Below are 44,245 nucleotides of genomic sequence, written 5' to 3'. Positions count from 1 at the left end.
GCTATCCTGATTTCAGGAGGAAACTTAAACAGCAACCTTCTCAAGAATCTCCCGCTTCTATAAGCGGGAGAGGTTCAGCTACCGTCTCATCGATACGGCCCACATGTACGATAACGAAGCCATCGTCGGCCAGGCTGTGGCCGAAAGCGGCCTTCGCCGGGAGGATGTCTTCATTACGACGAAACTGTGCCAGACCCGGGCCGGTTATGAGCTGGCCTGGCAGGGCATCGAAGAATCGCTGGCCCGGTTGCAGACCGACTATATCGACTTGCTGCTCATCCATGAGCCTTACGACGAGGCTTTGGATATGTATCGGGCCTTGACCGAAGCTTACCGCCAGGGCGTGATCCGGGCCATTGGCATTTCTAATTTCAATGCCCGGGAATATCTTGATTTTATCGGAAGCTGTGATGTTATCCCCATGGTCAACCAAGTCGAGTGACACATCTATTACAGACGAAAAGAGCTCCAGCAGGCACTTGTGACACAGGGGACACAAATACAGGCATGGATCCCTTTTACAGAAGGGAAAAAGCCCATTTCATGATGATGCCTCCTCTGTGTTTTCTTTTATTATATCATGAAACGGGAAGAAACGATATTGACAAAGAACGAATTGCCTGTTATAATTAGCCTACAATCGAATCGCGAAGGGGAGTAACCTCTCGTCAGTTGTCATCAACATCGTGCCGTCATTGACCGGCTGGTGGCAGCGTTGCTATCGCAATGGGTGAGACTTTCGCATGATACCAGTTTTGCTGATACCATGCGGAAGTCTCTTTTGTTTTTCAGAGAAAGAGGTATATTATGGAAATCTTATCGATGCAATTTTTCATGGCTTTAGGCTCTATCATTTTACTGGATATCCTCCTCGGCGGCGATAATGCCGTCGTCATCGCCATGGCGGCCAATAAACTGCCGGCCAATCTGCGCCGCAAAGCCATCCTCATCGGGACCGGCGGCGCTGTCGTCATCCGTCTGGTCATGACCCTCATCGCCGTCTGGCTGTTGACGATTCCCTTTTTACAGGCCTTAGGCGGCCTCATCCTGCTGCCCATTGCTGTGAAATTGCTCATTCCGGAAGAACACGATGAGAACGTGACGGCTTCGGACAGCCTCATGGGAGCCATCAAGACCATCATCATCGCCGACGCAGCCATGGGCGTCGACAACGTCCTGGCCATCGCCGGGGCTTCGCACGGCAGCTTCCTCCTCGTCGCCTGCGGCTTCCTCATCAGCATCCCCATCATCGTCGGCGGCAGTACGGTCATCGGCAAGCTCATGGACCGCTTCCCGGTCATCCTCTATGCCGGCGCCGGGTTGCTGGGCTGGACAGCCGGTTCCATGATCGGCCACGATAAAATCTTGGGGACCCTGATGCAGCAAATGGCCGGTGCCTGGGCACCCATGACCCTTCAGGCCGTACTAGCTGCCGGTGTCATCGCCATCGGCCTGTGGATGAGCCGGAAACGAGCTGTACAGTAATAAAAAGGCACTGTCGCATGAAGACAGTGCTTTTTTAGCAGTCAGCGGTTAGCAGTTAGCGAATGGTTTTAAATTTAAAAGGTTTCTCTGTAAACTACAAACTCTGTGCTTCAAACTATAAAGTAAAAGTGACTACGCATGATGACATATGCTACAATGTAAATTGGCTGGCAGGGCTTTGCCTGCTGGCTAATTTATGTTGAAGGGGATAAGCATATGAGACAACGATTATTTCGTATCATTTTAAGCCTGGCCTTTTCCATGATGACTGTGGTGACAGGGATGGCCAGTGAACCGGGACAGGGAACGGAGACAGACAAAAAGGTGCTGACTGTAGGATTGTTCCGCTATGTTCCTGATATTAAGGCCTTTGAAACGGCTTTGACTGCGCAATGGAAGAATATCGAACCCGATGTGACATTGCGTTTCGTCGATTGGGATTGCTATTTTGAAGAACCGAAAAGTGATGTTTTTGTCTTCGATGGCCTTTATGCGCCGCAATATATAGAAAAAGGGTTGCTTTATCCCTTAGGAGAAACCATTCCAGCCCGCTCTGCCTATCCAGACTGGACGTTAGAACAGGGGTACTCTCGGGGAACGTATTACGGCATCCCGCAGATGGTCTGCATGGATACGCTGTTTTACCACAAAGAGGATCATGCCGTATCCCGTGTCCAGACGATGCAACAGCTTTATGAAGCCATCGGTCCACGGAAGACCCAGGCATTGCTTCCCGGACGAGACGAAGGTGTCATCGCTGATTTCAGCTTAAATAATGAAATGAAGTACTATAATATTCTTCAGGACCATACAGGAAAGGTCGTTCCCGTGCAGGCCATGGGAGACGTTCAAGCAGATGCCATGCAGTATTTGAAGGAATTGTACGCGATGACGGGCACTGCGACGGGCCGTTATGACGATGGCAATGAATTTACGCGGGCTGAATGGTTTGCCCAGGGCCATGGCCGGGCGTTGTATGCCTATCCGGAAGCGATGAGTGCCATTGTCCGCTTCGGGCAGGGTAATTATACAGAAGTGAAGGCCATTTCCAGCTGTGAACATCCCGATGTAGCGACGGCCTATGTTGATTACGTCAGCATCTCTTCCCAGATTCCAGTGAATAAGGTGGAATCGGCTAAAAAATTAGTGGCCTTATTGACTTCTAAGCCTTTCATGATGGCCGCCCTGAAACCGGCTTCGAAAGAAGGCGTACCGCAGTATCTCTTAGCGGCTCGTCGGGACGTCATGCAGGAATTGGCTGCGTCGGACCCGAATTATCAGAAGTTGTACCGGCATTTATATCGTGCTAAATCGTGGCATGTCATGACGGGAACAAAAGATTTTGCTGCATGGGAAGCTAAAGTCGGGCCCGTTATCGAAAAAGAGTTGAAAAATCAGTAAAGTTTGGTAATCAAGGTATGGCTCATACCGATGCAGAAATCCTGCATATCATGGAGAATCCGTCTCAGATTTGAAAGAACTGCACGAAGGTATAGCCTAAATGGAGGCCGTACAGCATGAGGACGGTGCCGCAGAGGACGTTGATGGTGCGCAGGATGCGGGGTGTCATGGCGTGGCGGAAGGCGGCGACGCAGCCCGTGAGCGAGAGGAACCACAGGCCCGATGCCAGGAGGACACCGGTCAGGAAGGTCGTGGCTTCGGCGGCAGGCAGGGTGATGCGGAAGGCGCCGAGGAGCATCGTGCCGTCTAAAATGGCCTGAGGTTTCATCCAGGTGACGATACAGGCTTTGGAAACGGTCTGGCCCAGAGAGGCCGGCTGACCTTTAAGGGTCAGCGCATCCGGTACCTGGCGAATCATGCCATAGGCCATGTAGAGGATGAGCAGCGTACCTGCGCCCAGAATGACCGCTTTGAGCCAGGGAAGATGATCCAGCAGGCTGCCGATGCCGTAAAAACAGCTCAGCGACAGACTGATGTCGAAGAACAAGACGATGAGCGCTGTCACGACGGTGCGGCGCAGGGAATGGGATAACGCTGAATGGATGACGAAGAGATTCTGCATGCCAATGGGAGCGACGTAAGCCAGTCCCATGGTCAGGCCTTGGAAAAAGAACATAAAAAAGCCTCCTTCTTTTCCAACCAAAGAAAGTTGGTTCGTATGGTATAATCACAGTATAACAGAGCTATGCCGGATTCCAGCCAGCCAAAGCGATGTGAATTATACCAACCAAAAAGGAGACGATGTGATGAAGCGGCATATTCCCGTGCAAATCGAATGGCATCCCGACCCGGCGCAGGCCGTGCCCGTATACCGGCAAATCCTCGAATGGATGTATGGAAAAATGGAAAGCGGTGAATGGCCGGCCGGGACGCGCCTGCCGTCTCAGCGCGAGATGGCCCGGCATTTCCAGGTGAACTGGAGTACTCTGAACCAGGCTCTGAAGCCGCTATTGGAAGCGGGCGTACTCCAGGGCCGGGGCAGCCAGGGGACGGTCGTAGCCAGTACGGCCTGGTCCCTGCGCCTGCCGGTTCAGCCGGATTGGAACCGTTACATGACGGCTGGCTATTTCCGGGCCAATCAGGAAGTCGTCCAGGCCATCAATACCCTGGAGTTCGATGACCGCCTGGTCCGTCTCGGTACGGGCGAACTGGACCCCAGGCTGTTCCCGCAGGATGCCTTCCGCCAGACTTTGCGGGATGTGGCCGATGCCATTACCTCCCTGGGCTATGTCGAGCCGTTGGGGATGCCCGCCCTGCGTCAGGCTCTGGCTGGGTATGCCAGAAAGCGGAATTCAATCGTGGCGCCGTCGTCCATCCTGATTACGTCTGGCGCCCTACAGGGGCTCCAGCTCATATCGGCAGGGCTTCTCCGCGGCGGGGCGACGGTTTACGTCGAAGACCCGACGTATGTCAAATCGCTCCAGGTCTTCCAGTCTGCCCATCTTCGCCTCTGCGGCCTGCCCATGGACGACCAGGGCCTGTCGCTGGAAGCCCTGGAAAAGCACTTGCGCCAGTCTTCAGATAGGGGCAACAGCGTCCTCTATACCATCCCGACGAACCACAATCCGACAGGCCGGACCCTAAGCCGCCGACGCCGCATCCAGCTCCTGGAATTATGCAGCCGCTATGACCTGCCCATCATTGAAGACGGGGCATATGAAGAACTGACCTTTGACGGAACGCCGCCGCCATCTCTGAAAAGCCTGGACCCTGGCGGCCGGGTCCTCTATTTGGGGAGTGTTTCCAAATCTTTGGCGCCCGGGCTGCGCATCGGCTGGATGATAGCGCCGGAACCGGTCGTACAGCGTTTGGGCGACGTCAAGATGCAGATCGACTATGGCGCCAGCTCCCTGTCCCAGCAAGTCTTGGCCCGGTTCTTGACCAGCGGCCGTTATGAACAGTATCTGGATGGGCTGCGCTGTGAATTGCAGCGGCGCTGCCAGGCAGCCTGTCAGTCCTTGTCCGAAGTCTTTGCGGACATGGCAGACTGGCAGGTGCCGCAGGGCGGTTTTTATATTTGGCTTACCTTCCGCAGCAGACTTCCCATGGAACTGCTCTTCCGCAAAGCCGTATCGGCTGGCGTCCTCATCAATCCCGGCGATATCTATTCCAGCCGCCACACCCAGTCTCTGCGCCTGTCCTATGCCCATACGACGCCGGAAGAATTCCGCCAGGCTGTCAGTCAGCTGGCTGTGGTTGTCCGTTCGCTGGAAGGATGAAAGATACCGTGAAGCCTTCAGCCTTGCAGTTTCAGCAAAAAATTCGTATACTGGATTAGTGGCTAGTGGCTAGTGGCTAGTGGCTAACTAATCGATAAAAAAGGGGGATTATATATATGAAATTATTGGAACATGCCGTCATCGCCGGGATGCCCGTGCGCAATCGCATCCTCCGCAGTGCGACGTGGGAAGCCTTGGCCGATGCCAAGGGTTATATGTCGGAAAAACAGTACCGCATCTACGACCAGCTGGCCAAGAACGAAGTGGGCCTGATCTGTACGGGCTATGCCCGCGTCGATGGGGAAGACCGGCCCAACGCCGGCATGATGGGCATTTATGACGATGCCTTTATCCCGCAGTATCAGGAGTTAACCCGGCGCGTCCATGCCTATGGGGCGAAGATCATGATGCAGATCGCCTATGGCGGGACCAAGACGACCTTTGAGCGGGAAGGGCGGACTATCTTTTCGCCGTCAGCCGTGCCGGAACGAAAGACCGGGACTGTCGGTGTCGCCATGAGTCCGGCCGATATCCAGCACCTCATCGGCGAATATGCCCAGGCGGCCAAGCGCGTCCGCGACAGCGGATTCGATGCTGTCGAAATCCACGGCGGCCATTCGTACCTGCTCAATCAGTTCCTCAGTCCCTATTACAACCGGCGCTGCGATGCCTATGGCGGTTCGCCGGCCAATCGCTACCGTATCGTCGGCGATATCATCGCGGCTATCCGTCAGGCAGCGGGCCCGCATTTCCCCATCTGGATCAAGATTACCTGTTCCGATTTCTTTGAAGGCGGCCTGACCTTTGAAGATTCGCTGGATATCTGCCGGCGCCTGCAGCAGTCTGGTATCGACGCCATCGAAGTGAGCGGCAATATCCACGGCAAGGCCCAGCAGGAAATCGGCCTGGAATGGGATGGCCACGTCATCCGCGACGGCGGATATTTCCTCGATTATGCCAAAGACATAGCCGACGCCGTACGCGTCCCTGTCTATGTAACGGGCGGCTTCAAGGACCCGCGGCAGATGGAAACGGCCTTGAAGACATCGAAACTGGCCGGTATCGGCCTGAGCCGGCCCTTATTATCGGAACCGGGTTTGGTCCGCCGCTGGAACCAGGGCGATTTGCGGCCGGCCCGCTGTGTCCACTGCTCGAAATGCCGGACGCCGGAAGGCAACTACTGTACGGTCTTTGCCGCCATCGATGCCAAGAAAGGGGCGAAATAAATGAAATTCTTCATTGCTTCAGATATCCACGGCTCGGCTTATTACTGCCGCCGTATGCTCGACGCCTGGAAGCGGGAAGGGGCTGACCGCCTGGTCCTGCTCGGCGATATCCTCTATCACGGACCGCGCAACGACCTGCCCAAGGACTATGCGCCGAAGGAAGTCTTTGCCATGCTCAACGCAGTCAAAGAGGCCATCCTCTGTGTCCGCGGGAACTGTGATGCCGACGTGGACCAGATGGTCCTGGAATTTCCCATCATGGCCACCTATGCCATCCTGACCCAGGGCAGCCGCCTCGTCTATGCGACTCATGGCGACCGCTACAATCTGGCATCCCTGCCGCCCATGCAGCCTGGCGACATCCTGCTCCACGGCCATACGCACGTCCCGGTCTGGCAGCCCTTCGGCCAGGATAACTATTACTTGAATCCCGGCTCGACGTCGCTTCCTAAGGAAAACAGCCCGCACAGCTATCTCCTCTGGGACGGGGACACCTTCACCTGGAAGGACATGGACGGCCAGGTCTTTCACCAGCTCGTCTTATAGAGAGTGGGAAGGACAGGCTTTTGTCTGCTTCATAACGGCGGAATAAGGCAGCCGTCTGCGTCTCTGAGGATACGGGAAAAGCGACGGTGCCAAAGCGGCGGACCGGCATGAGTCCCATGAGGGAGTTCGTCAGGAAACACTCGTCGAAAGTCCGGATATCTTCCGGATACAAGGGCTTTTCGATGACATCATAACATTGACAGAGATAAGACCGGATGATGCCTGGCAATAATCCGGCTTCGACGGGCGGCGTATAGAGCCGCCCGTTTTTGATGAAAAAGAGATTGCTGACAGCGCCTTCTGTCAATTGGCCCTGCATATTGCAGAAAATCGGTTCGTCAATACCTTCGGCCCGGGCCTGCCGTTTGGCTAAGATCGAGTCGCCATAATTAAAGGTCTTATGCCGTACCAGTGGGGACGTTTCATTGTGGCGAATGGACGACAGGGCGATGACATAACCTGGACGGTCGGCCATAGATGCATAAGGATTGGCACGGGATGTAAAATTTATATTTTTATCGGAAGCGAGTATTTTTAACACCCAATCCTCCCCATCCATACCATACACATACTCCCATAAATAATTTTCCCAATCAAAAGGAAGGTCAATCCCTAAATATTCCAACGTATGTCGTAAACGCCTTTCATGAGCCTCCAGCCAGACTGGCCGACCCTGATAGACGGGAATGGTTTCAAAAGCTCCCAATCCGAATTGGGAGCCATCATCTAAGATAAGATTCATAATCAAAAACATCTCCTTTCAATGCGCTGAGCAAGGCTTTGGCTTTTTGCCAGATTTCTTCGTATTCGAAATGTACGTCCGATTCGGCCGTAATACCACCGCCTACGCCTATGGTATATCGGTCATCGTAGTGGACGGCCGTCCGTATGACAATGTTTAAGTCACAGTTCCCATCTAAAGACAGGTAGCCAATCGTTCCGGTATAAAGCTGGCGCCAGCTGAATTCTAATTCGTCGATGATTTCCATAGCCCGCCGCTTCGGTGCACCCGTAATGGAGCCGCCTGGAAAGAGGGCCATCAAGGCATCAATGGCTGTCTGCCCAGGCCGCAGGGTCCCTGTTACATCGGCGACTAAATGGAAAACCGTGGCATATGGCTCGATGGCAAACAGCGTCGGAACCGAAACGCTGCCAGGCTGGCTGATTTTGTGCAGGTCATTGCGCTCCAAATCGACGATCATCAGTAATTCACTCTGGTCTTTTTGCGATTGAGCCAGTTCCTGTCGCAGCTTTTCATCTTCAGCAGGCGTCTTGCCGCGGCGCCGTGTGCCCTTGATGGGACGCGTTTCAATCTGGTCATGGCGCAGGCACAGCAGCCGTTCCATGGAAGCACTGATGATTTGATAAGAGCCATATTGTAAATAAGCCCCGAAAGGGGACGGATTGTCCCGGCGCAGACGGGAAAAGAAGGTGTACGGCGGGCAGTGGCTCTGGACGGTTAAGGTGCTGGTGAAATTCGTCACATAGACATCGCCGGCAAAGAGATAATCTCGGAGTTTTTGTAAAGCCTTTCCATAGGTTTCCGGCGTGCTGTCGGCTTGGACGGTTAAGGCATATTGGCTATTTTCGTCAGTATGCGGGAGCGTTTTTTCCTGAAGGCGAGTCCGGATTTTCTCTTCCATCTGTGCTAGCAGGGCTTCGGCCGGCATCGTCTGGCCATTGGCAGCAAACCATACGGCGTGGCTTTGCCGGTGTTCGATGATGAAGAAATCGTAAAAGACCCACTTCATATCAGGCAGGGGAAAGGCAGGGGCGTGGCGGGATTTCATCCCATGGAGTGCCAGGCCGTAGTCATAGCTGACATAGCCGATGGCCCCAGCTGTCAAGGGCAGGGCGGTCTGATTGGCCTGGTAATGCTTTTTCAAATAGGCTTTGAGATACGTTTCAGCCCAGGCGAAATAATCAGTCCCTGCGGGTTCAAAGCGGCAATCTCATTCCGCCCAATCTGGTCGCAGCGGCAGACCTGTACGTCGCATCCCGTTTCCGCCACTAAATCGGCCAAATTATACGTAAAAGAATCGTAATTATCGATAAGCAAATACATAAGCCCTCCTTTATCATACAAAAAAGGATAACGACGGCAGCCCGAAAACTGCACAGTCGTTATCCTTATCGGTCCGTAAACTGTGGACTGAATCAGTATAGCACATTTTTTTAAAAAAGAAACTACGCGCCGCTATCGTGCAGGTTGCGCCTGTATTCTTCGATAAACAGGCGACGCTGCAGAAAGTCGTCCATCAAATCGAGGAGGCCGGCCGGAATGGGGCACAGCTCATCGTCTTTCCCGAATCGCTGGTTCCATGCTATCCCTATGGCCTGACCTTCGGCTTTACCGTCGGCAGCCGTTCCGAAGCCGAACGGGCCGACTGGAAGCGCTATTATGACCAGGCCGTCGTCGTCCGTCAGGATTTGCAGGACGTAGCCGCTGCGGCCAAAGCCGCCGGGGCTTATGTCAGCCTGGGTATTACCGAACGGGATGAAACGACGTATTCCCTGTATTGCAGCAATGTCATCTTGGCACCGGACGGCACGCTGGCGGCTCATCATCGGAAAATCAAACCGACTGGGGCAGAACGCTATATCTGGGCTGATTCTCATGACCCGTCGACGTATTTCCCCATGGTCCAGACGTCGTGGGGGCCCATGGGCTCGCTCATCTGCTGGGAAAATTATATGCCCCTGGCCCGGACGGCGCTCTACCAGAAAGGCGTCAGCCTCTATTTGGCACCGAATACCAATGACAACCCGGAATGGCAGGATACGGTCAAGCACATCGCCATCGAAGGGCGCTGCTACGTCTTCAACGTCGACCAGTATTTCACTAAGGACATGTACCCGGCCGACCTGGTCGAAAGCGGGGCCGTCGCCAAACTGAACGACACGGCCTGCCGCGGCGGCAGCTGCATCATCGGATCCGTGCGGTCACTACGTCACCGAGCCCGTCTGGGACCGGGAAGCCATCATCTACGCCGACCTGGACATGGACCAAGTCGTCCTGCGCCACATGGAATTCGACGCCGCCGGCCACTACACCCGCCCAGACATCCTGGAACTCATCGTACATGAGTAGGGATGGCGTCGCGTGAAGGTTTCTACCATCCGCTAACCACTAGCTACTAACCACTTAAAAAAGCTTGCCGCACATGCGACAAGCTTTTTTTTCACCGCCTCAACATGCGGTGTTTGAATTTGATTCGTTTCAGGCCTGTGGCTTTCCAGAAGCTGCGGGCCATTTTTTCGGAAATGATGTAGAACGCCAGGATGAGGAGCAGGCCGCAGAGGGTGGCAAAGGTCATGCCGCCGACGACGGCGACGCCCATGCCGCAGCGGGCTCCGGCGCCGGCACCGCTGGCAAAGGCCAGAGGCAGGCAGCCGATGATGGCCGTAAAGGCCGTCATGAGGATTGGCCGCAGGCGAAGCTTGGAGGCGATGACGACAGCTTCCATCGGGTCGATACCCTTGTCGACACGCTCTTTGGCGAATTCGACGATGAGGATGGCGTTCTTGGCCGCCAGGCCGATGATCATGATGACGCCAATCTGCATGTAGACGCTGTTCAAGAAGCCGCTGGCATTGGCGTTGAACAAGGTCGCCAGCTGGCGGATGATGTATTCCGAGCCGACAGCCCCGAAAATCCCCGTCGGTACGGTGAACAGGACGGCGAACGGCATGGACCAGCTTTCATAGAGGGCAGCCAGGCAGAGGAAGGCGAAGACCAGGGCCATGAGCAGGATTTTCGTCGTCGAACTGGACGACGTGCTTTCTTCGCGGCTCTGGCCGGACCATTCGATGGTCATCCCCGTCGGAATGACGCTCTTGGCCGCTTCTTCGGCCGCTGCCATGGCTTCACCGGAACTGTAGCCGCTGGCGGCGCTGCCCTGGATGGTGACGCTGCGGACGCCGTTGAAACGGGTGATCGACGACGGGCCGGTGGTCATGGAGCTGGTCAGCAGCGTATCGAGGGGAACCATTTTCCCAGACGACGACTTGACGGAAATGAATTTCAGACTGTCTGCCTGAGAGCGATACGACGTGTCGGCCTGGACGATGACCTTGTACGACCGGCCGAACTGGGTGAAGTCATTGACCGACGAACCGCCGAAATTGGTCTGGAGCGCCGTGAAGACGTCGGACAATTCGATGCCCAGATTCTTGATTTTTTCACGGTCTACCGTATAGGCCACGCTCGGTGTATTGGTGGCATAGCTCGTGCGGACACCGGATAATTCCGGCCGCTGCGAGCAGGCGGCGACGACCTGGTTGGCCGCATTGCCCAGTTCCGTATCGGACAGGCCCGTATTATCCATGAGCTGCATGGTCCAGCCGCCTTCCTGGCCCATGCCGGGGAGGGATGCCAGATTGAAAGCCGCTACGCGGGCTTCGGGATGGTTGGGAACGACAGTCTTATTGAACTTGGCGATAATCGATTCTCCCTTCGGGCATGGTGATACTGGCCATAAACACGCCCTGGTCTTCGTCGGGGACGAACGTCGACGGCAGAACTTTGTAGCAGATGCCCATAAGGCCCGTGACCAGGATGAGGAAGACAGCGGCATATTTCAGATGACGGATCATCCAGCCGACTTTCCCCGTGTAGCGGTCCTTGAAATGATCGAAAACCCGGTTGAACCCGCGGAAGAAGGCACCCAGCGGCCCGGCCTGGATGGCCTTATCATCGGGCTTCAGGAGAACACCGCATAAGGCCGGCGTCAAGGTCAGGGCGACGAAAGCCGAGATGACGACGGAAATGGTGATGGTCACAGCGAACTGCTTGTAGAGGACGCCCGTGACGCCGCCGATGAAGGCGACAGGGATGAAAATCGAGGCCAAGACAGCAGTCGTGGCGATAATCGGCCCTTGGACTTCTTTCATGGCCGCTTCCGTCGCGTCCTTGGCCGACAGTTTATCCTTGGACATATGCTCTTCGACGTTTTCGATGACGACGATGGCGTCGTCGACGACCAGGCCGATGGCCAGGACCATGGCGAAAAGGGTCAGGGTGTTGATGGTGAAATCGAGGACCTTAAAGGACGCAAAGGTCCCGACGATAGAAACCGGCACGGCCAGGACCGGGATGAGCGTCGTCCGCCATTTCTGCAGGAAGACGAAGACGACGAGGATGACCAGGAGCAGCGATTCGACAAAGGTATCTTTGACTTCGTTGATGGATGCGTTGATGAAATTCGTGTTATCCATGACAATGGTATAATCCAGGTCCGGCGGGAAGGTTTCCTTGGCCTGTTCCAGGACCTTCTTGACTTCCGTAATCGTGTCCAGGGCGTTGGCGTCGCTGGAAAGCTGGATGCCGAAGCCAATCCCTGTCTTGCCGTTGAGTCTTGCCGTTGATTTTGGAGTTGCTGCTTTCGTTCTGCGTCCCCGTCTGGATATTGGCCACATCTTTGAGGTAGACGAACTGGCCATTCGAGGTAGACTTCAAGATGATATTGCCGAATTGTTCCGGCGTCGACAGCTGGCCTTCGACTTTGGCGCTGTACTGTTTTTCCTGTGTCGCCGGTGCCGGCAGGCTGCCAATGGTCCCGGCCGGAGCCGACATATTCTGTTCCTTGATGGCCGCAATGACGTCCGATACGGTCAGGCCGCGTTCGGCCAGTTTTTCCGGATTGAGCCAGACGCGCATGGCATAGCTGGAACCGAAGGTATTGACACTGCCGACGCCGTCGATGCGCTGGATTTTGTCAAGCAGGTAAATATCGGCATAATTCTTGAGGAACGCCTGGTTATACGTCCCGTTCGGCGAATAGATGTTAGCCATGAGGACCATGTCGCCAGAGGCTCTGCGGACGGTCAGGCCCTGGGTCTGTACGTCGCTGGGCAGGCTGTTCTTGGCCAGATTGGCGTCGTTCTGGACGTTGATGGCATCTGTATTGCCGTCACTGTCCAGGCTGAAGACGACGGACAGGCTGTACGAACCGTCGTTGCTCGACGTCGAGGACATATAGGACATATCATCGACGCCTTTGAGCTGGTCTTCGATGACCTGGGCGACGGTCTGATTGACGATGGTCGCATTGGCACCGGTGTAGGTCGTACTCAGATTGACCGTCGGCGGCGAAATCTGCGGATACTGGGCAATAGGCAGGGACAGGAGGGACAGGCCCCCCAGGATGACGATGATGATGGAAATGACGATGGCGAAAATAGGCCGTCGGATGAAGAAACTAGACATGACGCGCCTCCTTATTTAGCCGTAAGCGATACGGAAGAAGTCGAAGCCGACGAATCGGATGCCGTCAGGGACAGGCCCAATTCATCAGCCGTGGTCATGGTGACGTCCAGGTCCTGACCTTCCTTCAGATTACTCAGGCCTTCGACGACGACGATATCGTCCTTATCGAGGCCGCTCTTGACGATATAGTAGCTGCCGACCTGGTCGCCTAAGGTGACGACGCGGGCGACGGACTTATTATCGCTCCCGACGACGATGACGAAGGACTGGTCCAGGACCTGCTGGACCGCACGCTGAGGCACGAGGATGGCATCCTTCAAGGGGTGGCCTTCCATGGTAACACGGGCGAACATCCCCGGCAGGAGGACGCCATCGGCATTATTGAAGAGAGCCTTGACCGTAATCGTACCGGTACTGTCCGACACTTCCCGGTCGAACTGGTACGATGTCGACGTTTCATCGTATTTCTTACCGTTGCTCAAAGTCAGGGATGCCGTCGGCGGCGTAGGGTCTTCCGGCTCATTGTCATTGGCCATGCGGAAGTTCAAGAATTCATTTTCACTGATCGAGAACTAGACGTAAATAGGATTGATCGAACCTACCGATACCAGGGCCGTGTTGCCTGGCGTGACATAAGTCCCGCTGGGTACGTCGTCCACAGAGAGCTTGCCGGAAATAGGCGCCCTGATGATGGTGTCGTCTAAGTTTTCCTGGGCCTTCTGCAAGAGGGTATTGGCATCGTCGTAACTCGACTGATTGCTGTCCACCGTGGCCTGCTGGTTGGTCAGGGTCTGTTCGGCTACGGCGCCGGAAGCTGCCAGCTGCTGATAACGGTTCAAGTCGACGAGGGAGTTGTTGGCGTCGTCCGGGCCTTGTCGACATTCGATTTGGCTGAGAGGACTTCCGATTCATATTGGCGGTCATCGATTTTATACAAGGGCTGGCCCTTTTCAACAGGATCGCCAGCCGTGAAGTATTTCTCTACGATTTCTCCGGAAACGCGGGGCTTGATGGTGACGGCGTTGGTCGATTTGATCTGACCCGAATAGTCGTGGCTCACAGCCGTATCCTGCTGGAGGACTTTCATGGCCTTGACCGACACAGCGGCACTCTTAGTCGGTGTCGTGCTGCCGCAGCCTGCCGTCAGCAGGGACAGGGCCAGCAGTCCGGCCATCACCGTAGTGAGAAGTGTTCCTTTTCCATAACGTAGCATATGCATGATTCCTTTCTCTACAACATGTTTTAAACTATATTATAAGTGTATCATGGAAAAAAAAGGCAACATGCCTAAATGTTAAAAATTAGGTGTCGCCTTCTTTTCGATAAGCTGCGAAATATGTACTTTTTATGGTAATTATATGTAGTTAGAAGCTGTCATGCAATTTTATTGCCATTGGCTACAAGTTTGAAGCGCAGGCCCAGAACTTCGGCTGCCCGCTTGCACATGAGCATACGCTGGGAAAAGATTTCAAAATAATCAATCATGGAGCAAATCGATTCATCGAGCTCGATGTTCAAGGTAATGACTTTCTTGTGCGTGTCGACGTGGAGCTTCGACGACAGGGCAGCATAATTGACGCGGTCGTGTTTGTCGAAGGTTTCCGGTACGGTGTTGCGGACGCGGTCCCGGCGGACATCGCTCTTGTCGGCCAGGATAAGGGCGGCAGACAGGGGGTCAAAGGCGATGCCGCTCCGTTCATCGTGCTGGCCAATGGCCGAGATGATGGCAGCAATATCTTCTGGTGGTGCGCCCCAGTCGCGCAGGAAATGGAACGCCATGAGGGCCCCCGTATGGGCATGGTCTACGCGGTTGATGCTGTTCCCCAAATCGTGCATATAACCGGCAATGCGCACAAGTTCCACCATGTGGGCGTCATAGCCGAGCTTCTTCAGGATTTTGCCGGCCGTGACGGCCACTTTAGCCGTATGCTTTTGCGAATGGTCCGTATACCCCAGAGCATCGAGGACCCGGTTTCCCTGTTCTAAATAAACATTCAGCTCTTTGGCATGGGCAATATTTTCATAAGTCAGTTTCTTCATGATATCATTCCTTTTCTGTGCTAGTCTTTTCAGTATAACAAAGGAATGTATAAACAGCGTAAATATTCCATAAAAATTGTGCTTTGCTTCTACCGAATCCAACAATTTGCTAATTCTCTATTTTTATTGTACCATATCGGCCCAATAAAGCAAATAGAAACTATGTTCGCTAAAGGGATAATCGTTTCGTCGAACATAGTTTCTTTATTTGCAAAAAAATCCGCCTAATTTTCATAAATGGCCTTATGAGACGTTTTTTATCATCTTGTGAGTAATCACATGGGAAACTTGTTTTATTTTCCTTAAATTGGCAAATTCAACAGGAACGTTTGTTGCATCTTGTCTTTTCTCATAGTACAATAGTAAACAAAGGAGGTGCCGCATATGTATTTACGAAAACGAGGCAAGAAATGGTATTATACGATTGAAGTCCCGACGGAAGATGGTCAGGGAAGGCAGCGTGTGGAACGCGTCGGCGGTACTTCGTATGCCCAGGCGGCGAAAGCCTATCGCCAGGCCATGAAAGCCCTGGATGAAGACGGGGAGCTGCCGGAAAAGCCGGAAGTCAAGGTCATGGCTTTTTTGCGGGACTGGCTGGAAAAGGATGTGCGCATCAATTTAGGCCCTAATACGTATGATTCTTATTCCGGCATCATTAAATGGCATATTGGTGCCCGTTTTGGCAATTATGCCCTGGAAGCGCTGACGACGGCAGAAATCCAGGACTGGATCAACAGCCTGAAAGAGGATGGTTATTCCCGGTCAACGGTTAAATCTATTTTCACGGTCTTCAACGACGCCATGCGCTGGGCCGTCTCCAACCGCCAGTATATCGAAATCAATCCCATGGCCAACGTCAAGATGCCGAAATTCGATATTCCCCGGAAAAAGCCGGTCATCTTTTCACATCAGCAGATACAGATTATTTTCCATGCCTTCCCGGTAGGGCATAAATATTATGCGCCGTGCATGATTGCCTATTGTACTGGCCTGCGTGTCGGCGAATGCCTGGCCCTGCAATGGTCCCATATCGACATGGAAAACCGCACGCTTTCCGTGGTCAGTACCTTGTATGACAAAAAGGGTGTGCCCGTCTGCAAGGCCACGCCGAAGACGAAGTCGTCGGTCCGGACCATTCCTTTTAATGAAACCTTATACAAGGCCCTGCTCCGCCATAAGGCCCAGCAGGCCAAGAACCATCGTCTTTACGGCGACGACTACGTCGAAAGCGATTTCGTCTGTACCCGTGAAGACGGCCGTCCCATGAACAGCAATGACATGCGGTACTTCAATATGTGGTGCAAAAAGGAATTCGGCGGCGGCAGTTTCCATTCCTTCCGCCACACCCATGCGACGATGATGCTGGAAAACAATATCGAGCTCGACTACGTTTCCAAGCGGCTGGGCCATTCTACCATTGCCACGACGGCGAACATTTACGATACGATTACGGATAAACGCAATCGGGAAGCCATGAAGAAGCTCGATTCGATTTTGTGAAATCATGGCGGCAAACGCGGCGGCAAGATGCCGTAAATATAGCATAAAACCTTAACTTTCCGATAAGCAATACTTATCGGAATAATATAACAAAAATCAAAAATATAGAGAAGGAAGAACCCCTTATATCATGTCTCCTCAAATCACTACCTATAGCGGAAAGTTTTTCGATATCACCCATCCCGACCCGGCAAGCATCTGCATCGAAGATATTGCCCACGCCTTGTCCCTCATCTGTCGGGGCAACGGCCATGTGATGACTTTTTATTCCGTCGGCCAGCATTGTCTGCAATGCGCCAACGAAGTGATGGCCCGCCAGCTGCCGTCCCGGCTGGTCCTGGCCGCCTTACTGCACGATGCGACGGAGTGTTATATGTCCGACGTGCCCCGGCCGATGAAGCAGCTCATGCCGATATACCGGCAGACGGAAGCCAAATTGCTGGCTATCATTTATGAGAAATTCTTAGGCCAGCCCTTGACGGAAGGGGAAACACGCCTCCTCAAAGGGATTGACGATGATTTCCTCTGGTATGACCTGACCTGTCTCTTGCACGACCAGCCTCAGGGCGAGCCGCCACAGGTCCATTGTATCCCCGATTACCGGCCGCGTCCCTTTGCCGACGTCGAAGCCGAATACTTGCAGTGCTATCGTTCTTGTCAGGAGGGAGTCTTATGGAAATAGCCATCGTCACCGGCGCTTCGTCCGGGCTGGGCCGGGAATATGCGAAATTGCTGGACCAAGAAGGATTGGATGAAATCTGGCTCGTCGCCCGGCGCCGGCCCCAGTTGGAAACCCTGGCTGGAGAACTGACGACGAAAAGCCGTATCTACGCCCTGGACCTGACGGACAGGGCTTCTTTGCTGACGCTGCAGCAAGCCTTAGCGGCCTGCCAGGTCACGGTCCGTTATTTGATCCACGCCGCCGGCTTTGGCAAGATGGGGCCTGTGGCGGCCGTTCCGGCAGGCGTCCTGGAAAACATGATCGACCTCAACGACCGGGCCGCTGTCAGCCTGGTCCAGGCTGTACTGCCTTATTGTCATGCCGGCAGTCATCTGGTCCAGATTTGTTCCTGCGCAGCCTTCCTGCCCATTCCGGAACTGGCTGTCTACGCGGCGACGAAAGCCTTTCTCCTACGCTACAGCCGGGCACTGGCCGTGGAACTGGCACCGCAGGGTATCCTCGTATCTGCCGTTTGTCCGTATTGGGTGAAAGATACAGGATTCATCGCGACGGCCCGCCAGACCGATGAAGGCCGGCTGTTCCGCCATTTTCCCCTGGCCGGGACGAAGGAAGCCATTGCCCGCCGCTCCTTCCAGGCCGTGAAAAAAGGCCGAGTCGTCATCACGCCGGATGTCGTCTCGACCTTGCTCCGTTTTCTGTCGGGGTGGATTCCCCAATCGATTCTCTTGTACGGCAGCCGCTGGTTCCGCTGACTTTATAAGCCGATGGCTTTCAGTGCCTGGTCCAGGTCACCGATGATGTCGTCCGGGTCTTCCAGGCCGATGCTGAAACGGATGAAGCCCTTGCGGAATTTTTCCGGGTAGAGATTGATGCGTTCATCGTAGCTGGGCTGCGGGAAAATCAGGCTTTCGTCATGGCCGAGGGATACGGCGAAGGTGACGACTTTCAAAGCTGCGCAGAAGCGTTCGACGGCCTTGTCGTCGGCTGCGATGCCAAAGGAAATGACGCCGCCAAAGCCGTGCTTCATCTGTTTCTTGGCCAATTCATGACCGGGATGGCTGGCCAGGCCGGGATAGGAAACGAAGGTGACGTTTTGCCGCTGTTCCAGCCATTCGGCGATTTTCTGCGTCGATGCGTTGATGCGTTCCATCCGCAAGGGGAAGGTCACGGCACCGCGGAAAATCTGCCAGGTATTGAAGGGGCTGATGACAGAGCCGACGTTGACCTGGGCTTCATAGCGGATCCGGTCCATCGCTGCCAAATCATTGGAAATGATGGCCCCGCCCTGGGCATCGCCATGGCCGTTGATATATTTCGTCAGCGATTCGACGACGAAATCGGCTCCCAGGTCCAGTGGTCGCTGGTTGAGAGGCGACGCAAAGGTATTGTCGACGGACAAGACAGCCTCGTTTTCATGAGCGATTTTAGCGATGGCTTCGATATCTGAAATGCCATCAGTCGGGTTGTCCGGCGTTTCAATATGGACTAGGCGCGTCCCCGGCGTAATCGCTTTCTTGACGGCTTCCAGGTCAGTCATATCGACCATGACCGTTTCGACGCCGAATTTCTGGTTGAATAATTCGTGGAACAGGCGATAGACTGCCATATAACTGACTTTCGGATAGACGACGCGGTCGCCCGTCTTGAGCAGGGTCCAGAACAGGGCGTGAAGGGCGGCGACGCCGCTTCCCAGGACGATGGCGTCATCGGCACCATGAAGGGCCGCTACTTTTTCTTCCAGCCAATGTTGATTCGGGTTGCCGTTACGGGCATACATCAGCAAATCCGTCGATGAATAGTTGACCTTCGACAGATCATCGGGCAGCTTGTAGCTGTTGGCCATGTGCAATGGCCGGCGGACAGCGCCCGTTTCTGCGTCATAGCCGGCACCAGTGTGTACAGCCTGTGTCGAAATGTCATACCCCTTGAACTTATTTTCTTTCTTAGCCATAAAAAATTCCCCTTTATGGTGTAAATAAATATTATACAAGTATATTATAAAGTATATCATTAAAAAAGTAAAAGTCTTTTGTTTTCCAATTCATATTGACTTTTTGACTTTTGCTAAAATAAGCGTATAATAGAACTATACAAAGAAATAGAAACAGCGCCGTTTCAATTGTTTAATTTTGTAGGAGATGATTGGTATGAGCAAGTTAACCCATCGTATCGAAAAGAAGGCTGTCGAAATCCTGGTCGACCGCATCATGGCCGAACGGAATCCGGCAGACCGTCAAAAAACATTGAAATGCTTATCTTATGTCATGCAGCATCTGTTTGGCGACCTCTTTGAAAAGGAATCCTTTGACGATGCACGCAGACTCATCGATGAAGGGGGCAAATGGTTCCGCTTCCTCAATACGGCTCTGGACACCTTGAACCCGCATGTCGTCAAGACGGCCGTCATGGACCTGGGCTTTGAAGCTGGATTTTACGGCCTGCGTACGCGCGACGCCGCCAAGGCGAAATATCACTGCAATATTCCCTGGGCCATCCTCTTCGACCCGACCAGCGCCTGCAACCTGCATTGCATCGGCTGCTGGGCTGCTGAATACGGTCATACGCTGAACTTGTCGTTCGACGTCATGGATAAAATCGTCCGCGAAGGCAAGGCTCTAGGCTGTCATTTCTACCTACTCACGGGCGGCGAACCGCTCATGCGCAAGAAAGATATCCTGCGTCTGTGCCGGAAACACCCGGACTGTGAATTCCACGCTTTTACCAACGGTACGCTCATTGATGATGCTTTTTGCGACGAAGTCACGGACGTAGGCAATCTCAGCTTCTCCCTCAGTATCGAAGGATTCCGTGAAGTCAATGACAGCCGCCGCGGCGAAGGCGATTTCGACAAGGTCATGCACGCCATGGACCTCCTGCGCAAGCACGGCATCGTTTTTGGGACGTCCATCTGTTATACCCGGAAAAACATCGACACCGTCACGTCTGACGAATTCCTGGACCTGCTCATCAAGAAGGGCGTCTGGTTTACGTGGTACTTCCATTATATGCCCGTCGGCAACGACGCCTCGCTGGACCTGCTGCCGACAGAAGAACAGCGGGCCTATATGGTACGCCGGGTCCGCGAAATCCGCAGCGTAAAGGGTGGCAAGCCGATTTTCGCCATCGATTTCCAGAACGATGGCCAGTTCATCGACGGCTGTGTCGCTGGCGGCCGCAATTACTGCCATATCAACCCCAATGGCGACGTCGAACCGTGCGTCTTCATCCATTATTCCAGCGCTAATATCAACAATCAGAGCCTGCTCTCATGCTTGCAGCAGCCGCTCTTCAAAGAATATGCCAAAGGCCAGCCCTTCAACCACAACCATCTGCGCCCGTGTCCGATGCTTGAAAATCCGCAGTATTTAGCCGCCATGGTCAAACGCAGCGGTGCCAAATCGACGGACCTGCAGTCGCCGGAATCGGCAGAACACTTATGTAATAAATGCAAGGCTTATGCCGTACAGTGGAAACCGACAGCCGACAAGTTGTGGGCTGAAATCGAAGCTAATAAAGAAAAAGAAGCCGCGGAAAAGAAGGTCCACAGCCCTCAGTCCGCTACTCATTAGGAGGAATCCCATGAATATCCAGATTTTCGGCACGAAAAAGTGCTTTGATACCAAGAAAGCCATCCGCTATTTCAAAGAACGGAACATCAAGGCCCAGTTCATCGACTTGAAAGAAAAAGGCCTGAGTAAAGGCGAATACACCAAGGTCAAGCAGGCCGTCGGCGGCCTCAATGCCATGCTCAATCCGAAATGCAAGGATCAGGATACGCTGGCCCGCATCCAATATGCCGTCGATGACGAAAGAGATGCCAATGTGCTGGCGAACCAGCAAGTCTTAAAGACGCCCATCGTCCGCAATGGCGCCAAGGCGACCGTCGGCTACGTGCCAGAAGTCTGGAAAACGTGGGAATAGTTTTTAGTTTGACAGAAATTAAACGTTTGGGTATACTCATAGTTACTTAAACGTTTAATTTTTTTTTTATGGTGAACGAGGTGTAGAAAATGAAATATACTGTAAAAAGAACCGCTGTATTAGCCTGTGCGGCCTTGATGATCGGCAGCGTTTCCCTGGCTGCCAGCACGCCGAAGGTCCAGGCCATGGGGCTGCCCAATCCCATCGTAACTTATGATACTTATGAAAGTGTCGTCAAAGATGCCGGCTTTACGCCCTTATATTTGACCCGCGATGCCGGATTCAGCTGCTACTATCTTTCTTTGATCGGCAAAAACACGGCAGATATCGGCTTCCAGCGCTTAGGACAGCCGGAAACGACGGTCCGCGTCCGCACGATGCCGCAGAAAGCCGATAAATCCATAAAAGACATTTCTGGCATCTATAGCGTAACCTGGAAAGACCAGGTCATCGACGGCGTCACCGTCAGCATAGCAAAAATCAGTGACACGTCCTATGCGGCTCATTGGAAAGTCGGGGACTATCAGTTCTCCGCCCAGGCAACGGGGATGAGCGCACCGGAATTCAAAGCCCTCCTGGAAAACAGCCTCGTCGACGACTCGGCTCATTATTTTGTAAAATAAAAAACATAGTTTATAGTTCGAAGTTCGTAGTTTGCAGACGATGGCTTTACATTTAATCATTCACTAAAAACTACAAAACTTAATACTCAAAAAGCGGCTGTCTTTATAGGACAGTCGCTTTTTTGCGAACCACGAACCACGAATTACTAATCACTACTTACTCCGTGCAGCTGAAGGGACGATGCCGATGGCACAGAGAATCGTAAAGACGATGAAGGCCTGCTGGATGTGCTGGGCCAGCCAATCCGAGGCAGCCGAGGCCCCGCTTTGCGACAGAATCAGGGTGATGATAGCCACACTGAGGACCTGACCGATGAGGCGGACCGTACTGACGACAGACGAGGCAGCGCCGTAATATTTTGGCGTCACAGCCCCCATGATAGCATTGTTATTCGGTGCCGTGAACAGGGCAAAGCCGATGCCGATGATGACTAGGGCCAGGGCGATGAGCCAGAAAAAAGGGTAAGAGACATCCACCGCTAAGAGACAGAGGCCAAAGGTAATCAAAATCATGCCGGAAGAAGCCAGGACGGCTGGATTGATACGGTCCGACAGGGCCCCGGTGACAGGGGACAAGAGGGCCATCAGTACGGGCTGAATCAGTAAAACCAGCCCCGTATCGCGGGCATTGAGGCCGGTAATGCGCTGCAAGTAAATGGACAAGAGGAAACTGATGCCGAAGGTCGCGCAGTAATTGAGCATGGCCGCCAGACTGGAACAAGAGAAGACGCGGTTGCCTGCAAAAATACGGACTGGCAGGACCGGGCTTTTCCGGTGCCATTCACCGTATAAGAAAGCTAGGAACAAGAGGAGACCGGCAGCTAAGAGGTATTTGGCGTATGCCAGAGTCATTACTTCCGATAAGCCAACCATAATGGCAATCATGGCCAGGGCATACAACAGACTGCCAGGCAAATCGAGACTGCCTTTCGCGTTGACGATCCATTCTTCCTTCGTCATGCTGCGGGCTGCAATCAGCCAGGCCAGGGCACAGATGAAGGCGATGAAATAAAAAATCGTCTTCCAGCCTAAGTAATAAGAAAAGAAGCCGCCCAGGACAGGCCCAAAGGACAGGCCGCAATATACGGCGGCAATCGTAAAGCCCATGGCCCGGCCGCGGCGCTGTGGCGGCGTGACCAGGGATACGATGGCCATGCTGGTCGCGAAAATACTGGCACTGCCCAGCCCCTGCAGGATGCGCAGCAAGAACAGACCGTACAAGGAGTTCACAAAATAAACGGCCAGCGAAGAGACACAGAACAAGGAGACGCCGAATAAAAAGATATGACGCTTGCCAATCCGGTCGGCAATCTTGCTGATTGGCATGATGGTCACGGTCGAAGAAATCAAGAACAACTCAATGACCCAACTGAGCTGAGCATCAGTCGCACCATAAGCCGTACCGATGCTAGGCAGGGCTGTCGTCAGGGCGCTGCTGGTAAAAGGATTGATGAAAGATACCATCATGACGACGGCTAAAATCGTATTTTCATAAGATAAAAATCGCTGCATCGCGAATAACCCTCCGTAAAAATAAATTGATAGATAAATGTAATTATACTGCCAGAGAAAATCATTCGCAAGAAATAATTTTTTGAACTATTTTTACGAGAAAAGGCTGATTTTGCAAATAGTTGATTAGCTCAACTATTAAAACACTACTGTATAGAAAAAAGGCCCATATCCATAGATAATATAACACATCAGCCTGATACTAAATCATGCGATAATACGACAATATCGCGGACTATATAGCGATTCGCACAATCCAGGCGTCGACTCCGCTTAGTGTACCCAAAAATACCACGGATCCTATATCCGATTCCAACCAGCCTGCATAAGCCTAACAATATATATATCTCTGCAAACAGATACAGATATATATTATAAAACACAGAAAAACTTTTCATCAAAAAAATAATAGCATATCAGCAGGGAGAATCACAAATAGCCAAGATAAAATAAATGAATTCAATCAATGACTGTGAAGAACTCGATACAGCGATTTTGCAGTCATTTTGAGCATGGGGTAGAAGTAGCCCCTCGATTACTTCCGATAACGTTAAATTATCGTAAGTAATGTCCAGAATGGTACAAAATTGTTCAAAACGGCTTAAATAAGCGCTTTTTCGCTTGACATTTATTGATTTTGTGCCAGATTTGGTCACGTTGTATCACATTGTAACATTTATTTTTGACGATTTTTTGACGAGCCGTAAATGGAAAACAGCCTGCCGTCCGTGATGGATAGCAGGCTGTTCCTTTTACCAGTCAAGCAAATACTTGTATTGCTTCTTGTCGTTTTTGTTCATGCTTGACTCTGTTCTTCCTTGGGTATCGAGCTGTTTCTTTTTCTGCTCTGCTTTTACAGTAGAAGGCTTGATACCAGCGCTCTTTAATTTACGCGCATTTTCTCCGGTCGGATTTGCGATATATTCATCAATGAGCTGTTGCTTTTTACTGCTTGCCTTTTTCTTTTCGGAAGACAAGATTGATTGAATTAAATAGGAGTCGCTTTCATCCGTAGATTGGAAGCCCATTCCACGAAGCAATCGCTGATATGGCGTCGTGTATTCTTGGGTTACGCGTCCGCGTTTACCAACAGAATTGCCTTGTGCGGCCATCAATAAGTTTCCCATCCCAGGTGATATATTACGTACTTGCTTTGTCCAATTATCGCCGCCGTATGCGCTTTTGGCGACATTAAACAAGGTGCTAGCGGCAGGGCCGAAAATACTTTGTAAGTCATCTGGCACTGCATCTCCAATACCAACGCGGCTTGTAATGTCGATGTTTGCGAACGTGCCAATTCCATACATACCTATCTTCGCAAGTGGTTTAAGTGATGGATAATTTTCAGCAAGTTCAATCAAACTCTTCTCGGCTTCTTTTTCCGGATCATCACCAGTGATACCCATAATGAGTAACCCCAGAATATTTGCAAATGGAATCTGGAATAAACCAGCCATAGCAAAATAGGTTCCCCAGAAAATAGCTTTTTGCTTTTTAGTGGTTCCCTTGCCAAAGAATGGGAGAAAATCTTTCATCGCTTCTAATTGTTTGATAGGATACTTTTTGAATTGCAAGAATATCTGCGAGAATATCGAACCGCGACGGAAAATACCAGGTGCATCATGAACCCCATAGTCGAAGTTGGATTTACGATTTACGTCTTTCGCGTATCGAATAGCTTCTTCATGACTCATGCCACGTTTGCGCCCCGCTTCATAAGCTGCCAATGTTACACCGCGACGAACAATACCCTCCGACTCTTTAAAAAGAATCATTCCTCTGTTGGCCCATTTACCTGCGGAGAATTTACCGTACCCAGCTCCACTATCAAGGCCAATGTCGTTTAATACATTGGTTTCGCGAAGTATCTTTAAATCATGCAAACTATATTTCCGATGTGCCCCTTTCAACAATGCCTTCCACAATGTCGATATATTGCCAGTATACGCTGCGGCGTTGGCAATCTGCAAAATATTCAGCATTGCAGACGACACATTGAGGAACCCAAGTTTTGCGATGGAAATTTTATTGGTGATGGAATTTGCAAGGGATACCGCAGCTCGATCGCCAACATGTGCATTGACCCACTTACCTATAGCCGGGATAGCGTTCAGCAAATCATTCAGCTGCTTTTCAAGTGTAGACGGATTACCGTTAATATCGTTGATATATTCTTTGATATAATTCGGCAATCCGTGGTATTCATTGTCAAATCGACCAAAAAGGCGTTCAAACAAGGAGATTGCTTGCGGTTTAAATTTACTTTCCATAGCTACATATCGGGATGTGCTGTTGAAATAATGTCGCAATACCCATTCAATTTCCTGTTCATAACCATCCGCCCCAGTCCGGCGCAGGAAGTTGCCAAAGAAACGATGCCGCCCTTTTTTCCTGACCATTCCATCAAGCATTTCCTTTGCTTCATGCAATGTCAAGCTATGCTTATCGGCTATCCTTTTTTCCATCCGATAAAAATCTTTATCGCCGACGGTAGTTACATATTGGCTTTCATCCAGCCCGATTTCTCCAAAATCAAATACTTTCGGGGCTATTGTTATCTTCCAATCTCCCTCATTTCTTTTTTTGAGCATCTCTTCGTTTTCAGCTTGCCATTTGATAGCATTTTTTGTAGCTTCACGAATAGTACGCCCGCTAGAAATGACGGTAGCTTTACCATGACTATCTACAAACCTTACCATGTATTCATGGAAGAAATGAGGAACATAGCCTTTACGGTCATGAATATCCGGGACGCCTTCACGAGTCGTTACTTTCCAATGTTTTTGCCCGTCCATAGGTCCTTCTGTGGTAGGTATTTTTTCCAGGATTTGAATATTGTCATCGTTTTCCAATGCCTTCAATTCATCTTCATTGACTAAATAATGGGATTGCCAATTACCATACTCTTTATACGAAACAAGGGTACTACCATCATCCTGTTCTGTTTCACGGAGTATTTCAACGAATTTGTTATGCCGTAATTCATCTAGCTTACGTCCAGAAAAATGGCCCGTCTTTGTCTTGGCCTGTTTCCTGGTTTCATTGAGTTGGTTATAAGCCTTACGGAAGAGATTGCGAATTTTCCAATAACTATCAATTACTTGTTCATTATATCCTTGTTCACGAAGTTCCTCGCGCGTATATTCCTTCCCTTCCATATCACCGGCCCACAATAATTCCTGCAAGGAAGCCTTGTCTTTCTTACTTAAATTCAATGCAGAATCTAAATGCCGTTGGTAATCCGCACGTAATTTAGTGAGGAGATTCATGGCATCGTCTGCCATTTTAAAGAAAGGCCGGAAATATTTCTTCTTCTCTGCAATCCTCGACGGAGACTGCAAGAAGGTTCGATGAACACCGATATCTTTTTCATCCGCTTTCTTTTGAGCTATTTCAACATGCTTCATAAGCTTTTTCTTTGCATCACGGCTTATTTTTTCATCTTGCTTGCGAATAGAGTAATATTTTTCCCCATTGATGTTATTGGTGTTTTGTTCATTGACCTCACGTTCCCATACGCGGCCGGACTCAATCTGCCGAAAGATATTGTTTACGGTTTCCGTCCCTGTGAAGATTTTCTTCATCTTTGCGGCAAAGTCCTTGATTTTCTGGAACAGTTTGCCCCATGCCGTGCCGCGGCCATGTTTACGGGCTTCTACCCATTCGGCATACTTGTCGGCGCGTTTTTCGGCGTCGGGGATAGCCTTCTTAATAGCGGCTTTTTCACGGTCCGCCAAGACGGCACCTTCTGCGAGGTGATAGGCTTCATGGAATCCCGTGTTTTCACGGCTGCCCTGCGAGAGGGCCATATAGGCGTCCTTGCCATGGAGCTGTGCATACCCTTCGACGACGACGTTGCCGTTATCGTCGATATGATGGTCTTTCTTCGCCTGCGCCAGTTCTTCGTCCGTCAAGAGGATTTCATTCTTCACGTCAACGACGATATGGGAACCGTTCGGCATAGTGAAGGTCATGCGGTCGCCTTCGTCCTTGATTCCTTTGGCGTTCGGGAACGCGTCTTTGATTTCCACTTTCAAGTCTTCCTTGGAGCGGGTCAGCTGCTGGCCAGCCTCACGGATAGAGGCCTGTTTCTTTTCGTCCGACATGTCGAGTCGTTCCGGCATATCCATACCTTCGATTCTGTCGAACAGTTCGTTCACGTCGTCGGCGGCAATGTCGATACGGCCTCTTGCTTCGGCTTCTGCAATCTGCCGTGTCCCTTCGTCGGTATACTTGTCAATCACTACCATACGGGTATTGACGTTTGTGCCCTCGCGCTCAAAGGTGACAGACGGCAGATGAATGTCAGCCATCAGCACGCCGTCGGCAATGCCTCTATCTTCCTTCCGTTTGGCTTCTGGGTCGCCGTAGAACCATTTGTCGAAACGCTTCTGGCAGGCCGGACCGCCGGGGATGATTGCGATGAGGCGGCCGCCGTCTTTCAAGTGCTTGTATGCCTTGGCAACGTGTTCCATTGCCAACTTTCCGCCCCTGTCTTTACCTTTACCGAATGGCGGGTTCATGGCAATACCATCGAATTTGTTATGAAGGTCAAAGTTTTCAAAGGTGCTTTCGACGACTTTCGCCCCGGCGACGTTACGCATGAGTTTAGGTGTCAAATCCCTAGACGGTTCAACCACGGTATTATACGTGTTGTCGGGCATCCAACGAGCGATAGCACCGTCACCGGCGGACGGTTCGAGCAGACTCTGGCCGGGCTTGGACTGTAGCCACTGGACCATCTTATAGCCGATAGGTTCGGGCGTCGCGAAATAATCGTGCCCTTCCTGCGACTTGGTGCGGCTGTTCTTTTTCTGTTTCCCGAAATAGACAGCCTTGGCGCGGTCAAAGTCGGTGGCCTTTTCCTGCTGGTAGTCATTGGCCTTGCCGCCCGTGCCTTCCGTCTTGCTTCCTGGCAGGTACTTCTTCCAGCCGTCGCCTTCCTGCGATTCCTCAAAGGCTTCGACATAGGCCTGTTTCAACGAGCGGGCCATTTCACCTAATGCGATGTTTTCAACAGTTCCGGCGCGTTCTGCAAGCTTCGTAGCAAAGGCCGTCTGTTCCATGTACGTGCCTGTATTGAGATAGCGGAAAATGGCGTTGGATTTATTGCCTACCCGGTAGATACGGCCTTCCTGCTGAATGGCTTCGCTTGGCCGTGTCGGCAGTCCCAGATTGATAAGGGCGCGCTGGTGCTTGCCTGTCGTATCATGCAGGGATACGCCAGCTTGTCCGGCGGCAGACTGTACAAGGATAATTTTCGTCTTACTGTCGTCGTTATTGAACGCATTCCTATTCTTTTCCCGTTCGCCCTTGCTGAGTGTACCATTATACAGGGCCAATTCTTCGCCAAAGGCCTTGGAAAGTGTTTCAATCGGCGATTCCAGGTCGTTTAAATCAAGGTCGGCGAGGTCCGGCCGTTCTGCTTGGAATTCGTGATACTGTTCAAGAATACGATCAGCCAGTTCGCTGTCCAGACGTTCCAGGTGGTCCATGCCTGCCCTGCTAATTGCAAAGGGATTGTCCGCACCACCTTTATTGAAGTTGTGGAAGATGACGACTTTCTTACCTTCCTTGAGATACTCTTTGATAAGCGGAATGGCCTGTTTAGCCTTGATAGCCTCCAGCAAATAGTATTTCTGCTGGCCCGTGAACCGTCCTCTAAGGAAGTCACTTAATTCGCTATATTTAGGCTGGTCCCGCAACCAATCAAAGCCTTCATCTATTTTCTTGCCAATACCTGCATCGACGCGGATAAAGCCACGGTCATAGTCATAGGCAGACGACAGCATGCGCCCATGCATAGCCCCAGATTCCACCATCTTGCGGTTGAATTCCCGTTCCATCAAGTCAGTATCGACGTCGGCACTTGGTCTTTCCAGACGATTATAGCGCATCTTATAGCCGAAATTTTCCATATAGAATATTTCCCGGCCGTTAGCGCGGTTGTATCCCTGTTCGTCCATGGGGCCATAATCGGAGTAGTTGAACAGATACCCGTTCGCATAATCGAGGTCGGCCACGTACTGGAACGGCGTTGCCGACAAGAACAGGGCCTTAGAAGGCTGTTTTTCAGCAAAGGCCTTTTCATCAGCATCCTTAAATGCTTCTAATTTTTTGTGCCATTTACTTTGTTCTTCTTCAAGTTTTTCGATTTGGTTGCGGATTCCACGGGATTCATCAGCCAACGACGGGTCGTGGGTTTCGTTATATGCCTTGCCGTTTTGACTATCACGTTTGCGGAGCTTCTTTATTTCTTCGTGTAATTTATCAAGCTTGCTGGAGATTTCCGGGTGCTTATCATGGTGATACCGCTGGAACCCATCCTTATGCCCTGTAACGGCGCGAACGAGTTTCAAGGCATCTGTCGGCGTGGCCGATTCGCTCCCCATGAGGTTGTGAGACTCGTCGGTAATGACGAGGTCAAAGTCACGGTTGACGAGTGCCTGGTTAGCCCCAACGTTGGCATAGGTAGCTGTAACGGCTCCCTCACCTGCATCCTTGGTGCTGTTGAGGCGTGTCAAAGTGATACCAAAATCCTTGGCCGCCGCTTCTTCCCACTGCTTGAGGATACCGTCAGACGGTGCAATGATGAGGATATTCTTTTTGTCGGCGTCGACGAAACGCTTGACGATACCTAACCCGGTATAGGTCTTACCTGTACCGGTGCCGTTAGTGAACATCATGCCGCTATGTTCCTTGAAACGGTTTTCAGCGATATAAACGTCTTCGGCCTGCTGAGGCAGGAGCATAGGCAGGGCCTTCTTGATTTCATTGAGGTGCTTGTCCTTCTGCTCTTCCTGGACCTTCTCTACAGGGTCTTCATGCTGGGGTCTGTTTTGAGCAGCTCTAACAAGTTCAGCAGGTCGTCTTTGGTCATCGTCGGGAACTCGCTCAAGGCCAGCTCTAACGCTTCCTGGTAACTCAGCACTTCCGGTGCTTCCGGCGCTATCCTTGGATTCTTGAGTTTGTACTCTGCGATTGCCAGCCGTTCGGCCAGTAGCGGTGCTACTACCTGGAACGCTATCATGGCCCATTCCCGGTTCTTCGGGTCCTTTTCCTGCCGGTGCAGTATCTTGTCGGCTTCCGCGCACGGCTGTTCTGCCTTGAACACGACTTTCCCCCACTGCGTTTTCACTGGTCCCTTCGCCAGATCGTGCAGCCAGTTCGGAAACGTTGCGATTAACATTTACATTCGCTCCTTTCAACTCTTCAATGCTGGGATATTCCATAACAGCATTATACACTGCATCGAAATACTTTGCATTTTTCACGCCTAACGTAGCGATGAACGATTTGCGTAAATCGACTTTGTCCGTCATGCCGTGGTCGTATAAGGAACCAACATAGCGGATAGCAGCCGTCAACTGCTTTTCATCGAGATTAGCATTGTTCGGCATGGACTGTAAGGAATCCCATACGGAACGTAAGAACGGTTCACTTTGCGGCAGGGTGTCTTTCATAGCCTTCGCCCAATGAGCGAATTCATTCAAGCCGCGCTGTACGTGGATGGCCCCGACTTTGAGCAGGTGATACATAAGTACCGGATTGAAGGCCGGGTTGACACTCAAATGGGATAATTCTTCAAGGATAGCTTTCTTTTCAGCTTCTAGAGCTTCGTCGCTATCGTCGAGCAGGTGGAACGTCTTTTCGATTTTAGTATCATCTTTGATAACGGCCTTTTGGGCGGCCTTTTTCGGTGTGTCCTTGGTGCTGGCCTTGCGCGGTATAGCAGGCGTGTCAGCAGGCTTCTTATGTGGCTTTACGCCAAACGCTTCCATAACAGCCTTTTCGGCGTCGTCCACCGTGCCAAAACGAATATCCGCGTCATTCTGCGTTTCTTTTGTGGCCGATTCAAGCTCTTTCGCCGTCTTCCGGGCCTTGCGGTTCCGGCTGGCTTCTAGGCGCATGTCATTGGCTTTTTTCATGGCGTCGTTAGCTAAATCAAGTGCCATTTTATAATCATCGAACGATAACTTTTCTTTCGACTCGATGGCTTCCATGGCTTTAAATTCTCCCCAACGAGCGGCATTAGCATCCTTCATAATAATTTTTAGCTTGTTGATAGCCCGCGCCGGGGTGAGCTTCTTATGGTCCAGCCTATCCATAATGTCATCGACAGCCTGCTTATAAGGTAAGATTCCTTGAGATGATGGTGCTTCTTTGGCTTTTACACCTGCGGTATTGATGATGGCGTGCAGTGCCCTATGTGCGTCGGCATTGATGGTAGCAACTTCATGCCAGTTCCGTCCGCCGTCTTCGTTCATGAATGCGTTCCAATGCTTGGAATTAGTCAAAGACTGGTATTCGTCGGTTACGATTTTATCGCCCATTTTGGCGTTTTTACGGCTTCCGTCGGCACTTGCGATGACTTTATCAACGACACTTTTATAAGCGTCTATAACCTGTTTAGGCGTTGATTTTTCGTCATCCAGTACATTATGGAATTTACTTATTTCTTCTTGTACGTCACCTTGGGAACCTTCTTCGGCATGGGTACCTTCCGTGTCTTTACTTTCAGTTTGCTGAGGTTCGGTGTCGACATAGTCACTTTGCTTGCTCTTTTCATCTACTTCATTCCCTTCTTTTTCTTGGCTCTGTACTCTGCCAGCTTCTTGTTGATGTACGCGTCCACTTCCGGCGGGTTCGGCCTGTCGATTATCTGATACTTCGGATACAGCTTTTTCGGCTGGCTTTTCTTCTGTGGTGTCGAATAACGATTGTCCATGTTCTACCTCCTGGATGGCGTTCGAGATGATGTTTTCAAGGCTGATACGTGGCGCTTCCTTGCTGTCGAACAGCTTGGATTGTTTCGGACTACCGATGGCAAAGATACGGTCGCAAGCCCCTTTGTACATATCGGCAATGGTCCGGCTCTTGAATTTATTGCGTTCGATGAATTCGAGTACGAGTCGTTCGGCTTCCAATCCCCCCTGCGAGAACAGGTCCGTTTCCTGCAAGTGGAAGGGCAGCGGTTTTCCTTCATTACGGAGCGACATGATAGTCTTTGCCGTCTTTGTGATGACGTCGGAAATATCATAGTCGGGATACAAAGTCCCGTTCTTGATACCCTCGTTGACCTTCGCCACTTCCGGCGCGGCGGCGATCATGGCGTTCATAATGTTCTTACTGTTATTATCCGTCGCTTCGCTGAGCTGAGTCAAGAGGTAATTGTCGTTATAGGCCTTGGCAAAGATAGCGTTGCGGATTCTAAACGCCCCCGTCGGCGACAAATCGCCTTTTTCGTTGAATACGGAGTTGCCTTCTGCATCGCTGAATACATCACTTGCGGCGGCCCTTCTGAATTCACGGTTCGAGGGGTTCATGAATTCGCCCGTGCCGTTATCGACGAATTGTTCTAATGTGGACAGTTTCAGTCTATCCGCATCAGCCTTCGCCTGTTCTGCGCCGCCCAACTTCGCGCCGCCTTCGGTGCTGTTGATGATGGCATTGGTATCGGCGTTATCAGCCGCCTGCCGTACCAATACAGGATGGTCCATGCTCTGTACCTTTTCGGGTGCAATCCCTAACGACGGAGCGATGGAAACAAGATAGTCCTTATAGGCCTTAGCACTCTTCTTGTGTGCGTCCGTAAGTCCTTTATAGGCCTTCTGGACAGCCATGACGCGGCCGTTGCCGTTAAGGACGACGCCGCTGTTGTTGATAACGGGGGCGCCTTCGTTGACGAACTGGCTTTCTGCCAGCAGTTCCGGCTTCATGCCCTTCGTCATCTTTTCCACCTGTCCGCGCATCTGAGGACGGTTACGGTCGCGCGGCTGATATTCTGCCGGGTAGAGGTCGTTCACGGCGTAATTCATGTCGTGGCTGGCAGTGATATCACCGGCCGGGACGATTTTATACGTCGCATCGAATCCGGCGTCATTCGTGCTGGCATGTACCTTGACCGTCCTGCCAGCCGGGACCCGTTCCATGAGTTTCTGCTTCTTCGTAAGATAGGCGTTGCGCTTCTTTTGCGTTTCAAGGCTTTCTTTAGTCTGAACGGGTGTATTTACCTGTTCTGGCTGTTTGGTAGCTTCTACGGCCTGCTGAGGTACATTTTGAGGTATGTTCTGGTCTTGCTGGGTCGTAAGCGGATTACCCTTCAAGGAATTAGCCCGTTCCAGTTCCTGCGTCGTCTGTAAATCGTCGGCCAATTTCTGCTGTTCTTGCTCCGTGCCGTTACGGAAGGTGTTCATGTATTCCTTGAACTTCGGGTCCTTACGGTCATAGGTGGATAAAATACGGCCTAAACGGGCGTGTGGCGTCTGTTGCTGGCTTTTGGGTACAGGTGTAGCGGACGGCGCTTTTTTCTTGTTCATAGCGTCGTTTACGGCCTTCGCGATTTCATCCTTGTAGTTCGTCTTGATGAAGTCGCGGTTTTCGGGCGTATCAATGAATTTATCGTTGCCGTTGCTATCCTTCGTGAACATGCCATCGAGGGCATTGATTTCGTCAATGTTACTGGAGGTGTCACGGATGGTCTGGGCAACGTCCGGGACGACGTCGTCCTGTACGCTCTGCTGGCCTTCTTCGGCCTGCTTCTGGGCGTCCTCTGCGTCCTGCTGGGCGTCCTGCGCCGTCTTTTCGGTGGAGTCGTCGTTCATGATTTCATTCATGGCCTGGTCGCTTTGGGCTTGAATCTTGTCCATGTCGCTCTTGGCTTCCTGCGCGGCCTGGTCTAATTCACGTTCAAACTGCCCGTTATCGCTGGTGACTTTCCCCGATACGCCACTAGATGCACCGCCAGGGGCAGGTCCGCCATGGTCGGTAAAGTGGACGTTACCTCCGTCAGTCGTTGCGACAGGATGAGAGAATTCGTCCAGCCCTTTGAGGCCGTACTTTTCCCCTTGCTGGACGAGCCAGTCACGGGCGTCCGGGTTCTGTTCCAGGAAGTCGTCCGAGAAGTCAAAGGCGTGTCCTTCGTCATGATAGGAAGAGCCGTCACCGTTACGTTTCAAAGACGTAACTAACAGGCGATGGCCGTACTTCTGATAGAAGTCGTGGGCCAGGAGATTCATTTTCGCCATGGTGTTTGGATCCATGCCGTCTACCTGCGGGTTCATGGCTTCGCTTAAATCATAGAACGCTTCACTGGGAGCCTCTACATTACCACTACCACCGCCACCAATATCGCCCATGTTGTCATAGTTATTCTTGACTAACTGGCGATATTGTTCCGCTTCTTCTCCGGCCCCGTCGTAATCGCGGACGCCAGCCCATACGTCGCCGTTTTCACCATCTATTTTAGCCTTTAGGATTGCCATGCCTACCATGGCGTTCTGATAGGGGTCCGTCTTCCAGTCGGGGTACTGGGAATCGAGGCCCATATTGGAAACGGTTTCCTCCTGGGCCTGCATGACCCCATAAACACCATCATGCGGTTCTGGCATGGAAATGGCATTGACGTCATCCCCGCCGCTTTCGCGGGCGGCAATAGCCAGGCCTAGACGTGGTTCTACGCCGGAATCATTAGCAGCCTGGATAACAATATTGGCCATGGCGTTGCCGGTATTCGGCGACATGCTTCCGCCGCCACTTGCCGGGCGGTTCTTGGCTTCCTGTTCGGCCGTGGCTTTTTCGGCCGCAATAACGGTATCATACGCATGCTGTACCTCTTCCGGCGTGCCGTTGCGCAATACCCCCATGAGCCAGTTAAAATTCTTTTCGCCGCCGATTTGCTCAACCGTATTGTTATCGAGGAAGTTTTCGATTTTCTGCTTCTGGTCGTAGGCCTCATAATCCTTATAAGCTTCCGTAGCGGCGTCATCCGTGCTTTCCTGGGAGCTTTCTTGCGATTGCGGGAACGATTCAAGCGACGACGCGGCCTGTTTGATGAGGTCGGGGTTCCCGCTATTGGCTAATTCGATATAGGCATTGTACGCCGCGTTGCTCATGCCTGCCGGTTTGCCGTGGCTGAGTGTATCCTTGATGCTCTGTGCCTGTTCCTGGGATTCCGCACTAAGTGGGGCCTGTCTGGTTTCGGGATGGAATCCGGCCGCTACGTTGCCAGGGACGCCCATCAAGGCGCCGCCGACAAAACCACCGCGGGCCGATTCCCAATCCTCATTGGTCCAGGTCAAGGGGTTATACCATCCGCCATCACGCTTGCCCTGCACATCGTTTTCCAGGGCGTTCTGTGCGCCTTCCTGGTAGCCTTCCGTAAGGCCGCTGGCCCCTGCCAGCATACCCGTACGGGCCGCACCTTTGGCGATGCTCTTTGCCATACCTTCCTCGGCGCTACGGCCTAACAGTCCGGTCGCAATCCCCTTACCGCCTTTCATGACGCCTAATTCAAGAGGTACCGTAAAGGTATCGAGGGCCATGTTCTTGAAGAACATGGGGATAGCCCGGCGCCGTGCTTCGTCTTCGCTCATGCCGTTCTGCATCATGTCATTAACGACGGTCCCGTATTCAGACAGGGAGTCTGCCAGGGATGAGATAGGCGAACGGACGGTATCCGCAATGAGGGCCTGCCCGGCTTCCGACATGGCAAGGCGTCCTAACCCGGCACGGGATAAAGCCGACGTCAAGGCACGCGTACCACCTGCAACAGCGGCGCCCGGCATGAGGGCCGACAATGCCATGATAGGCACGGTCGAGCCGATACCGGAACCAACGTCGGTAGCGAACTTATTCGGGTTTAAGAAATAACTGTCGCCGTATTCGTTGTTCCACTGGTCGCGATAGTTCTGCATTCCTTCTTCGGCACGCTGTACATTCGTCAAGATACCATTGCCACCGCCGACGGCGTTCTGGATACCGCCGACAACATTAGCCAGGCCTTCGTCTGCCGCAACGACTCCGCCGTACAGACGCGGCCAGTTAGCCGCCATGTAGTCGGCAGAATCCTTCATGCGTTCATCACGGACGCTTTCGTCTTCGAGTTTCCCGAACTGCCCACTGGCAACAGGGGTACCCGGGATATCCGAGTACACGCTGTCGTCGAGGGGGCGAGGGGTATAATTAGGTGCAATGACAGTACCCATGCCCTGGAAGGGGTGTTCGAGGAAATTCTTGGCGGCGCTCAATATGCCAGACGCCGAATAGCCGGAATCCTCAGAAGAAGTATCCTGTTGCGTATCGTCGTCGTTACCTTTGTCTTTATATACGCCAGCGTCCCAAGCTGCCTTATCAAGATAGTTGAGTGCCATATTTACCTCCTATTCATAATCTGGGTGCAAACCATAGGTAGCAAAGGAAATATCTCCTCCACCGTCTGCTAATATCTGGTTGATTTGGTCAGCCCAATCCCCACATTTTTGTTTAATGATATCTTCCATTTCAAACATGCTATACTTATTGCCCATCTTCGCATTTTGTTCAAGAAGGGCCGTGGCATTATGCCAAGCATTTTCTTCTGAATCCGGTTCTTTTAGCCCTTCACCGAATTTGTTATTAATGACTTGAATAGCATCTTGATATGCATTGTAATACGGGCTATTTGATTCCTGGTAATCGTCATCCTCCTTATGGTCGTTTACCCATTTGTTATGCAATTCAATGACGCTCTTAGCATCTGAAAGTTTAATATCTCCAGAACCACCGCCGGAGCCGCTTTTGCCGGATCCGTTAGGACCGTATTTACTGGTTATGAACTTCGTTCGGTTATTATTGTCATTTTCGCGGGCTTTTTCGGTGATAGTTACATTAGTTTTCCAGGTGTCGTGTTTTAGCCGTTCCTTCAACTGACTGTCAGCAATCTTGCCGCGCGTTACGATTTGACCAAGGGTATATTTATTTTGCAAGCCCATGTTATATACTTTATTCTGCTGTGCCGTGGCCGCGCGTTCTTTCGCATCGGCCGTTGCGTAGTAGTTCAAGCCGTTCGGCAAGGTTGCCAGCATCTGCGCCGACAACTGCGGATTATACTGGGCCATGCTCTGGGCAATCGTGGCGGCGGTATCATACTGGCCGTTCATAGCTGCCTGGTAATATAAAGGATACAGTGCGCTGGTCTGATAGTCGTTATGCTGCTGTTCTTCGGCCTGCCATACCGGTCTGTACTGTTCGAGCGTAGAGTTCACTACATCAATCGGCATGTCGTGCTGGATGGCCCAATGGACAAAGTCAGACTCGTTCTTTTGTGCGTCAATGTGTTTCGGGTGGCCGCCGCTCATATCCGTTTCAAGGCTCTGCTCTACCTGGTCGAACGGGCGGATATTATACCGTGGCAGGTTATCCAATGCGGCCTGCCATTCCTTCTTCTTGTTTGCGTCCTTTTCATTATCATACAAAGTCTTAGTGGCCATGTAATAGGGATTATCGCTACGGAGCATATACGCCGGGGTATTGTTGAGCTTATCCATGAGTGCCTGCTTCTTCGTCGGGTCAGTTTCCTTGTTGTATTGGTCAAGCAGTTCCTTATATTGCGGATTGTCAATCTGCGTTTCGCCAGGAAAGAGGCGGTCCATCAGCTTTTGCGGGTCGTTCGGGAATATGCCGGTATCGGCCTGTGCAGCTGTGGTCTGGGGAACGTTTGCCTGCTGGCCCGGCGTGATTGTGACATTGGCCTGTGGGGTTTGTGTAGTTGCCTGTGCATTGGCCTGCGCCGTAGCATCCACGGGCTGAATCGGTCCTTCTACAGGCTGTATCGGCGCCGGTTCTGCCTTGATAGGCTGATTGTCTATGGGCTTAATCGGCTGGTTGTCCACGGGCTGGATAGGCTGTACATCCTTTATCGGGGCTTCATCTGTGGGCTGTGCTTCCATGGCATGGACGGCCGGTACAGGCTTATCACCTGCATCCTTATTGATTTGGTCGGCGTACTTCTTCGCGTCCTTCTGATTATCGAACACGCCCAACGTATTCCCGGTTTCATAGAAGTTGTACGCCGTCTGGTCTTCGTCGAGTGTCTTCCCGTCGGCCCCCGTCGCTGGCAGGATGTAGTGTTTACCGTCGATTTCGGTCACGCGCACTTTCGGAAGGCCGTTGCTGGTATCCACGTTGCCCAGTGCAATCATGCCGGGTACTGTGGTCTGTGCCGACGGGATTGTAGCGGGCGACGCGTCGGCGACGTCACCACCGCTTTTTAAATTCAGACTGTAGAACTTGCTGTACGGGTCGTTACCGTTGAAGTTGAATCCGCTCATGCTCAGACTGCCGTTAATCGGGTTGCCAAGCCGGCCTGTAATGGCCGGGATGTAGCTATCAGATTTAGACGGAACGTCTACATTGGCCGTCGGCAGGACGCCCATGTTCTGCGCTACGGTCGCCTGCGGATTCTTTGCGGCGTCGTCAGCGGCCATTTTCTGCAAGGCATTGAAGTCAAAGAGGCCCTGCCCCTGGCCCGCCTTACTCTGGTTGTTGAGGTAGTCCGCGAACGAGATATTGCCAATCATGTTGCCGTCGGCGTCGGTCGCCGTGGGGTAATAGTTTCCAAGGTTATTGGCCGCATACATCGACGGCAGGAAGGTCGGCGTCTGGTAATTGATGGCGCCGGTATCGGTATTGTAATTCAAGCGACCGTTTACGCCTTGCAGGTTCGCCAGGAAGTTGTCAGACACCTGCGAGGGGTTCGCGCCAAAACCGCTATACGCATTACCGACGGCGGCGGTCTTGCCATCTGCCAAGGCGGGGGTCGAGCTGGTATCATACAGCGGTACGTTATCCGGCATAGATACCGGGTTATCCTGTCTGAAAAGCATCTGGTCGGCTTCCTTCTGCTTGCGGTTCAGAATGTTCGCGCCGACAGCATTGCCAATGAGCATCCCCAGGGCAAAGCGCGGGTCCTGGGACGCGTACTGTGCAAAGGCCAGCTGTGGCAACGCCTGCGTAGTGAACGGAGCAGAATACTGCCGCGGCGCATAGTTCTGGCTGATATTATCTTCGATATAGTTGTATTTCGATTTGGTTGCCATTAGTTATCCTCCTTTACCCAGTTGTCGGTACTACCGCCTTTGGCAATGAAGCCGTCTGCATAGTAGTTGTTGTCCCCGGAAACGTGCAGATCATATACTTTCCGTTCACCGGAGTAAACCATATTGACGACTTTTCCGCGGCCTTTGAGGTTCGTCCCCAGGGTCATGTTGCCGATTTCAACGAATCCCTTGTCCTCCGTTAAGAGCGGCTGTGTCGTTGTCGCCATGACATAATGGGTATCTACGCCGTCTTTACATACGAGGTTCCATACGTCGTTATAGTGCGGTTCCATGGTATGCAGGACCGTTTCTTCGGATTCTGTACCGTCTTCATGCGGACAAAGTACCTTGTCGCCCACTTTGACGTCGGTAATCGGCACTTCGGACCCATCTGCCAGGCGTACTTTCGTTTCCGGTGCAAAACAGAAGATAGCCGAGTTACTGGCAAGGCCGGCGAGGATACCACCGAACAGGCCGCCGCCGCTGGTCTTCTGCGTTGTGGTCGTCGTGCCCTTGCCTGCCAGTGCGCCCAATGCGCCCGTTGTCGAGCCATTGAGGCCCAAAGAGGCGTTCCAAAGGTTGATAGCCGGTTGCTGTGCGCCTTCCTGTGCGGCCGCCGCCGTGGCAATCGGCTGGCCTGCGGCGTCGATGTTCTGGCCGTAGATATTGGCTAGCTGAGATACCGTATTCTGCCAATTCTGTGCCATGGCGTCGCTGGCACTGTCGCTGATACCTCTAAGGCCGGTATCCATGACGGAGCTGTTGACCACGCCACGGGCGCCCATGTCCTGCAAGAGGTTGCCCATAGAGCCTTGCACGCCTTTCTGGATACTGGCTTCCATAGCGTCCTGGTAGGCTGTCGGTATCTGCCCTTGTGCCAGCCCTCTGATGCCCTGCTGGCCCCATTTGATTTGGTCCAGGGCATTGTTCATGAGGTCATTGTAATCCACCTGCGTGTCACCCAAAGAGCCGTGCAGCAGGTTCGCGGCGGTGTCGTTCAGCTTCTTCGCGTTCGGCATGACGTATTTCGAGTATTCCAGGGCCTGCTGTTGCAGGGCTTTTTCTTCAGCCGACGGGGTGTAGGTCTGAGACGAGCTGCTGGACTTACTTTTCTTCCCCATTCAATCACTCCCTTTCATTCGCATTTTTCCACGGCTTGTACGGCCGTCTGAGTTCATTGGTAACGTAATAATCAATCGTGCCGTCGTCGTTTTCCTTCGGGGTGCAGACGACTTCACGCCCCTGCTTATCCTTGCAGATATAGCGGTGTACGCCGTTGGTATCAAAGTCCTGCATGATTTTCCAGCCCCACAAACGGATATACGGCTTAATGTGCAGGATGCAGATAGTAATGATACGGTCGTAGCCGAATTGAAGGCCCATACATTCCAGGGCGTCCCGCCAGAAATGAGCGTCGTTGCAAAGGTTCCAGCAAAGGATAGCCTTGTTTTCCGGCATGGGCTTCCACTGGCAGAATCCCCGGTCTGGCAGATACCACGTAGTGAATCCCGCCAGGGCCTGGAATTTATCGCCTGTCTTTTCTTCGTATATCCTTATCCATTCACTTAATTCCTTGCTTTCCATTCTATCACTCCTAAAGGTCTGCAATTTCTAGAATAATATGGTCTACCGTGAACCGGTCGTTCGACTTTATCGTAATGTCCAGGCAATCCGTTGAGTGGTTGCACCGGAACTTATTGCGATCTGCCGTGGGAACTGTCACGTTCAGGGTACCGTCGATGAATTCCGCCTTGCCTGCATAATCGGCCGTGAACTTCGTGTCGACGCTCTTTAGGAGCATCTGGTCACTGCTGATAGTGGCTTTCGGCTTAAGGATGTACTCGATAGGCCGGCCGTCGTCATCGAGATACTGCGAATCCCAGGCGTACAGCTTGCCGCCACTGGCTACGATAACATTTGACGTCGTTTCGACGATACTGTCTATCGGCACATTGAATTTGAGTGTGGTAGCACTGCCCAGGAGATAGTTATAGGCCACAAAGTACTTATAATCACTCGTCGGGCGAATGAGTATCATACAGTGCCGTTGCAGATGATAGAACCGCGGTTCATACATGTTCGTCGTCAATAAGGCGTTGAACTTGTCGCCGATATCGGACGACTGGATGTTCCCATATTCCATGACGGCCGATAAGGTCTTTAGGCCGCGTATGGACTGGAATATGACGGAACTGCCGATATTGACGGCGCATCTCGTGCCTGCAATGTCGGTATTATTGGCAATCTCCGTTACCTGCCAGTTAGAAGGTTCTGCATCCCCCGACAGCTGATAAATTTTACCGTTGGTCTTGATGAAAATAATATCGGTTGCAAGAGGGACGATAGCAGCTATATCGCCGCTGTCGCCGTAACCGACGTCTAACCACTGTTCCTTATCGGCCCGGTTCGTATCTTCGGCCCAGTCTGTCCCGTCGCCCACGCCGGACAGATAGAAGCCGTCCGTGCCGTCCATGGATACCGCAATCCGGGAGAAACGCTGGAATACGATATTACACGTCGGGCTATCCTGGACTACAGTCAACTGGCCGTTCTGCGTATAGTCGTAATACTGGAGTTTCCCGCCGCTGGCAATCCATACCTTATCCATGAATTTCGCGCAAACAGGGTCGTAGCCCCCTTCCAGGTCGCCGATATATTCCGGGGTATGGCCGATGATGTACTTATAGGCTTTATTATGGTTCGTGAAAACCAGTAATAAGTTGGTGTCTACGTCATACCACATATCGCGTACGCTCTCGTTCCCGTCCATGGTATAAAGCAGGCCCAGCCCATCACGGCCCGTCAGGCGTTTACTGTCGCGCGAATAGATGTAATTCTGCGCTATCTGTAAATCCGACGCGTCGATTTGTTCCGGGGCCTGCGATACATTTACACCACCGACGAGGGATGAGAAGACGACGGACTGTGTCTGATGTTTGTTCAGTCTTCTCATATTCTCTCCCTACTTCGCGATACAGCCAATCAGAAGGACACCGGCCGCCACGGCCCACGTATCCCGTTGCCGGGTCAGCCTGGCTTCCTTCTTAGTCATGGAGTTGATTTGCTCTGTCAATGTCGCTAAGGATTGACTCTGCCTGTTCAAGGCTTCGCTGGCTTGACTCAATGAGCTGTCGGCTGTCGTCAATGACTGCCTTGTTGTCGTCAACTGTTCTTTCGCTTGCGTCAATTGATTCTGCAAGGCTGTCGAGTTGCTGTCCAGCCTGTCTAATCTGTTCTGTAGCTGTACCAATGTTCTCTCTTGCTCTCTGATTGTCGTCTTTAACTGATTGTACTGTTCGAGTGACATCTGCACTGTCTTCACGGGCGCGGCTGTCGTAGTATCGGCACAAAAGCCAGCCAAAGGCGAGCACAAGGACAAGGACAACGCAAGATACAATAAGGGTCTTTTTATTTTCGGCAATCTTATCAACCTCCTCTTTCAGCTGCGGAAGATACAAAATGGATCACCTCCTATAAACGCGACAATGCATCATGCATTTCACTGTCGAAACGGTTGTTCAAGCTGTCCCGGAGCGACGAACTATTCCATTCCGGGGTCTTGCATACGCTGTATACGGCCACGATGAAGTCATAGTCGTATTCTGGGGAGTCGATGTAGCTCAAATTCGGATAGCCGTCATAGTTGCCGGTCTGCGCGTTGAACATGCTGTGAACGGCTTCGGTCCACATGTCGAGGATATTCCCGACGCCATACTGTACCGCACGGCTCCATACGACGTCCCGGAGAACGTCGTGATGGTTCTCGATGTGCCAGTAGCTGTCTGCCAGAATCTGCACAGCCGGGTCGTAGTACGCCGCCTTGACGTACTCATGTTGTGCCTGTGCAAAGCCAACACTGTCGCTGGCGGCAGTGTTACGCCATGCTTCATCAAAGCTGTCACTGCATAACGGATATGCGTTGAGCTGCTCCCCATATTGCGGATAGTTGCTGTTCAGCCAGCTGACAAACTGCCCCAGACTGCCCGCATTGGAGCTGAACTGATACGTCCCGTAGGATTTACCGCCGGGGTCGCCGTAGCCGTCACTGATGCAGGCCGGGTCGCCGTTGCTTTCGTACTGTGCGCTTAATTCTCCTAACATAGTCATCATCCTTTCGTTTTTTCTGCGTTATTTGCCGCTGTGGGCGCGTTTTGCGGTTGTACCGGCATTACGTGTGGCGCGGAGTTGAAACGGCTGTCATAGCCGTATTTCGTCCAGCAAGCTTTACCAAGGCCGACGACGGTAGCGATACCACCCCCGACAGCCGTCACGCCGCTCCAACAACTCATCAATTCAAAGTGCGTCCCCCTCAGTGCGTTGCTCCAATAGCCGAAAAGCCAGCTAAAGAGGACAAGGCATAAAAAAATCATCATCAAAATACTCATGATGATGATGAGCTGAAGCCAGTGTTTCTGGCCCCACTGGCCGATGGCCACGATTTTATTTTTCATGGTCTCATCTCCAATCACTACATACGCGACAATACAGACGTAAGCACAGACGCAAAAATTCCAACTACGGTTACGCTTGTGCCGAGGGTCCAGCAAATGTCATGTTTTAAATCGTCGATGCGGTGATGTGCGGACTTCCCGGATTCGATAGCCATCACAACGTCGCGGTTGAGATTTGTCAGCTGCCGCTCGATTCTTTCAAGCTTTGCTACTAATTCATTTTCATTCATCTTGCGCCTCGATTCTAATTGTATGCTGCGTCCATGTCTTGCAGGATTTTTACAACTGCATCGCGATATTTGGCCGGCACTTTATCGAGTGTGACACGGCACATAATCACTTGGAGTGCCCAAAACTTAGCCATTGCTTACCACCTCACTTGTCATCTCCGCAATAGCGTTTTCTAATACGGCCACGCGCTCTTCTAATGCCGGTTTCGGAAAATCGGCCGTCAAGAAGAGCTGGTCGAAATTAGCTTCTACGTCCTCTTTTGATAATTCTGTTTGGATGTTCT

At 52.0% G+C, this 44,245-nt stretch carries 35 protein-coding genes; 13 read left to right on the top strand and 22 right to left on the bottom strand.

Annotation, left to right across the window (positions count from 1 at the left end; all coding sequences use genetic code 11):
- Positions 1-46 precede the first annotated feature (46 nt).
- From WMO23_RS02915 to bcmE, 3 genes are all read left to right on the top strand, one after another.
- Entirely contained in the window at positions 47-442 is a 396-nt protein-coding gene (locus WMO23_RS02915; RefSeq protein WP_349173238.1) for an aldo/keto reductase, read from the top strand.
- 365 nt (positions 443-807) lie between these two features.
- Entirely contained in the window at positions 808-1,485 is a 678-nt protein-coding gene (locus WMO23_RS02910) for a TerC family protein (protein WP_298586029.1), read from the top strand.
- Positions 1,486-1,701: 216 nt separating this feature from the next.
- A complete protein-coding gene (gene bcmE, locus WMO23_RS02905) occupies positions 1,702-2,886 on the top strand; it encodes a thiamine pyridinylase (protein ID WP_301877516.1) in 1,185 nt (394 codons plus the stop codon).
- A 64-nt stretch (positions 2,887-2,950) separates the two neighbouring features.
- On the opposite strand, the gene WMO23_RS02900 is transcribed toward bcmE, so the two are convergent.
- Entirely contained in the window at positions 2,951-3,562 is a 612-nt protein-coding gene (locus tag WMO23_RS02900; RefSeq protein WP_349173231.1) for a LysE/ArgO family amino acid transporter, read from the bottom strand.
- A 130-nt stretch (positions 3,563-3,692) separates the two neighbouring features.
- Here WMO23_RS02900 and WMO23_RS02895 point away from each other — a divergent pair, with 130 nt between their 5' ends.
- From WMO23_RS02895 to yfcE, 3 genes are all read left to right on the top strand, one after another.
- The gene (locus WMO23_RS02895; protein WP_349173236.1) at positions 3,693-5,165 is read left to right on the top strand and encodes an aminotransferase-like domain-containing protein; all 1,473 of its coding nucleotides are present in this window, start codon (positions 3,693-3,695) and stop codon (positions 5,163-5,165) included.
- Between the two features lie 116 nt (positions 5,166-5,281).
- Entirely contained in the window at positions 5,282-6,391 is a 1,110-nt protein-coding gene (locus WMO23_RS02890; protein WP_020311139.1) for an NADH:flavin oxidoreductase, read from the top strand.
- The gene (gene yfcE / locus WMO23_RS02885; RefSeq protein ID WP_020311140.1) at positions 6,392-6,937 is read left to right on the top strand and encodes a phosphodiesterase; all 546 of its coding nucleotides are present in this window, start codon (positions 6,392-6,394) and stop codon (positions 6,935-6,937) included.
- Here yfcE and WMO23_RS02880 read toward each other — a convergent pair.
- From WMO23_RS02880 to WMO23_RS02870, 3 genes are read right to left on the bottom strand one after another with little or no spacing between them, the layout of a single operon-like run.
- On the bottom strand, positions 6,888-7,679 hold the full coding sequence (locus WMO23_RS02880; RefSeq protein ID WP_349173229.1) for an aminotransferase class IV: 792 nt from the start codon (positions 7,677-7,679) through the stop codon (positions 6,888-6,890). The genes yfcE and WMO23_RS02880 overlap by 50 nt on opposite strands.
- On the bottom strand, positions 7,660-8,823 hold the full coding sequence (pabB, locus tag WMO23_RS02875) for an aminodeoxychorismate synthase component I (RefSeq protein ID WP_349173227.1): 1,164 nt from the start codon (positions 8,821-8,823) through the stop codon (positions 7,660-7,662). The genes WMO23_RS02880 and pabB overlap by 20 nt, the downstream gene beginning before the upstream one ends.
- On the bottom strand, positions 8,820-9,002 hold the full coding sequence (locus tag WMO23_RS02870) for a glutamine amidotransferase-related protein (RefSeq protein ID WP_296820974.1): 183 nt from the start codon (positions 9,000-9,002) through the stop codon (positions 8,820-8,822). The genes pabB and WMO23_RS02870 overlap by 4 nt, the downstream gene beginning before the upstream one ends.
- 137 nt (positions 9,003-9,139) lie before the next feature.
- Between WMO23_RS02870 and WMO23_RS02865 the strand changes: the two genes are divergently transcribed.
- Positions 9,140-10,024 (top strand): nitrilase-related carbon-nitrogen hydrolase, encoded by an 885-nt coding sequence (locus WMO23_RS02865; protein ID WP_349173226.1) that lies wholly within the window; start codon positions 9,140-9,142, stop codon positions 10,022-10,024.
- Positions 10,025-10,119: 95 nt separating this feature from the next.
- Here WMO23_RS02865 and WMO23_RS02860 read toward each other — a convergent pair whose 3' ends face one another.
- From WMO23_RS02860 to WMO23_RS02830, 7 genes are all read right to left on the bottom strand, one after another.
- Positions 10,120-11,379: an efflux RND transporter permease subunit gene (locus tag WMO23_RS02860; RefSeq protein WP_349173235.1), complete on the bottom strand. Its 1,260-nt coding sequence runs from the start codon at positions 11,377-11,379 to the stop codon at positions 10,120-10,122.
- Entirely contained in the window at positions 11,363-12,262 is a 900-nt protein-coding gene (locus WMO23_RS02855) for an efflux RND transporter permease subunit (protein ID WP_349173233.1), read from the bottom strand. The genes WMO23_RS02860 and WMO23_RS02855 overlap by 17 nt, the downstream gene beginning before the upstream one ends.
- On the bottom strand, positions 12,147-13,145 hold the full coding sequence (locus WMO23_RS02850; protein WP_349173224.1) for an efflux RND transporter permease subunit: 999 nt from the start codon (positions 13,143-13,145) through the stop codon (positions 12,147-12,149). Before WMO23_RS02850 ends, WMO23_RS02855 begins: the two co-directional genes overlap by 116 nt.
- An 11-nt stretch (positions 13,146-13,156) precedes the next feature.
- Positions 13,157-13,693 (bottom strand): efflux RND transporter periplasmic adaptor subunit, encoded by a 537-nt coding sequence (locus WMO23_RS02845; RefSeq protein ID WP_292282136.1) that lies wholly within the window; start codon positions 13,691-13,693, stop codon positions 13,157-13,159.
- A 24-nt stretch (positions 13,694-13,717) separates the two neighbouring features.
- Positions 13,718-13,984: an efflux RND transporter periplasmic adaptor subunit gene (locus tag WMO23_RS02840; RefSeq protein ID WP_292107973.1), complete on the bottom strand. Its 267-nt coding sequence runs from the start codon at positions 13,982-13,984 to the stop codon at positions 13,718-13,720.
- The gene (locus tag WMO23_RS02835) at positions 13,981-14,319 is read right to left on the bottom strand and encodes an efflux RND transporter periplasmic adaptor subunit (protein ID WP_292107977.1); all 339 of its coding nucleotides are present in this window, start codon (positions 14,317-14,319) and stop codon (positions 13,981-13,983) included. Before WMO23_RS02835 ends, WMO23_RS02840 begins: the two co-directional genes overlap by 4 nt.
- A 200-nt stretch (positions 14,320-14,519) precedes the next feature.
- Positions 14,520-15,185, bottom strand: coding sequence for an HD domain-containing protein (locus tag WMO23_RS02830; protein ID WP_020311145.1), 666 nt, complete (start codon positions 15,183-15,185; stop codon positions 14,520-14,522).
- A 384-nt stretch (positions 15,186-15,569) separates the two neighbouring features.
- On the opposite strand from WMO23_RS02830, the gene WMO23_RS02825 reads away from it, so the two are divergent.
- The 3 genes from WMO23_RS02825 to WMO23_RS02815 all read left to right on the top strand — a co-directional run bounded on the left by WMO23_RS02825 (position 15,570) and on the right by WMO23_RS02815 (position 18,119).
- Complete coding sequence (locus WMO23_RS02825; RefSeq protein ID WP_020311146.1) at positions 15,570-16,685, top strand: tyrosine-type recombinase/integrase; 1,116 nt, start codon at positions 15,570-15,572, stop codon at positions 16,683-16,685.
- Positions 16,686-16,815: 130 nt separating this feature from the next.
- On the top strand, positions 16,816-17,367 hold the full coding sequence (locus WMO23_RS02820) for an HD domain-containing protein (RefSeq protein WP_292298918.1): 552 nt from the start codon (positions 16,816-16,818) through the stop codon (positions 17,365-17,367).
- A complete protein-coding gene (locus WMO23_RS02815) occupies positions 17,358-18,119 on the top strand; it encodes an SDR family NAD(P)-dependent oxidoreductase (RefSeq protein ID WP_292108190.1) in 762 nt (253 codons plus the stop codon). Before WMO23_RS02820 ends, WMO23_RS02815 begins: the two co-directional genes overlap by 10 nt.
- Before the next feature lie 2 nt (positions 18,120-18,121).
- On the opposite strand, the gene WMO23_RS02810 is transcribed toward WMO23_RS02815, so the two are convergent.
- Positions 18,122-19,318 (bottom strand): trans-sulfuration enzyme family protein, encoded by a 1,197-nt coding sequence (locus WMO23_RS02810; protein WP_349173221.1) that lies wholly within the window; start codon positions 19,316-19,318, stop codon positions 18,122-18,124.
- Positions 19,319-19,514: 196 nt separating this feature from the next.
- Here WMO23_RS02810 and WMO23_RS02805 point away from each other — a divergent pair, with 196 nt between their 5' ends.
- The 3 genes from WMO23_RS02805 (at position 19,515) to WMO23_RS02795 (ending at position 21,911) form a co-directional block, all read left to right on the top strand.
- A complete protein-coding gene (locus WMO23_RS02805; protein WP_349173219.1) occupies positions 19,515-20,936 on the top strand; it encodes a radical SAM/SPASM domain-containing protein in 1,422 nt (473 codons plus the stop codon).
- A gap of 10 nt (positions 20,937-20,946) precedes the next feature.
- A complete protein-coding gene (locus WMO23_RS02800; RefSeq protein WP_020311151.1) occupies positions 20,947-21,288 on the top strand; it encodes an arsenate reductase family protein in 342 nt (113 codons plus the stop codon).
- A gap of 89 nt (positions 21,289-21,377) precedes the next feature.
- Positions 21,378-21,911 carry a hypothetical protein gene (locus WMO23_RS02795; RefSeq protein ID WP_292261319.1) on the top strand — a complete coding sequence of 178 codons (534 nt, stop codon included), beginning with the start codon at positions 21,378-21,380 and terminating at the stop codon, positions 21,909-21,911.
- Between the two features lie 153 nt (positions 21,912-22,064).
- Here the strand turns inward: WMO23_RS02795 and WMO23_RS02790 are convergent, their stop codons facing one another.
- The 10 genes from WMO23_RS02790 to WMO23_RS02745 form a co-directional block, all read right to left on the bottom strand.
- Complete coding sequence (locus WMO23_RS02790) at positions 22,065-23,423, bottom strand: MFS transporter (RefSeq protein WP_292282125.1); 1,359 nt, start codon at positions 23,421-23,423, stop codon at positions 22,065-22,067.
- Between the two features lie 752 nt (positions 23,424-24,175).
- On the bottom strand, positions 24,176-36,574 hold the full coding sequence (locus tag WMO23_RS02785) for a DEAD/DEAH box helicase family protein (RefSeq protein WP_349173217.1): 12,399 nt from the start codon (positions 36,572-36,574) through the stop codon (positions 24,176-24,178).
- 9 nt (positions 36,575-36,583) lie between these two features.
- On the bottom strand, positions 36,584-39,280 hold the full coding sequence (locus tag WMO23_RS02780; RefSeq protein ID WP_349173216.1) for a hypothetical protein: 2,697 nt from the start codon (positions 39,278-39,280) through the stop codon (positions 36,584-36,586).
- Entirely contained in the window at positions 39,280-40,401 is a 1,122-nt protein-coding gene (locus WMO23_RS02775; RefSeq protein ID WP_349173214.1) for a Hint domain-containing protein, read from the bottom strand. The genes WMO23_RS02780 and WMO23_RS02775 overlap by 1 nt, the downstream gene beginning before the upstream one ends.
- A 4-nt stretch (positions 40,402-40,405) precedes the next feature.
- The gene (locus tag WMO23_RS02770) at positions 40,406-40,864 is read right to left on the bottom strand and encodes a hypothetical protein (RefSeq protein WP_349173213.1); all 459 of its coding nucleotides are present in this window, start codon (positions 40,862-40,864) and stop codon (positions 40,406-40,408) included.
- A gap of 10 nt (positions 40,865-40,874) precedes the next feature.
- Positions 40,875-42,233 carry a hypothetical protein gene (locus tag WMO23_RS02765; protein ID WP_349173211.1) on the bottom strand — a complete coding sequence of 453 codons (1,359 nt, stop codon included), beginning with the start codon at positions 42,231-42,233 and terminating at the stop codon, positions 40,875-40,877.
- A gap of 91 nt (positions 42,234-42,324) precedes the next feature.
- Positions 42,325-42,738 (bottom strand): hypothetical protein, encoded by a 414-nt coding sequence (locus WMO23_RS02760; protein ID WP_349173209.1) that lies wholly within the window; start codon positions 42,736-42,738, stop codon positions 42,325-42,327.
- 13 nt (positions 42,739-42,751) lie between these two features.
- Entirely contained in the window at positions 42,752-43,381 is a 630-nt protein-coding gene (locus tag WMO23_RS02755) for a VgrG-related protein (RefSeq protein WP_349173208.1), read from the bottom strand.
- 5 nt (positions 43,382-43,386) lie between these two features.
- The gene (locus WMO23_RS02750) at positions 43,387-43,731 is read right to left on the bottom strand and encodes a hypothetical protein (RefSeq protein WP_349173206.1); all 345 of its coding nucleotides are present in this window, start codon (positions 43,729-43,731) and stop codon (positions 43,387-43,389) included.
- A 17-nt stretch (positions 43,732-43,748) separates the two neighbouring features.
- Positions 43,749-43,961 (bottom strand): hypothetical protein, encoded by a 213-nt coding sequence (locus WMO23_RS02745; protein ID WP_349173204.1) that lies wholly within the window; start codon positions 43,959-43,961, stop codon positions 43,749-43,751.
- Positions 43,962-44,245: the final 284 nt, after the last annotated feature.

This window comes from Megasphaera intestinihominis, assembly GCF_040096415.1.
GTDB lineage: Bacteria > Bacillota > Negativicutes > Veillonellales > Megasphaeraceae > Megasphaera > Megasphaera intestinihominis.
The sequence above is the reverse complement of the archived record's forward strand: the minus strand, read 5'-3'. Positions and strand labels throughout refer to the sequence as shown.

Excerpts from the sequence above, each read along its gene's own strand:
- WMO23_RS02910 (WP_298586029.1), top strand. The coding sequence starts at position 808 with ATGGAAATCTTATCGATGCAATTTTTCATGGCTTTAGGCTCTATCATT.
- bcmE (WP_301877516.1), top strand. The coding sequence starts at position 1,702 with ATGAGACAACGATTATTTCGTATCATTTTAAGCCTGGCCTTTTCCATG.
- WMO23_RS02900 (WP_349173231.1), bottom strand. The coding sequence starts at position 3,562 with ATGTTCTTTTTCCAAGGCCTGACCATGGGACTGGCTTACGTCGCTCCC.
- WMO23_RS02895 (WP_349173236.1), top strand. The coding sequence starts at position 3,693 with ATGAAGCGGCATATTCCCGTGCAAATCGAATGGCATCCCGACCCGGCG.
- WMO23_RS02890 (WP_020311139.1), top strand. The coding sequence starts at position 5,282 with ATGAAATTATTGGAACATGCCGTCATCGCCGGGATGCCCGTGCGCAAT.
- yfcE (WP_020311140.1), top strand. The coding sequence starts at position 6,392 with ATGAAATTCTTCATTGCTTCAGATATCCACGGCTCGGCTTATTACTGC.
- WMO23_RS02880 (WP_349173229.1), bottom strand. The coding sequence starts at position 7,679 with ATGAATCTTATCTTAGATGATGGCTCCCAATTCGGATTGGGAGCTTTT.
- WMO23_RS02870 (WP_296820974.1), bottom strand. The coding sequence starts at position 9,002 with ATGTATTTGCTTATCGATAATTACGATTCTTTTACGTATAATTTGGCC.
- WMO23_RS02850 (WP_349173224.1), bottom strand. The coding sequence starts at position 13,145 with ATGTCTAGTTTCTTCATCCGACGGCCTATTTTCGCCATCGTCATTTCC.
- WMO23_RS02835 (WP_292107977.1), bottom strand. The coding sequence starts at position 14,319 with ATGGCCGGACTGCTGGCCCTGTCCCTGCTGACGGCAGGCTGCGGCAGC.
- WMO23_RS02830 (WP_020311145.1), bottom strand. The coding sequence starts at position 15,185 with ATGAAGAAACTGACTTATGAAAATATTGCCCATGCCAAAGAGCTGAAT.
- WMO23_RS02825 (WP_020311146.1), top strand. The coding sequence starts at position 15,570 with ATGTATTTACGAAAACGAGGCAAGAAATGGTATTATACGATTGAAGTC.
- WMO23_RS02820 (WP_292298918.1), top strand. The coding sequence starts at position 16,816 with ATGTCTCCTCAAATCACTACCTATAGCGGAAAGTTTTTCGATATCACC.
- WMO23_RS02815 (WP_292108190.1), top strand. The coding sequence starts at position 17,358 with ATGGAAATAGCCATCGTCACCGGCGCTTCGTCCGGGCTGGGCCGGGAA.
- WMO23_RS02810 (WP_349173221.1), bottom strand. The coding sequence starts at position 19,318 with ATGGCTAAGAAAGAAAATAAGTTCAAGGGGTATGACATTTCGACACAG.
- WMO23_RS02805 (WP_349173219.1), top strand. The coding sequence starts at position 19,515 with ATGAGCAAGTTAACCCATCGTATCGAAAAGAAGGCTGTCGAAATCCTG.
- WMO23_RS02800 (WP_020311151.1), top strand. The coding sequence starts at position 20,947 with ATGAATATCCAGATTTTCGGCACGAAAAAGTGCTTTGATACCAAGAAA.
- WMO23_RS02795 (WP_292261319.1), top strand. The coding sequence starts at position 21,378 with ATGAAATATACTGTAAAAAGAACCGCTGTATTAGCCTGTGCGGCCTTG.
- WMO23_RS02790 (WP_292282125.1), bottom strand. The coding sequence starts at position 23,423 with ATGCAGCGATTTTTATCTTATGAAAATACGATTTTAGCCGTCGTCATG.
- WMO23_RS02785 (WP_349173217.1), bottom strand. The coding sequence starts at position 36,574 with ATGGCACTCAACTATCTTGATAAGGCAGCTTGGGACGCTGGCGTATAT.
- WMO23_RS02780 (WP_349173216.1), bottom strand. The coding sequence starts at position 39,280 with ATGGCAACCAAATCGAAATACAACTATATCGAAGATAATATCAGCCAG.
- WMO23_RS02775 (WP_349173214.1), bottom strand. The coding sequence starts at position 40,401 with ATGGGGAAGAAAAGTAAGTCCAGCAGCTCGTCTCAGACCTACACCCCG.
- WMO23_RS02770 (WP_349173213.1), bottom strand. The coding sequence starts at position 40,864 with ATGGAAAGCAAGGAATTAAGTGAATGGATAAGGATATACGAAGAAAAG.
- WMO23_RS02765 (WP_349173211.1), bottom strand. The coding sequence starts at position 42,233 with ATGAGAAGACTGAACAAACATCAGACACAGTCCGTCGTCTTCTCATCC.
- WMO23_RS02755 (WP_349173208.1), bottom strand. The coding sequence starts at position 43,381 with ATGTTAGGAGAATTAAGCGCACAGTACGAAAGCAACGGCGACCCGGCC.
- WMO23_RS02750 (WP_349173206.1), bottom strand. The coding sequence starts at position 43,731 with ATGAAAAATAAAATCGTGGCCATCGGCCAGTGGGGCCAGAAACACTGG.
- WMO23_RS02745 (WP_349173204.1), bottom strand. The coding sequence starts at position 43,961 with ATGAATGAAAATGAATTAGTAGCAAAGCTTGAAAGAATCGAGCGGCAG.